A 57671-nucleotide genomic window follows, 5' to 3' on the forward strand; every position below is an offset into this window, starting at 1 on the left:
CGCATGCGCTGTGCGTCAACGGCACGTGGATCAGTCACAGTCGTTCAACTTGTACATCACACCGGAGATCCATGCGAAAGATTTTCTCAATTTGTACGTGCTCGCTTGGCAGAGCGGGCTGAAGACACTGTACTATGTGCGCAACAAATCGGTTGAGTTGGAAGATTGTATCGCTTGTTCGTCTTGATGACGGAGATTTTGCAAAACATCATCAGCAACATATTCACGAAACGCAGTATGGAGGCACAGACATGCAATTGCAGAGAACGAAGCTATTTAATGAAGCAGGCGACCGGGATTGGGGCAAGCGCCGCATCATCGGCGGCAACAGCACCAACCTCATTGAGTTGAACAATATCAAATACGACTGGGCTTACCGATTGTACCGCGCGATGATGAACAATTTCTGGATTCCGGAAGAGATTGCGCTCGCCGATGACGCCCGCCAATATGCGAGTCTGACGGAGGATGAGCGGAGAAGCTTCAACAAAGTGCTCTCATTTCTCATTTTTATGGACAGCCTGTTGACGCATAACTTGCCAAATATCAATGAGTACATCACAGCGCCTGAAGTCAATATGTGTTTGACCGTGCATGCGTTTCAGGAGGCTGTTCACTCACAGTCGTACGGCTATATTCTCGATTCGGTTGTGAGCGCCGAGACGAGGGACGCCATTTACAATGAATGGCGCAACGATGCGCATCTGTTGGCGCGCAACCAGTTTATCACCGACTTGTTTGAACAATTTATCGAAGACCCGAGTGATCGCAACCTGTTGCGGACCGTGATGGCCAACTACATTCTCGAAGGTGTCTATTTTTACTCTGGGTTCAGCTTCTTTTTCGTACTGGGTCGCCAAGGCAAGATGCTGGGCACCGTTTCGGAAATTAAATTTATTCAACGCGACGAATTGACGCACTTGGCGATTTTTCGGCATATCTTTCGCGAAATCAACCGAGAGAACCCGCACATTCTGACACCTGAATTGACGGAGGAACTGCGGGGCATGATGCGCCAAGCAGTCGAGCATGAAGTCGCGTGGGGGCAGTATGTGACAGCAGGGAAAATCAGCGGGCTGACAGATGGTCTGATCGATTCATATATCAAGTATTTGGCGAACGTGCGCCTCAATTCACTCGATTTGGCGCCGTTATATCCCGAAATCACGACAAATCCGATGGCGTGGGTAGATCAATACGCGTCCATGAACTCTATGAAGACGGACTTCTTTGAACAAAGAGTCACCAGCTATACGAAGTCTTCCAATTTAAACTGGGATGAACTCTAAAATTGCGTTCGATCCCGCTCCACCAAGACTTTGATCAACGAAAAGAAAGCAGGGATTCGTTTGGCATTATCAGCATCGCTTGGTTTTCCGCGCATGGGTGCGCGACGTGAATTGAAACGGGCCATTGAAGCCTATTGGGGGAAGTCCATTTCCCGTGAGGCGTTGTTCGCCCAAACAGCCGACTTGCGCAAAACGCGTTGGTTGTTGCAGCGTGACAGCGGCGTAGATCTCATTCCGTCCAATGATTTTTCTCTGTATGATCACGTGCTGGATACAGCCGTGATGGTCGGCGCTATTCCAGCGCGGTTTGGCTGGACAGGCGGCGATGTGGACTTGGATACGTATTTTGCCATGGCGCGCGGCGGACAAGTGCCGGCCATGGAAATGACGAAGTGGTTTGACACCAACTACCACTACATCGTGCCCGAATTTACATCAGATCAGGCGTTTCAACTGACATCCACCAAGCCGCTTGACGAATTTCGCGAGGCACAGGCCCTCGGGATTCAAACGGTGCCAGTGATTCTTGGCCCCATCACGTTCCTGCTGTTGGGCAAGACCAAAGGCGCGGATTTTAATCCGCTAGATCTGTTGCCAAAATTGTTGCCGGTATATGAGACATTGCTGCAACAGTTGGCAGAGGCTGGCGCCAAGTGGGTGCAGTTGGATGAACCCTGTCTGGCGCTGGACAGAACCGAAGAAGAACTGGCGATTTACCAGGAAGTGTATACGCGCCTGGTGAACCACACTGTGCTTTCCATCAGCCTGACAACCTACTTTGCTGGCCTTGGCAACCATCTTACCGCGGCGTTGAATCTGCCGGTCTCTGCGTTGCACCTTGATTTGGTGCGGGCACCAGAGCAAGTGGAACAACTGCTTTCTTTGCCGCAGTGGCCACAGGATAAGTATTTATCCTTGGGCGTCATTGATGGGCGCAATGTTTGGAAAAACGATCTCAACTACTCGTTGGCACTGTTGCAACGTGTTGCCGCATGGGGCGCGGCGAGCGACAGAATCATTGTGTCCCCATCTTGCTCTCTGTTACATGTGCCCTGGGACTTGGATACGGAAAAAGCGTTGGATGCAGAAGTGAAAGACTGGCTTGCATTTGCAAAGCAGAAGTTGGCGGAAATGGAGATTCTGAAAACGGCAGTGAACGATGGCGTGGAAAACGTGCAAACTGCGCTGGATGACAACCGTGCTGCGGTTGAGCGCCGCCGCACTTCTACACGCATTCACAATCGGCTGGTGAACGAGCGATTGGCAGGATTGACCGAAGACGCTTATACGCGCACCTCGCCGTTTGCGGCGCGCAAATCGGTCCAACAGGCTCGTCTGCAACTCAAGCCATTTCCGACGACGACCATCGGATCGTTCCCACAAACCAAGGAAGTTCGCAAAGCGCGGGCCGATTTCCGCAGCGGTGCGCAGACAAAAGAGCAGTATGAAGCGTTTTTGCGCAGCAAAACCGAGGAATGTGTCCGCCTGCAGGAATCCTTGGGTTTAGACGTGCTCGTGCACGGGGAATTTGAGCGCACGGATATGGTCGAATACTTTGGTGAACAAATGGACGGATTCATCTTCACCAAAAACGGATGGGTGCAAAGCTACGGAACGCGCTGCGTCAAGCCGCCGATCATCTATGGCGATGTCTCCCGACCAGAAAGCATGACGGTCACATGGTCCAGCTATGCGCAGTCGTTGAGCAAGCGTCCCATGAAAGGGATGCTCACCGGCCCTGTGACCATTCTACAGTGGTCCTTTGTCCGGGATGATCAACCGCGGGAAACGACGTGTCGGCAAATTGCGCTGGCGATCCGCGATGAAGTGGTCGATCTCGAAGCGGCAGGCATCCCCATCATTCAAATTGACGAACCTGCATTGCGGGAAGGACTGCCGCTGCATCGCGGCGAATGGGAGGCCTACTTAAAGTGGGCAGTGGACTGCTTTAAGCTGGCAGCCAGCGGCGTACAAGATGAGACGCAAATCCACACACATATGTGCTATGCGGAATTTAATGACATCATGCCTGCCATCCAATCGATGGACGCGGACGTGATTTCCATTGAAACATCGAGATCGGATATGGAATTGTTGGACGCGTTTCAGCAGTTTTCTTATCAAAATGACATCGGCCCGGGTGTGTACGACATTCACAGCCCACGTGTGCCGACTGTCGATGAGATGGTGTTCCTGCTTGAAAAGACGGTTGACAGACTGGACCCAAGTCAATTGTGGGTCAACCCTGACTGTGGCTTGAAGACGCGGAACGAGGAGGAGACCGTCAAAGCGCTTGAAGCGATGGTCGAAGCGGCGAACATCGCGCGCGCACGTTACGGTCAGCCACTCAATGCCTGATTTTGCCGAACTGTAACGCACAGCGCCCTGGTATTTTGCCAGGGCGTTTTTCAATATGCGGTGAATGGCGGAAGGGCTACTCAATCTTCTCTTTATTCTGTGGCAACGTTCTTTTTCAGCAAGGACTCCGCTGTTCGCAGGACGTCTTCAACAAGGGCAGCGGCGGATTGGGCGTGCAAAAGTCGCAGCCCTTGCCCAGCCCACATGGACATGAATTCCGCGTTGTTCTGCTTGGCTGCGGCTTGCCGGATGTCGCGCGTGAGCGCGTTTTGTATCGGATAAGGCAGGAGGCTTTCGTCACCTGACCACTGACGTATGAACGTTGTCTGCAGTCCACGCGCCGCTTTTCCGGAATAGACTTTTGTAATGGTTGTCATTTCTTCTGTCGCGTGAGCGAGCGCATTTTTGTAAACGGGGTGCGCGCCGCTTTCCGGGCATGTGAGAAACGCAGTTCCCATCTGCACAGCATCTGCTCCGAGCAGCAAACAGGCGGCGAGTCCGCGTCCGTCCATGACGCCGCCCGCAGCAATGACCGGGATGGACACAGCGTCTGCAACCTGTGGAATAAAAGCCAAAGCGCCAATCAGCGCAGATGCTGCATCGTGGGCAAAAGTGCCGCGATGTCCGCCAGCTTCACTGCTTTGGGCGACGACGGCATCGACGCCAGCCTGCTCTAGTAGAATGGCTTCCTGTACGGTCGTGGCCGTTCCGATAATGCAGATGTCTTGTTGCTTCAATTTGGCGATGATGGCTGCATCCGGCATGCCAAATGTGAAGCTGAACACGGGCACGTCGAGATCTAGGATTGCCGCCAGTTGTTCATTGAACGGTTCCGCCATCTTCGTCACGTCGGGGGACAGGGGAATGTGCAATTGCTGGCGGAACGTGTCCAACGCGCGATTTGCTAGGTCGATTTCATCCCTGTCCACCTGATAGTGCTCGGGAATGAACAAGTTGACGCCGAAGGGCTGATCCGTCAAGTTGCGGATTTGCGTCACGGCAAGGCGAATCTGTTCGGCGCTCATGTAGCCAGCCCCAAGTGTCCCAAGACCACCCGCATTGGACACGGCGGCGACGAGTTCCGGGGTGGTGATGCCTCCGGCCATCCCAGCCTGAATGATGGGATTCTGAATCTGCAGCATTTCGGTCAGTTTTGTACGCAACATCCCGCGTGCCTCCTACGACCCCAAGCTTGACTTCTTCACAGATGATCTTAGCACAGCAGGGGACAAGTCAGAAGGCTATGTCGTCTGTACCAGTTGCACGCCATCCGGCAGTTCGAGCGCAGGTTGTCCATCGGTGAACGTACAGCGGATGACGCCGGTTTTGACCCGGAATTGGATGGAGATGTCCCGCAGTTCAGCGGGGATGTGCGGCGTGAACTGAACGGCTTGCCAACCGGGCGCGGCAGGTCTAAGCCCGATGATTTCTTCAATCAGAATGGGAATCGGCGCGCTGGCCCAGGGATGGCAGAGACTCGTGTTCCACTTCAGTTCTTTGGACCAAGCTTCAAAACATGTGGTCGCGCCCTCTTTCACCATGGTGCTCCACGCGTTTGTATCATCGGAAGTGATGAGATCATAAACCACTTGATACGCACCAGCTGAAGCCAGCGCTTTCAGGACAAAATACGCCATATAAACGCCGCACTGCAGGCCCTTTTTGGCGATAAAATCGACGGCGTTGGACTTCGCTTGGCGAGGAAACAAGTCGAACAAGAGCGGCAGAGCGACGGCATGTAAGGAAGTATGCTGTGAACCTTCTGCATCGACAAACAGCTGGGTCGCCGGATTGAAAAAAGTTCGCTGAAAGGCGCGACGAAAGTCTGACAGATCTTCCACAGGCAAATGCAAATGGCGCGCTATTTCCTGGACTGCCAGGCGTGAGCCAAAATAAAAGGCGTTGATCACGATATGACAGGTGTCGCCTATCGGAATGCTGAGTTCAACGTCATAGTCATCCCGCATACCTTCCGGCCAATCGACCACATTCCATTTGTCGGTGACCTGACATAAGAGGCCATCCGCGCGCTCGTACTGTTTAAAATGCTGCAAGAGCGCTTGCGCCAAAGGATACATTTCACGCAAAAATTCGATATCACCGCTTTGGCGGTAGTATTCCAACAGTTGTATCGGCCATTGGAGGGAAAAGTCTGCGATTTCCTGCATGAAGTGGCCAGGGGCGACGGCCACAAAACCGGGACAAACGCGTGAAGAGAGCAGCGCAAAATCGTAAAGCGCTTTTTTGAACATGCGGAGATCTCCGGTCAAATAGCCGTGCGCGTGCGTGATGACCGTATTGTCGCCGAGATATTGGCCTTTTTCGCGCGATGGACAGTCCACGTAGTTTTCTTGGGTGCCATATTTTACGCCGTTCTTACAGATGGTCCAGATTTGATTCAACAGCGCGTGTGAGGATGTAAACGTGCAGGTTTCTTCGTCGAAGGGAAAATGGCGGACGATGGCAGAAAAGCGCTCAACGTCGATTTTTACATCTGGTTTGCCAATCACCTCCACGTAGCGAAAGGCCTTATAATCGAAGAACTCCAGTTCATCCTCCTCGCGGCCAGACAATGTCCAGAATTCCTGATAGGTGCAATTGCAGCGCATCTCGTAGCGAACCGTCACCCCATCTGGGTTCAGTTCTTCACCACAGCGAATTTCAATTTTATCGCCGCTGTTGCCAGAGGCGAACATGTGGAACTGCCCCGTAATTTCCTGGCCGAAATCAATGACATAATGTTGTGCGCCGTGCAACTGTTCGACGCGCTCTGGTTTCATTTCATATACGGACAGCGTTGGCGTAGGCTGCCAGACAAGTTTGTGATCATCCGCGTGATGTACCCAAACCGGTTGCCAACTGCTGTCGTCAAACTCGACTCGTCGCCATGCAGGTTCCTTTAAGCGGTTATCCACATGTTCGAGCACCTGCGTTCGATAGCCAATCAATTCCCCTTGACCATACTCCTCTGTAATTCGATATTTCCACGTGCCATCTGTTTTCAGGACGAGATCATTGTCCACGAACAGCTCGGCAATCATGCCCTGGCGGTGGTCAGCGCTGTTAAACGCTCGACAGACAAATCCCTGGTAATAGACGTGTACGGCAATCACGTTTTGCCCAGGTTGCAGATACTTGGATATATCATAGCGATTGTAAAAATAGTGAAAGTAGTTTCCTTGCGCCGGGCCTTGACCAACAAACTGATCATTGACATACAGTTTGTAATAATCGTCTGCGGAGATGTCTAGGAAGGCAGATGTAAACGTGTCGCTGAGTACAAAAGTTTTCCGCAGGAGCATATGACGGTTTTGCAAATCGGCTCGATGCTGCGGTTGTGCGCTTTTTTCAGTTTCCTTGTGAAATAAATCGAGCGGTTTTACGTCGGAAAATTGCGGATCCATAATCCATTTCGCCTGCCAACTTCTATCCATATTTGAACCCTCCTCGGGTTAAGCGGTTTGACAACAGTCTACATGTCCATACGTGGTTCGTGCTCAACCATTTTGTAAGCGGTTGTGTCAACGGCAGCACGCGATGATTCTCTTCATGCGACGAATGTGCGCTAGCGCTGCACTACTCACCGAGCGCAGCGCCGTGTTGCGCATAATCCTTTGGCAAGATGCCGACGGTTCGTTTGAACATTTTCAAAAAGCTCGTGTAGTCCGTGAAACCGGATTTTTCTTGCGCCTCCGCCACACTGCATCCCTCAATCAGATAACGTTTGGCCATCGACAGCCGTTTGTAAATGATGTATTCGTGAAGTGTGCTGCCGATATGTTTTTTGAACAATTTGCTCAGATAGTACTTGTTGATAAACAACTCCTTTTCGAGCGTGTTCAAGGATAAATCTTCGTTTAAATGATGATCGATATAGTCGAGTACGGGCGATAGTTTCTGATGGACCTCAAAACTCAAGTTGTGATTTTTATGGTCTGCAAAACGTTGATTGATAAAGACGAGAATTTCGATTAAACAGCATAATTTTAACTGATTTGCGGCTGGAGGCGGAGATTTCACCAACTGTTCATAGCGTTTGAAAAGCATCGCCAACTCGGCAGTCTCCACTTTTGTCAACGGTATTTTGTTGTTTTCTCCTTTTTTCCTGTCGTAAAAGCAGCGTAACAACTGATAGGACCCCGAGTCGAATTGCGAAATATAGCGCGGGTCCAATTGGATGAAGATGCGCTCGTACGTCGCTGCAGACGCAAAGGCAGGTGTATGGATTTCGTCAGGGTTGGTCATGATGAAGTCGCCAACTGACAACGGGTAGATGTTTTTTTCCACGAAATAGCGGACGTCTCCTGCAAGCAGAAAGTAGAGCTCGCACCTATCGTGCAAGTGAAAATCGATCTTGGGAATGTCGCCGCGCGTATGTGAATATTCGACATGGTGATCGAAGTTCGTCAGGTGTCCTTGGTTCATTTGGAAGACCTCCGCATTCTCATAAACCAAGAATACCAATAAATAAGACAAAGGATGCAATACAATTGTGTTTTCTTTCAATATAGGCTGAAGAATGGACAGGATTTTAGATTCTCAAGTTTTGGAGTGTGGTCATGTGACGAACAACAAGAAGTTGAAAGTCGGCATTGTAGGGCTCGGCAACATTGGGCGACATCACCTCTCCTATTTGCCAGACATGGACAGAGTGGAACTAGTGGCTGTCTGTGACAGTGTGACGGAACGCGCTGATGAGTATGCGGCGAAGTTGGGCGCTGTGGCCTACTACAGCCCTGACGATATGTTTGCCAAATCCGATTTGGAAGCGGTCATTGTCGCCGTTCCTCATTACGATCACGTCACGATTGCCATTGAAGCGTTTCGCCGCGGCATCCATGTGCTTTGCGAGAAACCGCTTGCAGTTCATGTCAATGATGCCAAAAAAGTGATTGCGGCATATGAAGCGGCAAAGGAACAGCATCCGCAACTTGTGTTTGGCATGATGTTCAACGAAAGAACCTTTCCGTTCCATCGGAAAATAAAAGAAATTGTCGCCGGTGGTGAATTGGGGCAATTGGTGAGGGCCACTTGGATCAACACGAAATGGTTTAGGACGCAGGCCTATTACGACAGTGGCAGTTGGCGTGCGACCTGGTCTGGCGAGGGCGGCGGTATTTTGACAAACCAATGTCCGCACAACCTGGACATGTATCAATGGCTGTTCGGTTTGCCAGAGCGCATCAGTGGTCACGCGCACATCGGTAAGTATCACGACATCGAAGTGGAAGACGAGGTCACTGCTTACTTCGAACACGAAAACGGCATGGTTGGCCACTTCATCGTGACCACGGCTGAATCGCCGGGCACCAACCGCCTGGAAATCGTCGGCGAACATGGCAAGCTGGTCTACGAAGACGGCAAGTTGACCCTGCACAAAAATACAGTCTCGATGTTGCAGTTCAGCAGAGAAACCACGGAGGCGTGGGGACATATGGAGACCGAGGTGTCAGAAGTGGCGGTGGACACGACGGTCCCTTCAGGACACGCAGTGGTCACAGCGGAATTTGTCAAAGCTGCGCTTGACGGCAGTGAGCTCATCGCACACGGGAAGGAAGGCATCAACTCTGTCATTTTGGCCAATGGCATCATGCTTTCTTCGTTCATCGGACAGACGATTGATGTGCCCTTTGATTATGATGCGTATCAACGTGAACTCGAAGAGCGCATCCGCACATCCAAATTCGTGAAGGCGCCAGTTCAACAAGTGAAATCGGACATCGAGGGGTCATTCTCCAAGTAAGCGGGTGCAACGATTTTGACAAGACGCTCGAAGCCAACGTTTGCAACCAATCAGTCAATGTTGCATTTTGGTCGTCGCCGTTTGGCAACAGACATGTGAGGTGTAAGTGATGAAAGAACAGATGATTGCAGCGCAGCTTTACACGCTGCGGGATTTTCTCAAGACACCAGAAGACATTGAAGCCACGTTGAAGCGGGTCAAAGAAATTGGCTACAATGCCGTGCAAGTGTCCGGCTTGGGTCCAATTGAACCAGCGCGTTTAAAGAACATTGTAGATGAACTGGATTTGACCATTTGCGCAACCCATATTGGGTTTGATCAACTGCAGAATGATCTCGATGAGGTCATTCGCACCCACAAATTGTGGAACTGCGCTTACGTGGGCATTGGCGGTTTGCCGGGCGAATATCAGAAGAGCCGGGACAGCTATCAAACGTTTGTCCGCGCGTTTTCGGAAGTCGGGCGGAAGTTGGAGGCTGCAGGACTGCATTTGGTATATCACAACCACAACTTCGAATTTGAAAAATTCGACGGAGAGACGGGGATGGATGTGCTGCTGGCAGGGGCAGGGCCAGATACGTACAGCATGGAAATTGATACGTATTGGGTGCAAGCAGGCGGCGCAAGTCCACTGGAATGGATTGAGAAGGCCAAAGATCGCGTGAAGGTCATTCACTTGAAGGACATGGCCATCGTGTCACGGCAACAAGTGTTTGCCGAGATCGGGCAAGGCAATTTCAATTGGCCGTCGCTGATTCAGGCTTGTCGCAACAGCGGTGTGGAGTGGTATGTCGTAGAACAGGATACGTGTCAGCGCGATCCGTTCGAAAGTCTGGCCATGAGTTTAGCGTATTTGCGGACCTTGGTCTGAATGCAGGTGGCATCTATCTGCCATTGAGTCTGTCTAGTTGATGCGACGGCGGGGCTGGTGAATTTTACACTGGCCCCGCTTTCCATGCTCATTGCCTAGCTTGCGCTAAAGCGTTTAATTTGTTCATGGTCTTCCAATTGCGGGTCGTCGCAATGTGTCCCATTTTCTGTAGATTTTTTGCCAGCTTGGAATCCAATATGCTTTGGCGAAATAAAAAATAAACTTCTCGACCATGGATGAAGTACGCATCGTTGTCACGTTCACTGCTGGCCAATAAATCCTCCTCCTTCTGCGGCAGTTCTTCAGTTAAAATCGAGACATGGATGCTCTCTCCTTCTGTTAATATCACATCAGCATAAGGGCATTTCGCAATGATCCGTTCCAATTCCTCTGCGGTCCTTAAGACGACTGTACTCGTTATTCCAAAAGCAGTTTGGATCTCCTCTTCCATGCGAAGACGTAACGTTTGTGGCGCTTCTTCCGTTTCAAACAGGACGTTGCCGCTTTGAATATACGTCTGCACGCGATGAAGGCCCATGGCTTCCAATACGCGTTTCAAATCCGCCATCTTCATCTTGTGATGGCCACCCACGTTAATCCCGCGCAGCAGTGCGATATAGATTGTCATCTTCAGAAACTCCCTTTAGATGTCTCACTCACTGCATCTCACATCTCATTCCATATTAAAGATCATTTCGCGCGTCGGCAAATTTCCAGTTTTTCAGTGCATGATAGACAGTATACAGGTGTGCATTACGGAAACATTAGTGTCATCAAATGTGGAGGTGATGTTCAATGACGATTGCACAGCAGGTGAAAACAACCGTCGCGTCTTTAAAAACAGCACAAGCCAATTTAGAGACATTTGCGTTGTCTACGCAAAACAAACAAGCCAAGCAAATGTACACGCAAGCAGCGCAAACGACGCAGACCATTGTGGACAGCCTGCAGCAACGCGTGGGTCAAATCGAACAGGAAGAGCCAACCTACAAAGGATTTTAATCTTAAACGTCATGCCCAAGGGAGGGGATTTTTTTCTCTCCCTTTTGAAGGAGTTTTCACATGCCTGACTGGATAAATATACTGATCCGCTCGTTGGTGTCGTTTGCCGCCATGTTTCTTTTTGCGAAAGTGATTGGGAAACGTCAGTTATCACAAATCAGTTTTTTTGAATACATCGTCGGCATCGCCATCGGTGATATGGCAGCGATTATTGCCGATAACATCGATGGACCTATCTATCATGGGCTTTTGACGATGTTTGTATATACAGTGCTTCCGTTGTTTCTCAGTTGGCTTGCATTAAAAAGCAAGGGCGCGCGGGATTTTTTTGAAGGAAAAGCGCGCGTCCTCATTCAGGATGGGAAAATTTTAGAAGATAACCTGAAAAAAGAGCGGATGTCCACAGATGAACTTTTGGAGCATTTACGTACGAGAAATGCATTTAAAGTAGCAGATGTCGAGTTTGCGCTTATGGAGCCGAGCGGTTCTGTCAATGTCCTGCTTAAATCAGAAAACCAGCCGATGACAGCGAAAAAAATGGGATGGCAAGTGGCGCCGGAAGTGGCGCCTCAAACCGTCATTATGGATGGGAACATCATTGACGAATCCCTTGCAACACTAGGATTTAACCGAGCTTGGCTGAAGGGGGAACTCCAGAAACAAGGGGTCGCTATTGAAAATGTCTATCTTGGTCAAGTGGATGCCAATGGAGCGTTGTATCTGGATCTGTTTGACGATTTAGTGAAAGTCCCCGAGCCGCAAAATCTCAAATTGACCTATATCACGTTAAAAAAGAGTCAGGCAGATCTGGAGTTGTACGCACTTTCTGTGGAAGATGAACAAGTGAAAAAGGCTTATGAGCGTGAAGCAAAACAACTTCAGAAGACGATTGAACAGTTGAAGCCGCTTCTCACGAGATGAAAGAGGAAATTCCCTGAAAGAGTGATACACAATGTCAAATCAAAAAATGAAAAAACTGACGCCGATTCAGCAGCAATACCAAGCACTGGCTCATCAACACGAACCAGCGCGTCCGTTACTGCGCAATTTTACGCGCGCCTTTCTGGTTGGGGGAACCATTTCCCTGATTGGACAGGTAATTCAGACGATCTTTGTTCGTTATTTTGGATTTTCGCAGCAGATGGCTGGGAATCCTACGGTTGCCATCCTGATACTCATCGCGGCCATTCTGACCGGGTTTGGCGTGTTCGATAAAATTGCCCAATGGGCCGGCGCAGGAACCGCGATTCCTGTGACTGGATTCGCCAATTCGATTGTCTCCGCAGCGTTGGAGCATAAAAGTGAAGGATATGTGCTTGGCGTCGGAGGCAATATGTTCAAGTTGGCAGGGTCCGTCATCGTATTCGGTGTGGTCGCCGCCTTTTTTATTGGTTTGATCAGGACAATCATCGCAATGGGAGGGTAAACGATGCTGCAAGGGCACCAGAGCTGGGTATTTTCTCGTAGACCAATGATTTTGTCGTCATCGGCCATCGGTGGGCCATTTGAAGCGCAGGGCCCCCTCGCCGACGATTTTGATTTATTGCACGGAGATTTATTGTTGGAGCAAAAGAGTTGGGAAAAAGCAGAGAAGATGCTTCTGGATGAAGCCTGTGCCAAAGCCATTGAAAAAGCTGGGCTGACGAAGGAAAGTATCAATTTTTTCATCTGTGGCGACTTAATGAACCAGATCATCTCCTCCTCCTTCGCTGCCCGTACCTTGTCAGCGCCGTATATCGGCGTGTTTGGCGCATGTTCGACCTCCATGGAAAGCCTGGCCATTGCGGCGCTGCTTGTCGACAAGCAGGCGGCGAAGTACACGCTGGCTGCTACAGCCAGTCACAATGCTTCAGCGGAGAAGCAGTATCGTTATCCCACAGAGTATGGCGCACAAAAGCCACCATCAGCGCAGTGGACCGTCACGGCCAGCGGTGCAGCCATTGTGGCCGAAGGCGCCGAAGGGGACAACACGCTCCACGTGACATCGGCGACCATCGGACGCATCGTGGACATGGGTCTGACCGATCCATTTAATATGGGTGCAGCGATGGCCCCAGCCGCTTACGATACGATTGAATCCCATTTCCGTGATTTACAAATTCCTGAAGATCACTACGATTTGATAGTCACTGGGGATTTAGGCAAAGTCGGACATAGTATCTTGTTGGAACTATTCCAGAACCATCAACTGAATATTTCGCCCGATCACTACCGTGACGCGGGCATGATGATTTACGGCGACAATCCTGCCGTATGGTCGGGGGGAAGCGGTTGTGGTTGTTCTGCTGCAGTTACATATGGCCACCTATTTCAAAAAATGCGAAAAAGGGCCTGGAAGCGGATCTTGATTGTGGCTACTGGGGCATTGTTATCCCCAATTTCTTTTCAACAGAAGGAAAGCATTCCCTGTATTGCCCATGCCGTGTCAATTGAGCGAAGCGAGAGGTGATGGATGATATGATATTCTTTTGGGCTTTTCTCGTGGGGGGCGTCATTTGTTTGATTGGTCAATTTCTCATGGATGTCGTCAAGTTGACACCCGCCAATACGGTGTCTGCCATGGTGGTTTTTGGCGCGGTGTTGGGCGGACTTGATTTATACCAGCCGTTGATAAAGTTTTCCGGCGCCGGTGCAACGGTCCCCATCACATCCTTTGGCAACGCGCTGGTACAAGGCGCTATCGTGGAGGGGCGGGTTCATGGTCTTACAGGCGTCATCACGGGCATATTTGAAGTGACGAGCGCAGGCGTTTCGGCTGCCATCATTTTTGGTTTCTTGGCGGCGGTCGTCTTCCGGCCACGCGGATAACTTAGCGGCGGGATCGATTTTCACATCCGTTCATATCCAGTTCATATTTCCGTCTTACATTGGTCTCAAATGTAAGGGGGAGTGGCAGTGAAACAGAAGAATCACAAAGTGCTTATCATCATCGGTCTAATGATTGGCCTCATTTTTTCCGAACTGGATGAAACGGTCGTCAACACCGCATTACCGACCATTATTCGCGATTTAAACGGGCTGTCTTTATACGGTTGGGTCGCAGGCGTATATATGCTTGCCATGACATCGTTTATGCCCATACTGGGGAAACTCGCTGACTTATATGGCCGCAAACGCGTCTATATCATCAGTATCTGTCTGTTTATCGCCGGATCCATCGTCAGCGGCAGCGCCCATTCCATGCCGATGCTCCTGATTGGCCGAGGCATTCAAGGCAGTGGCGCGGGTGGTTTAATGCCATTGGCCATGATGATTTTTGGTGATGTATTCAGCGTAGAAGAACGTTCCAAAATACAAGGTGTATTCGGTGCCGTCATGTTTATTCCGCAATTGCTCGGTCCATTGATTGGCGGTTATTTTACCCAACACATGTCATGGCATTGGATCTTTTGGATCAACATTCCGGTCGGCGTGTTGGCAGCCATCATCCTATCAGCGGGCTTGCGTGAATCCAAGGGCAGTAGCAACGTGCGCATTGACTGGGGCGGCGCGTTTCTCCTGGTCACCGCCATTATTTCGCTTTTGATCACGCCTGTACTGCACGAAAACGCAGGTTATGCTTGGCAATCACCGTTTCTCATCGGACTTTTGGTGCTTGGCGCCTTGTTGCTGGTCCTGTTTACCTTTGTGGAATCAAAGGCGAAAGAACCAATTCTTCCATTGCATTTATTTCGCAATCGCACGTTTGTCGTCATCTCCTTTATTGTCTTCACACTGATGTTGGGTGTGATGGGCGCTGCCGCATCATTCCAATTGTTCGCACAGAACGTCCTGGGGATGACGCCTATTGAATCGGGTTATTTGACCTTGCCGTTGATGATCGGAGGCATACTTTCGAGTGTCGTGGCTGGTCGCATGATGACGAAGGTTCCCTATCGGTCCATTTTCATCGTCTCCATGATTCTCCCGGCCATTGCGTTTTACCTGATGACGGGCATCGACGCACACACCAAGATCATCGCGATCATCTGCTACTTCGTCATTTTGGGGCTTGGCTTTGGCATCTTGTTCAACAACAATCTGATTGTGCAAGAATCTGTGCCGAAAGAACATAGTGGTGTCGCGTTGTCCACCGTCACGTTGTTTCAATCCATCGGCATGACCATCGGGCAAAGTGTCTACGGCAGCTTACTTGCCTCGCAAATTTCGTCCGGCGTACGCGGTTTGGCTGGAAAATTGCCGCCAGGCAGCACTGGTGCATTGGCGCAGGCCGATAAAGGTGGGATTCCCAAAGGTTTAGCGCCAAATTTAGTGGAACAAATCAAAATGGTTTTCTCGTCTGCCTTCCAGCATTTGTACTGGGTATCGTTTGTGATGGCCATCGTCGTGTTCGTGATTTGCTGGTTTTTGAAAAGCGAAGTTGTATCTGCAGCGACTGCCAAGGAGAAAGAAAAAGCAACGCTGGAGGTTATGGAATCTTGATGTGTTTTTCTAGTGGCACACTTGATGTTCAGTGAGGCGCGTGTTGTTATCAAGGCGCTATCATGTGTATTGAAGAAGATGGCTGTAAAAAGATAGACTGTAAATGTAAAAGAACATGCAGAAACAAGCCGTTATTGCTCGATGTGACAAACGGCTTGTTTTTTCGCGAAAAGATGTTTAGTGCTGATTCACTTGGATAATATTTTTTGGGAGGAAATCGCAGGTGAAAAATGATAGCGGGGATGACGTCCAAACAAAGCGAGTTTGTCAGAAACAAGTTGATGGCGTTCAACGCCATCCATACGCCAGAAGAAGTGCCACAGCATTTCGAAGAAGTGAGTTTTGCTGTGATGGAGTTTACAAGCAACGCGGCTACGAAATGGTCGGCACAGTTGAGTATTTACCAGGGAAGTTCGCGCGGCACTATTTGGTCAAATGGTTGAACGGATCGGATAAACGCGTTTACCTCAAAACGCCAAGTTTCACCGATGTGACGGATTATGTCAGGTATCTCTGGTCCGACGAAGAGACCATGAAAGATGTAGGTGGGACACATGAAATGGGCGAAGAACGGGCTAAACGCTGGTTCGCTTCGTGGATTCAACCGGGCAATCGGGATCGACGGTATTTTTTAATCGCGCGGAAAGCGGACGACTTACCTGTCGGAGAGGCTTGTTTTTACAGCTATGATCCCGACACAAAAATTGCGAAGTGCAGTATGAACATAGAAGCGCGATACCGTGGAAACGGATATGCTAAAGACGCGCTGGAGCTGTTGTTGCGGCTGTATTTTGACGAATTTGGCGGGGAGGTCATAGTGGACGATATTGCGGCTGTGAACCAACGCGCGCAACACGTTTTCTGTAGGTTTGGATTTGAGCATGACCCATCACTTTCTAGTAGACTCACATCTGTGGGTGACGACGACGTATTTTGGGTTCGTATGGACAAGTGTAAGTTTGAGCAGCTTTATGGAGGGGGGACCCCTCATGACCATCACGGTACGGAAAGCGATTGTTGAGGATGTACTTCACATCACAACTTTGTCCCAATGATGAGCGGCACGAGTTCAAGATGTGGTATGCGCAAATGTATCGCAAGATCTACGGATATGCCCCTAAAAACGCCATCGAAAAACCTTATCTTTTAATTCAACGATAAATCAATAATCAGCGTATAGGCTATATGCAAATGAAGGGCACGCGGCAGGTGTGCCTGTTTTGCGCAGGGAGTGGTCACAGCCAAGGAGATACATACTCTGTACATTTTAGACTTCTACCGTTGGGCGCGCTGCATTTCGAGTTAGGGCATTTTCTATGCATTTTGTGTAACATCATCAGCGGTATAGCAGGTAAGCCATCATAAAAATACTATAAAGTGCTGGAGTGACATCGGTGAGTAAGATTCAGTTTCGTTCAAGGCATATATGGCTTATACTCATTGGACTTTTGACCACCTTCCTTGATTTTTGGAATTTATCGAAAAATGGCTATGCAAACACGTATTATGCCGCAGCGGTCAAGAGCATGCTGCAGAGCTTTCACAACTTCTTCTTTCTCTCGTTTGATCCAGGTGGTTTTATCACAGTCGACAAACCACCGGTCGGCTTTTGGATTCAAACGCTCAGTGCCTGGATTTTTGGCTTTCATGGGTGGAGCATCCTAGCGCCGGAAGCATTGTCAGGCGTAGCGTCCGTTTTGATTCTCTATCATCTCGTCGCCAAAAAACACGGCTATCTCCCCGGATTGATCGCCGCGTTCTTATTGGCGATCACGCCGCTCTCCGTCGCGACCAACCGCAACAACACGATTGACAGCATCCTGACAACGGCGATGCTGGCTACCGCTTGGGCGCTGCTGAAAGCCACAGAAGCGGGCAAGCGCCGACTGGTTTGGTTACTGGTGGCGGCAGGCATACTTGGCGTTGGATTTAACATCAAATTTGCTGAAGCGTATCTGGTTTTACCAGCCATGATTGTCGGCTACGCATTTGTGCAGAACCTGAAAATTCGAACGAAAATCATACACCTATTCTTGGCGGCCTGCGTCTTGACCATTGTTTCATTCTCATGGTCTGTCATCGTGGATGCGGTGCCAGCCCAAGACAGACCGTGGGTGGGCAGCACCCAGACCAACAGCGAAGTCAACCTGGCAGTGGGCTATGACGGCCTCCAACGCGTTACCGGCAACATGACTGGCATGCGTGGCGGCGGTGGTACGCGCAACTTTGGCCAAACAAAAGGAAGCAACAGTGCCACAGCGTCGAATCACAACAACCCAATAGGGGGCAACAACGCCGCTGCGGGCAGTCACAGTGCTTCCGCAAACAATGGCGCAACATGGGGTCACAACTTCCAATCAGGAAAGGGCAACAAAACTGCAGCAAGTAGTGGCACTGCTAGCAACGGTGCTGGTTCAGCTCAGGGCGGGTTCCAGTACCATGGGCAAACCTTCCGTCAAGGTCAAGGTGGGTTCGGACAAGGCGGACAGTCTGGGAATGCGAAAGCCAATTTTGGTGGTTGGAACGCTGGCAGAGGCGGTCAAACCAACATCTTGCTTCGGTTGTTGACTGGCAGCGACGCGATGCAAGTTGGCTGGTGGTTGCCGCTGGGGATCGCTGGGTTTTTCCTGACGGTCTTGGGCAATTATCGCCGCCGTAAGTCGGAGGAATCTCGTAAGTTCTGGCCGTCTTTGGCGATGTGGAGTGCATGGTTTGCGACGACCGTGCTGTACTTTACGTTTGTCTCTGCGTTGCACACGTACTACATGGTGACCATGGCGCCAGCCATCGCGGCCATGATTGGCATCGGGTTTGGCGAAGTCCGTCACTATCTGCATCACAAGTGGCGTGTGATCTTTTGTGCTTGCATCGTCGTGATTGGGATGGCCGCATATCAGTTGCATCTGGCCTGGTCATACGCCAACTTGAGATGGACATTCACAATATTGATTGGCATTGGTGTCGTTGTGGCCTTGATCTCGCTGGGTCTCAGTTTCGCGACCAATCGCAAACGGATCTTCAACTGGACGATGATTGGCGCATTTCTGTTCAGCATCGCCGTCATCCCAGCCTATTGGTCGTATAGCACTTTGACCTATGCGGCGAACGGATCTGACCCAACCGCTGGCCCAGTGTCTCAGGGCGCTGGCAATCACAGTATTGCTGGAGGGAACTTTGCGGGCTTTGGACAGATGGGTGCCAATGTGAATGAGCAGTTGTTAAGTTACCTGAAGAGTCACTATCAAGGTGGATATCTGTTGGTGACGCAGAATGCGACGACAGCTGCGCCATACATTCTCGCGACCGGATTGCCGGTCATGGCCATGGGTGGATTCCGAGGATCGGACCCGGCCATCAATTCGACGCAACTGCAAACCCTCGCGCAAGAAGGAAAGGTGAAGTATTTCCTCGTTTCCGGCGGGGGTACTGCGCCGCAAAATGCCAACCAGGATACAGAGAAGAAGGGCACCTTCACATTTGGTGACGGCGGGGCTAGTGGCAGTGGCAACGGGTTCGGCAATTTCAGAGGCCGCATGAATCCCGATTTTGCAGGTTTTGGTGAGCATGGCGGAACCGGTGGTTTTGCAGGTTTTGGCGGGTTCGCAGGCTTCGGTGGGTCCAGTACACAGTCGCAAAATATCAGTTGGATCGAGAAAAACTGCAAACTTGTGCCCACTTCCGAGTGGGAAGGGACGACAACAACAGCGAAGTCAGGCACTCAAAGCAACGCTGGATTTGGCTTTGGCGGCGGTGGACAGTTGTATGAGTACGTTGGACAGACAGGGACGAAATGAGAAAGGAGTGACGGACCATGGCTAGGCAGATGACATCGTATCAGATGAATGAAGCGGGAATGACAGTGGTAAAAGAGACCGGGACTCAGCTTCCCCTTGCCGATGGACACGTGCGAATTTCGGTCGTGATTCCTGTCTACAACGAAGAAGAAGTGATTCGGAAGACCTATACACGGCTCAAACGCGTGATGGAGACGGTGCATGATTCGTATGAACTGTTGTTTGTCAATGACGGCAGCCGTGATAACACGGCTGCGCTCATTCGCGAAATATGTCTCGAAGATGAAACGGTCAAACTCCTGAATTTCTCGCGCAATTTTGGCCATCAGTTGGCCATCACCGCAGGCATGGAACACGCCGTCGGAGATGCGGTGGTGGTGATTGACGGAGATTTGCAGGATCCGCCAGAACTGATTCCGGCCATGGTAGAAAAGTGGCAACAGGGCTTTCAGGTGGTATATGCCAAGCGGTTGCAACGTAAAGGAGAGACGCTGTTCAAAAAGTGGACGGCGTCCATCTTCTACAGACTGCTGCGCCGACTGACCGATGTGGAAATTCCAGTGGACACTGGTGATTTTCGCTTGATAGACAGAAAAGTGTGCGACGTGCTCACATTCATGAAGGAAAAGCACCGTTTCATCCGCGGGATGGTCAGTTGGGCGGGATTCCGCCAGACATCCGTCGAATATGCGCGCGACAGCCGCCAAGCGGGTGTGACCAAGTATTCCATGAAGAAAATGATCCGCCTGTCTTTGGATGCCGTTACGTCATTTTCACATGTGCCCATAAAGCTGGCGGGTTATCTTGGCGTGATCAGCTTTTTGGCAAGTCTTGTGTATTTGTTGATGGTGCTCATTTTCAACCACGCTGTATCAAGTGTCGACGCACTGACGTTCATCGCGCTGATCTTAGGCGGGATCATCCTCGTCTGCATGGGCGCGCTGGGGGAGTATGTCGGTCGGATTTACGATGAAGTGAAGGACAGACCACTCTACTTAGTGGATAGCCATGAAGGGTTTGGCAGAACGGAGGCCAACCATGACTGAGCATGCGCGCGGAACACGCGCGCCGCTGCCAAGCGCCCAATTGTTGAAATTTGCAGCCGTAGGTGCGTCAAATAGCTTGGTCGATCTCGTCTTGTTTGTGGTGTTCTATCACGAACTGCATCTAAACTACATCGTCGCTCATATGATATCGTACAGTTGCGGTACGCTAAACAGTTTTGTTTTGAACAAATACTTCACATTCGAGCGCAGGAGTAAACTGCATGGACAGGAAGTCTATCGGTTTGTTCTTTTGAATATATGTTCCTTTTTGTTGTCGGTCGTTTTCATCTATGGGTTCAATCATTTTCTACACTTTCAGGTCATGGTCAGCAAAATACTGTCCATCGTGCTGACGGTGATTGTGAACTATTTTGGCAGTAAGTACTGGTGTTTTGCTGAAAAGAAGGTGAAGAGTGCGGGTCAAATAGCCCGCAGGTGAATCGGTGTTTTCCAATTGCTTAATAGACCGCCATGCGTGATGCGTCCCGCACCAGCAGAACCATGAAAATGCCAGTCAAATGGGAGCATCGCGGATGGCGTACGCAGAGGTATCGGATGATTTACAGGATAGGCTAAACCGTTTTAATCTCCTCTTCTATAGCGATAACTTCCCTTGCTGCTTCTATGAAAGATAATATGATTGGTGAAAGCCACTTGTCTTTATGCCATAGCATCTGTGTATACACGTGCAAGTCCGGAATTTGCCATGGAAGCGCAACAAGTTCGCCTCGTTCAACTTCGGCTTCTGTTACTACTTCAGGAAGAAAGGCAATACCGATTCCCGTAATTGCACATTGCTTAATGGCTTCAGCATTTTGAAACTCTAAATATGTAATACTATCAATACCCTCTTTCTCAAAGGTCCGGTCAAACATGGTTCGATAGGTACAACCCTTTTCGTTCGTCAGGAACACTTCTCCGTGAAAATCTTCTAGTTGCAATATAGTTCGTCTCGCGAGTGGATGGTCTGGAGCGACGAAAAAGCGGAAAGTCTCTTCCAGCAAAGGTTCCACAGCAAGTCCCGTTGAGTGAATGGGTTCGTCCAACATAAAGACGACATCTGTGATTCCCTCAAAGAGCGTTTGCTTGAGTTGTTGATTTGGAACGGAGCGGAAGATCAGACGAACCTTCGGATGGCGGGAACGAAATCGGTGAAAGACAACTGGAAGACGATAGGCGCAAAGAACCTCGTTGGCACTAATCGTTAGGGTGCCACCAAGATTTTCATTGTCATGAACGACGCTGCGTGCTTCGTCCAGTTTGTTTAGAACGCTTTGGATATGAGTTAAAAAGCGCTTACCTGCAGTTGTGAGAACGAGGTGCTTGCCCAAGCGGTCAAAGAGACGCACCCCAAGCTCATCCTCCAATGCTTTTATTTGCATCGTTACGTTGGAGGGGACGTAGCTTAGCACTTCCGCAGCCCGACTGAAATTTAAAGTTGATGCAACCGTGCGAAACGTAATCAGTTGGCGCAACTCCATTACACGTATCCCCTTTTTATCTTCAATATTACTGAATACTGCTTTCAATTGTATTCATTTTTATTGAAGATATCACAGACCTATACTAAGTAAAAGAAATACAATTGTGAACACGCGCAGCAAAGTCATGAGTCCCTAATTTGGAGGTGAACCATATGGCATTGTTTGAATTTGGTCTCCCGGAACTTGGGGAGGGCTTGCACGAAGGTCGAATCAGCAAATGGCTTGTCCAACCAGGAGATAGCATTCAGGAGGACGATGCAGTTTCCGAAGTGGAGAACGACAAATCCCTCGTCGAACTCCCGTCTCCAGTGAGTGGCAAAATCGTCGAAATCAAGGTCCCGGAAGGCGCTACTTGCGTCGTTGGAGATATCATTCTCACCATCGAGGTTGCAGGCGACGGACAAGCATCACATAGGGTTGACGAAGGTAGCGAATCGTCGGCTGTCCCGGCGGTTGCGCAGGTCAGCGGCGAAGAGATCGAAGAGCGCGTAGCATTGCCGATGATCCGCCAGGCGATTGCTCGTACGGTGATCAAAAGTATGTATACGGCACCTCATGTGACATTAATGGACGAGGTGGACGTAACTGAACTCGTCAAGTTACGCAAAGAGATCAAGCCGGTCGCCGAGGCCCGCGGCGTCAAGATGACTTATCTCCCGTTCATCGTGAAGGCACTGATTGCCGCTCTGCGCAGCCGCCCTCAGTTGAACGCGTCGTATGACGAAGAGAAGCAGGAACTTGTACTGAAACGCTACTATCATATCGGCATTATGACAGATACTGACCGTGGTCTTCTCGTTCCAGTCGTCAAACACGCTGATCAGAAAAACATGTGGGATATCGCGCAAAAAATTCACGATCTCGCGGCGCGTGGCCGAAGTGGGAAGCTGTCCCCGAACGAGATGAAAGGCAGTACCATCTCCATTACGAATATCGGTTCCGCTGGCGGTATGTTCTTCACTCCGATTATCAACTACCCTGAGGTCGCGATTCTTGGTGTCGGCCGCATCACAGAGAAACCTGTGATGCGCGATGGAGCATTCGCAGTCGGCCAAATGATGTCGCTCTCGTTAAGTTTCGATCACCGCGTGATCGACGGCGCGCTGGGTCAACAATTGGTCAACGACATCAAACGTCTGTTGGAAAACCCTCGTCTGCTGCTTTTGGAGGTGTAGGCAATGGTTTGTTCCTTTCTCTTTGATTCCTCGTCAATGGGAGCAGTGGTGTTAGCTTATGATATTTGGATGTTCTGTTTGTTCACGCCCACAGGGGTTGACGGAGAAGCGACCGGGAGATATCATGAAGCAAATTCCAATCGGGATCGACATGGACGAAGACGAGTACGCATTCAAGATGTGTCGCAGAGAGTCGGCGGCTGGTGTGAGCCGACACGCATCGGATGCCGAATGGCCTTCTGAGTTGCCCACCGAACCCACATCAGTGGCAGTAGGTGTTGCCGGGTGTGCCTCACCGTTACCAAGAGGCAGGTATCGAAATGTACGCGCCAAATGGCAACAGGGATTTCCGTACTGAAGAGTGCGTCGAGGCAAGCGGCTTCGACGAATGAGGGTGGCACCACGGTCTCACGTCCCTTTGCGGACGTGGGGCCTTTTTGTATTTGCGCCAAGAAAGGAGGTGGTGGTGTGAGCGATGGTTGGTGGTGGTGCATGAGTTTCAACTTCAACGACAAAATCAAAAGGAGTGTTACAGATGAACACAAAATTGCAGGACAGAGTGCTGACCGGGGATCGCACCACTGGAAAGCTCCATCTTGGCCACTATGTCGGAAGTCTCAAGAATCGGGTAGAAATGCAGCACCAGTACGATATGTTCGTGCTGCTCGCAGATGTTCAAGCGCTGACGACGCACTATGAAGCGCCACAGGAAATGGGACGTCATTTGCGCCAAATCGCCCTGGATTATCTAGCGGTTGGACTGGATCCGGCGAAATCCACCATCTTCATTCAGTCACTCGTGCCGGAAATCGCCGAGTTGACGGTGTTTTACTCCATGTTCGTGACCGTCAATTCCCTGCGGCACAATCCAACAATTAAATCGGAAGCGGCAGAACGGGGCTATACCCAACTGTACTATGGATTTTTGGGATACCCGGTCAGCCAAGCGGCCGATATCACATTTTGCAAGGCGACGCTCGTGCCAGTTGGGGATGATCAGTTGCCACACATCGAACAAACGCGGAAAATCGTGCGCCGTTTCAACGAGTTGTATGCGCCTGTCTTGGTCGAACCGAAAGCGGTCGTCGGGGAGGTTCCCAGGTTGATTGGCCTCGATGGCAAGAGCAAAATGAGCAAAAGTCTTGGCAATGCCATTTCGTTGGATGCAACAGCCAAGGAGGTTCAGGAGAAGCTGAAAGTCGCCGTGACAGATCCCGCGCGGGTCCGCAAATCTGATCCTGGCCATCCGGACGTTTGTCCCGTGTTCTCCTATCACAAGGCGTTCGCCGCTGAGTCGGCGGATGAGATTGCCGCTGGATGTAGGTCAGCCGCCATCGGCTGCGTGGAATGTAAACAGCGTGTGGCCAAACAAATCAACGACCTGCTCGATCCGATGCGCGAGCGTCGGGAAGCATACAAAGTTCACCCGGAACGGGTGGACGAGATTTTGGTGGCTGGCACAGAACGGGCAAGAAGCATTGCGAAAGAGACGATGCAGGAAATCCGGTCGGCGATGGGGATAGCGTATCGTTTGGGGGAGGCGTGCAATTAGGGCTGACAACGGCCCTATTTAAGATGTTTACAAGCACACTGACCGATGCTTTGAATGAACGACCAAATCTTGCGACACTAGGATTGGTAGATTTTGAATTTCTACCACATTATAACCGCTGGACTGATGAATTTAAGCTTGATGTCATGAAATATGCGGAGACGACGGGTGTCACAGTATTTGCTTGTGATGATGGTGATGGCCTTATTGTCAACGAACACGGCATCCGTGCCGTCGGTAATGTCAAGATGATTCGCGGCGGTGTATGTTTTGAAGATAGATTTTTCATCAAATAGGAGGAATATTTAAAAAATGTATCTCAATACACAGTTCTCTGCAAATCCAGTTGTAAAATCATGCCCGTAATTGCCCCATATCGTTTATCATATATGAAACTGGTCTATCGATTACCGAAAGCGGAATAGAATATACTGTTGTGTCCCTTTCTGCATCTTTTGATATTGCTCGTATGTTGGGGCGCCATGGTAAGAAAATTGACGATAGGGAGGAAGAAACATGGGACACATCAAGGTCAGCGCCGAAGAAATAGAAAGCCTTCGCTTGCATCCACAGACACTTGATTTAGCTGTCAATTTAGTGCGCGTCAACGGATATGTAGTACTCGAAAAGGTATTGCCAGACGAAAAAATCAGCGCACTGCACAGTGCGTTTTGCGAAGGTTTGGAGAACTTTATCCGAAAACGAGGAACCGAGATTTATGAAACCGCAAAAGGATTCAATGAAGGGACGAACCATCTCGGCTTGTTTTTGCCGTTCGCTGAACCGTTTAATGATTCGCTGGTCATTGAGCATCCGTTCGCACTTGCCATTGTCGACAAAATTTTAGGTGAAGATTGCAACATGACTTTGTTTTCCTCCAATACGACCTTGCCAGGTGGGCGTAAATGCCAGCCGGTACATGCGGATTATGGGAGCTATTTCGGCGACCTCTGCCATGTGGCGCTGCCGATTACGGAACTCGTTTACAACATTCCGCTGGTGGATGTAAATGAGAGAAATGCACCGATGGAGATCTGGCCGGGAGGAACCCATCAGTTGCCGGATAACATGTATGGCCCGAGAGGTGTAGACATTGAGGCATTGGCCGCACACATGCAATCCGTCAAAGTGCATATGCCAGCCGGATCCATCCTGATCCGGGACGCTCGCATGTGGCACCGCGGAACCATCAATCACAGCAGCGAACCGCGGCCAAATATCGCTTTGATGTTCAGCGCCAGAAGGCAAACTGAGAACATCCAAATACCACAAGAAACTTACGATAACCTATCCAATCGCGCTAAACACTTGCTTAGATTCCAAAAAATAGGATTCCCTGCTATAGAATTTACTCATGAAAATGAAGCTTGAAATCACGCGTGATTCGTGGTTACAATGTTCCATTCACTTTTAATATGGAAGCTGTTTTTAGATCAAAGATTATGAAAAGCCGTCCAAGAGGTCGCTCGCGCTAAAACGATAGTGGCCCGTTTTGTAGGAGCGACCTTGGAGGGCCTAAAGAAATAAGCCATCAATTTGGCCAATAGTCGAAAACCCAATTAATACAGAACGTCCCATTCGCGAGGTTCATATTGGCAATCTGCAGGTAGTCCTTCTCATTCGTCGGAAGCGGCAGATTACGCCCGTATTTCTGCCACTCGTTTTTCATCGGCCAGTGGCCGCCAAGCATCTTTACATTTGCCCATGCGCCTGTGACATTCTGAAAGAAATCAATGCCAAAACACGCTTGATTGACTGCATATACGACATTGTCTGTCATCTCTTGCCGTTTGGCCGCGCTGTGTGTGATTGGGTAGTCGTTCAAATATTGATTCACGTCCACCGATTCTCCATCAAGACCGGTTAATTTCACCTGTGGATGGCCGGTGTCGATCTGGTTGCCAGCCGGTCCTTTCTTCGTAATGTCCGAAAAACCAATTTCTTGTCTCGGAACTCCCCAAAACATATAGTCCAGGGCATTCCAGGAACTCGTGAATCCAAAGGCCGCGTCCACCCAATCGATGGACATGTCGTATTTGCCGTTCTGCGCGTTGGTCGGTTCAATACTTGGATCGGCAGCGATTAACTGGGCTGGGATTCCAAACGCTTTCAATTGCTCCGCTGCAACTTCCCCGCTGAGCACGCCAGGCATCCACGAGGAGTTCGCTCCGATGATAAAATGAGGAACCTTCCCGTTCGGCTCATGCCATGTTCCCTTCACTTTCTTCCAGCCAAGTTGCTCTAGCATCTGCGTTGCCTTATTTGGGTCATATGTGTATTTCGTCATCTTGGCTCGTGTTTGCGGGGACACAGCCTGGTTCATCGTGGAGGGAAGAATGCCGGACATGTTATATTGGGACGGGATTCCATAGTAATTCCCAACATCACGGATCTTGCCGCGTTGAAAGACATACGCGAGTGCTTGGCGGAATTTTTCGTTGTTAAAAGGTTTTTTTCGGATATTGAAGTACATCCCGATACTGGCCGCGTCGTCCATTTGAAAGTGAACGAGATCCGGATTGCTCGCTAGAGCGGACATCAATACATCTTGGGGTGGCGTTCCATCGTAATAATCCAACTGCCCAGATTTCAACATCGCCCACTGGGCAGGTACTTGCTGGATCTGCTTAATCCAAACTTCCTTAAACTTAACGTCTTTTCGATCCCAATAGTACGGGTTTTGGACCATGATCAAATCGGTGTTGTTGACCGATTTCACAATATACGCCCCCGAGCAAATTGGCAACTTAGGTGTATCGGAGGTAAACGCGGCATAATTTTGTGTCATTTTTTTCTGAATGTTCGTCGGGATCTGCAAGCCAAACGCGTTGTTCGGCACCCACTTTTTCGTCTCCTTTCTCGCTTCATCCATTAATTGAGCGGCCCTGTCCGCATATTTTCCATAGATATGGTAAGGGATCATCCCTTGTGTATCCTGGGCAATCAGGAGCAGCCGCATTTGATTGTATGGCGTCGGCTGCGCCCAGTTAAATACGACGGTGTGTGGATTCGGAGTTTGAATGCTCGTTAAATAGTCCGTAACCTGGGTGTATTGGAGCATGTAGTAGGCCCAAATGTCCTTGCTAGTCAAGGGGGAGCCATCCGACCACCGCGCGTTTTTGCGCAAATGGATGATGGTCTGCGTAGGTGTATTTGTATAGGATTGCGCCAACTCATTCACGAAGTTTTTTGTTGTGCGGGTATACTGAAATAATGCATCAAATTCAAATGTCTGAGCGCTTCCTTGTCCACCAGATGAAAATGGGTTTCCTTGAAATTGCGGCGGCATTGGCCAACTACCGGAGAAACTGAAAGATTCGCTGGTGTCATACTTCGGGTGTGTTGGTGGCGAGGATGAAGAAATTTGAACCAAATTCACCTGTTTTGACGTGCTACAACCGACTATCATCATAGATACAGCTAAACCCATAACCATCGATAGCAGGGGCTTATTCATGTAAATACGCTCACCTCTTTATTTTTATTTAAATTCATCAAATGTTAAGAATATTTATAATGTATTAAAATAAGATCGTAAAGATGCCTAGAATTGTGTCGGTACATACATATTTTCCCGCGGTTGCATAAATGGTTACTCAACGAAGGATTGATAGAATTCCGACTTCAAATACGCGTTATGTGTGTTTTCGAAAGCAAACGCCTCTCATAAAACCAGCTTACAGCCAATAATCATCAAACCAGGTCAATGATTGGCTTTTGCAGCGATCCATCTCGCTCACCGAAATTTTCGTAAAGGTGGTAGAAAAATGATCAGTCGACATCGGTTACGTGCATACGGCTTACCGATTGGCGTGTTGTCCATCCCCACATCGGTTTTGGTGTTTGCACCGTCCACAGCATTCGCAGATACCAAAGGCGATACCCCGGCAACGAATCAGCAGATTCAGACGAAGCCGGTACAACCGACCTCTACGCCGCTTTCGATTCAAGGCGTATCTGTCGACAATGCGCTGACACAGAAATGGCGAAATTTCGGTGACACTGGAGGGGGATGGTCGAACGATCACGGTTGGGCTGCCGCAGACGGAACATACTCGGTGCCTTTGCCGAACGGAGAAGTTGCGTGGTTGTTCAACGACACATTCCTCGGACCAGTGAATCAAGATGAAAGCTTGGCTTCGGGTTGGGGGTTCATCCACAACTCACTCGTTCTTGCCAACCATGGCAGCCGACGCCTGCTTACGACAATTACCGGAGGGACGCATGCAGAACCACAGTCGCTCGCAACACCGACTGATACTTCTGACTGGTACTGGAATACGGATGGCATCGTCGACGGAAATAGTCTCTACGTCTTCGAGGCCAAAATAGGACAGACCGACGGTCCGCCTCCCTTCAACTTTGGCCAGATCGGCATGGATATTGCTAAACTATCCCTTTCTAACTTCCAGGTTGAACGCATTACGCCAACCTACAGCCAGGACAACATCAGTTGGGGCACGCAACTCCTCAGAGTGGGCCCGTGGATCTACATCTATGGCACAGAAGGTGTCAGCATGAACAAATATATGCACCTAGCGCGTGTTCGCGCTGGAAATCTACTCGGCACTTGGCAGTTTTACACCGGCACTGGTTGGTCATCAGATCCGAACGCTTCGGCCCGGCTGCTCGGCGATGTCGGCAGTTCCTACGGGGTCACGGAACTAAACGGCCAATATGTCCTTACGACGACGGACAGCAACCTAGGTTCTGAGATCTACGTGTACACAGCACCGTCACCTACCGGCCCTTTCACTCAACTTGGCGGCATTTACAACGCACCTGAGGCAGGTGGCAACATCTATATCTACAACGTCGCTGCCCACCCGGAGATCAGCGCTCCTAATCAGTTGGTAATCTCCTATAATGTCAACAGTTTCGATGGTAACGACATCTTAAATAACGTCAACAACAACCGCGCGCGCTTTATTACCCTCCACTTTACGCCAGAGAAACAACCAAACAGGCCCACAGAAAACTAAGAGGCTCTGTGACGATTGGGCAGGAAAATTCCTGCCCTCTGCACTTGTGTGCAGTTATGCCTTGTATTTCAAATTCTTATATCTTCAAACCTCTCTCATGTGGTATTCTTGCCATTAAATCAAACAAAACTGCTTTCACCAATTCCATCTCATTTCTCGCTGAAATTAGAATCATGAATCGTCTCCGATAGTGCAGGAGACATCAGAAATATTTGACGCTGTAATGCGGTGTTCATGTGTTGCCATATGGACAAACAAAGTAATTATTCTAACTTTTTTACAAATCGGTATCTTGTTATATCAAAACCAAGGTTTTGGTAGAATTCGTGAGCCTTAGTGCGTTCTGGTTTGATCCCACTCGTTAAAAAGAGACTATGAGCACCTGCTTCCAAAGCCCATTTCTCAGCAGCCTGAACAAGTGCCCTTCCGATTCCAGCACCTCTATATTGCGAGTGTGTGACCAATGCAGCGATTTGAACAGGAACATCGTCACTTTCGTATAGGACACGCTTACAAACACCAATCAATCCCACTGCTTTACCATCCAACTCCGCGATGAATGTGCGGTAATCAGGCAAAGACGTCAAAATCTTCATTCGGTTTTGCATAACCTCAGCTGACGTGGGGTATCCCAATTGCGCCATCAAATCGACTACATCGTCAATATCATCAAACACGAAATTTCGAATATGTGGAGTCATCCAGTCATCTCCCAAATCGCACGCATGGTTGAACTCATGCAGTTCAAAGAGCATCAACCACAATGTCATTTATTTCTTCAACATATTTCTGATGATAGGCCATTTCGCTGCATGTGACGATAAATGCGGGCATCGTTCCAAGAACTGAAATAAGCAATTGAACTTCTCAGTGTTCAGGTGTACTATATCACCAGTACACTGCTTCGGAGGAATATGATGAGTTATGAATATAATTCGATCCAGCCCATCTACAACCAAATACTTCAGGAGCTGTGCCGCCGGATCGCCAGCGGTAAATTTAAACCAGGTGAAAAACTCCCTTCAATCCGTGATGCAGCGGTGATATTTAAAGTTAGTCCTGATACCATTCAGCGTGTTTATACACAGCTTGAACAACTATCAATCATTGAAACTAGACGTGGGTTGGGGACATTTGTTACAGAGGACGAAAATTGGGTAAAGCAGTTCGCTAGAGGACGCTTACTAGAAAAGGTAAATTCATTCGTGCATGAAATGAAGGATATGGGCGTGTCCGTTGAGGAACTCGAATATGCTTTTAAAAACAGTGTGAATCAAACTTTCTCTACTGAACCATCAATTCCACAAAGTATAAAGGATGGGGTTGAGAAAATGAATATACAAAATAAACGAGATGCCCAGTTGTTCCTGATGAACTTTGAGAAATATGCAAAACATGATGCGGATGGTCATCCAACACTCGCATTTATCAATCATGTTGATCACCCTGATGAGGTCGTTAGGGCGGAGATCAAGAAAGTTGCTGATAAATGGTTCTACCATTCATACGGTGAGACCTGGATGCAATTAACAGCAAAAGAAATCACGAATATCGTTAAATTTGTTCTAATACACCGAAACGAAATGATTGCTGCTTTGAATGTAGATGAAGACCAGTTTTTATCATGAAACAGATGATTATGCTGGTAGCTGTATTTTAAATATACCTAAACATGATTTTGGAGATAGGTTAAAGATACGGTAATGCTGTTTCGGAATCGATGGGAAAATCACCTCCTTTCTAGCAGCGAAGGAAAGGGTTTTCACTTACGTGTCGCTGAAATCCTATATAGAAAACGCTAGATAGCGCAGGAGGAATACCACTTGGAATTTCGCGCCTTCACGAATCTGAATACAGAATCTTCTTGGTATAAAAGCATGTGCGCACTTCACGACAGCATCTTCACAACCGATAATTCTAATACCATCCAGGATGAACTGTCTGCACGAGCGCAGTTTCTCATCCTTGTCGCGAGCGATGACGATCGTGTTGTAGGCTACAAAATTGGCTATCAGGATCGCAAACGTCGTTTTTACAGTTGGCTTGGCGGTGTGGATTCGGCCTTTCGAGGCAGAGGAATTGCTTCAGAATTGATGCGGAGGCAGCATGTGTGGTGCAAAAGTCAGGGGTATACGGTGATACGCACCCAGACGAAAAACAAGTGGCGCGATATGCTCATTTTGAACATACGTCATGATTTCGATGTGGTCGGGACGTACACGGATGAAAGAGGAGAACCAAAAATCATTCTGGAGAAGCGCTTATAAGAAACCTTCCAAAATGAAGTCATTCAGAGGTTTGTTGTTTAGTTTCTGCATATTTCCAATTTGATGTGTATTGATTTCATTAGGCGATGTCAATTGGCCGATGCGTTTATGCCCTCCTCTGTGTAGATTAAAGCATGACTCATTGTATGGGGTGAGGCAATTGCAAAGGATAACTCGGCATCTCCTTGTAGACGAACCAGAAACTTCATATTACGTGATCAGAGCCAGCAGAGAAGGCCCAGTCGTGCTGGTTACTGCTGGAATTCACGGGACAGAAATCGCAGGCGTTCAGGCCGCTGAACGGCTTAGGAACATCCAATTGAACCAAGGTACACTCATCGTTATCCCTACAGTTAACATTCGAGCGTATCGCCGGAGGGAGCGTGGAAAACCAGATTTAAATCGGACATTTCCACGACGATCCAGCGATAAAGCCAAGCACCGCATCTCTCGCCATTTATTCGCCTTAGCCCGTCGATACCAACCTGAATGGTGTATCGATCTCCATGAGGCCAACGGGTTTTATCGGTTGGACCGTTCGAAACTTGGGCAGACGCTTATCGCCTATCCAAATCAAGCAACGGTTTATACGGCAAAGCAGGTTGTAGCTGGATTAAACCAGTCGATCACGAAGGGAACGCGGAAATTTGCCGTGAAACAAGGCAAACTATACGGCTCTTTTCGCACGGCTGCAGGCGCTGTACTCGGTTGTCGTGCGATAACTGTCGAAACCTCCATGCAACAACCTCGCGCAGTTCGCGTCCAATACCAGGTCCGGATTGTGCGCGCTTTGCTCCGGGAAATTGGGCTTATCTAGCCTCATTTCACTTACCAAAAATTTTCCGTATACTTAATGATAGTTTTCACAAACGATGAAGTAAATACAGAATTTTCTTGATATACAGCATGTATGTATTTCAAAGCGGATCTCCACGACAGACATTTCTCTACGATATTGAAGCAAATGAAGCAGAATCAGGCGCATATAAAGGAGACTGTCAAATGAGAACTGTGCTGTGGGATTTGGATGGCACCATCCTGGATAGTGAGGGATTGGCCAAGGATGGCACTCGACATGGATTTTTGGAGATCCTCGGTCGGGCGCCGACGGCAGATGAGTTTGCGCGCTTGGTTGGGCGGCCAGTGAGGCTTGTCTACCGAGCGTGGTTTGGAGATGAACTCGGGCAACAGGTTTTGGATGCCGGATCAAAACATTATGATGCGCACGTCGAGGAAATTGTCAGCTATGAAGGTGTTCATACGGTCTTGCAGGAGCTCAAGCGACTTGGATACCGACAGGGAATCGTATCTTCGAAGCGACGAGAAAAGATCGTTCGTGAGTTAGTGCTAAACGGCATGGAGGCATTGTTTGACACGGTCGTTGGTCAACAAGACACTGATATGCACAAACCATACCCTGATCCGCTATTACTCGCTGTGACCCGATTGGGCGTAACGGCGCGGGACTGTGTGTACATTGGGGATCAGCCATCCGACATGGAGGCCGCTCGGGCAGCGGGCATGCAGAGCATCGCAGCGCTGTGGGGAGAGGGTGACATGGCCCGTTTGCGCGCTGTAAACCCAGCGTGTTGTGCGCGGAAACCGGATGATGTTCTGGATTTCCTTTTGGGGGATTCAACCATGACAGCGAGCAAAGGTGCTTTGTGAAACCGGTATGAATATGTCCGAATCGCGGCTGTCTTGACGTCCTGACAATGGGGATGTAGGATGGAAACTGTAAATACACTTTTGGTTTCTTTGGTTTCAAAACCGCCAAGAGCTGCGTTCACCGGGGGGACTTATGGACGATTCGAATCAAATCCGCATTTTGCAAGCTGCCGATGAGCTGTTCAACACGCGAGGATACAAGAGCGTCACCATCAGTGATTTGGCCGAGAAGTTGGGGATGAGCAAGAAAACGATTTATCAATCGTTCTCTGGCAAAGAGGAAATTGCAGCAGCTGTGATGGAATCGGTCATGGGGCGCATAGCAGATAGGTTCGAACAGATGGAACCGGGGGATGATCCCATTGCTGCCCTTCGTTCGACTTTGACGCAAGTGAAAGGCGAAATTGTCCACTTGAATCCCATATTTTTGGAAGACATACAAAAACTTTTACCGGATGTATGGCAACGAGTACAGGAATTTCGCGTGCATAAAATCATGCAAATTGAGCATGCCATCCGAGCTGCACAGCAGTTGGGCTTGGCGACGGAAATCGATGCCCGTTTGGCGACTGTGGTTTTCCTGGAGACGGTTCAATCGCTCATCAGGCCGGATTCACTTGCGCGGCATGGCTTCTCTATTCATGAAGCCCTTGACGCGCTCATCGACATCTTTGTTTCTGGCATAGCGAAGCGACGTACAGATTGAAGCAGCAGCGCGGTTTTCTTTTGAAAAACGGAGCAGGTTTGTCAGTTCTTGAACTGCGAGCATTCACATATTGTATGGAAACCAAAAAGTACAATTAAGTTTCTTTGGTATCAGGAAGGACGGATGGAAACGTGGAGAAATTCGTTTTGTATTTCAACGAAATTGACAAAAAATCATTGCCCTACGTCGGTGGGAAAGGGGCAAATCTGGGAGAGATGACCCAGGCCGGATTTCCAGTGCCCCAAGGATTTTGCGTAACCACGGCGGCATACCAGATATTCGTCCAGACCAGTACCAAGATGAACGATTTTTTGGATCAGCTCGATGACATCGATGCGGACCGTTTGGATGAAATCCGCTTGATAGGACAACAAATTCGGGCGCGTTTGGAGCAAATGCCTGTGCCAAGCGAGATCGAAAAGACGATTTTGGCGGCATGGCAGCACACGGGTGTGCAAAAAGCCTATGCTGTTCGCTCCAGTGCGACTGCGGAAGATCTGCCGAACGCTTCCTTTGCTGGCCAACAGGAAACCTACCTAAATGTGCAAGGGGAGGCGCAGCTTCTTGACGCCATTCGGCGCTGTTGGGCGTCGCTCTTCACTGACCGGGCGATTGCTTACCGTGCGAAAAATGGATTTCAGCATCGCCAAGTGCACTTGTCTGTGGTGGTGCAAGAAATGGTTTTCCCAGAGGTCGCGGGGATCATGTTTACGGCCGATCCGATTTCCGGGAATCGGAAAGTGACGGCCATCGACGCCAGTTTTGGCTTGGGCGAAGCTCTGGTGTCGGGGCTTGTGTCGGCAGATTTGTATCATGTGCGGGACGGTCAAATCGTACAGAAGAAGATATCCAAGAAAGAAATCGCCATTTACGCGCAAAAAGACGGCGGCACGCTGACGAAAGACCTTTCGCCGGAAATGCAAGAGCAGCAGGCGCTGCCAGACAAGCGCATCACCCAGTTGGCGCAACTCGGGCGCAAGATTGAGCGGCACTATGGAACCGAGCAAGACATCGAGTGGTGTTTTGCCGATGGGCAGTTTTACATTGTGCAAAGCCGCCCCATCACTTCGTTGTATCCCGTCCCATCGTTTGCAGATGATCAACTGCATGTCATGGTTTCCATCGGTCACATCCAAATGATGACCGATGCGATGAAGCCGATGGGGCTATCTGTTTTGCAGTGTCCATTCCGCAACTTTGCGCATGAAGCGGGTGGCAGACTATTTGTCGATGTGACCGGACTCCTCTCCATCCCGATCACCCGCAAAAAAGTACCGCAGATTCTCAAACAAATGGATGAGCAAATCGCGGATGCCTTGCGCGAAGTATCGTTGCGCGACGACATCCATTTCCCGACAAAGCGCCTTCCGCTGCGGAAAATGGCGCCGATTGCATTACCAGTGCTCTCCATTCTGCTCAAAAATTTATTTTTTGTCGATCCCGCCAAAGGGATAAATAGCGTAGCCGAGCGGATGGAGCATTCCCTGCAGCAGTGTAGAAAACATATATCAGCGGAATCTGGCGCTGGGCGCATTCGCGCCATCCAGGCAGAAATCAGCGCCTTGGTGCCGCGCGTTTTGCCAAAAATCGTTCCTTATATGGTCACAGGAATCATGGCTTCAAGAGTGATCGAAAAATGGATGGAGAAGTGGTTGGGGGACGCGCAACAAATGCACTTGCTCAATCGCTCACTGCCTGGGAATGTCACGAGTGAAATGGGATTGCTGCTTGGGGATCTGGCGGATATTGCCCGGCAACATCCCAGCGTGGTTCAGTATCTGCAAACGGCGAACGATGCCGATTTTGCCGCTGGACTGGACGCCATTCCCGGCGGGGATGTATTTCGTCAGGCATTTGAACGCTTTATGCAGCGGTATGGCATGCGCTGTCCGGGAGAAATCGACATCACGCGTCCGCGCTGGCGAGAGACGCCCACGGCGTTGGTACCCGCAATCATGAGTCACATGCGCACAGTCGGTTTGGGTGAGCATCGGGCGAATTTCGCGCAAGGCGCAAGCGCGGCAGAGGCTGCGGCAAAGGAGATCATCGCGAAAATTCGCGCGCAAAAGGGCGCTTTCAAGGCGAGGATGATGTCTCGGATGTTAAACGTCTATCGCAACTTGGGTGGGCTGCGCGAGCACCATAAATACTTGCTGATTCAGCATATGGGCATTTACAAACAAGCGATTGTGGCGGAGGCCCACCAGCTTGTCACAAACGGTGTTTTAGACCAAGCATCAGATGTGTTCTATCTGACGCTGGATGAACTTGGCGCACTGTTAGCTGGTCATTTTACGGGGGATGTTCTCGAACGGATAAAAGAACGAAAAACACAGTATGTGTATCAGCAAAAACTTACACCGCAGCGGGTGATGACCAGTGACGGGGAGGTCATTCACGGCCGACGTCGCGGTGTGAAGGCGCCAGCGGGGGCGCTCACCGGTACGCCTGTGTCTGCTGGGGTTGTGGAAGGGTACGCAAAGGTGGTGTTGCAGCCAGAGACGGCTGAACTCAATCCGGGTGAAATCATGATTGCGCCCTTTACGGACCCTGGGTGGACGACGTTGTTTCACTCGGCTAAGGGGTTGGTGATGGAGGTCGGTGGCCAGATGACCCATGGAGCCGTCGTCGCACGCGAGTATGGCATTCCGGCGGTGGTGGGGATTGGCGGCGCCACGAAAACCATCAAAGATGGCGCATACATTCGGGTGGATGGTACGCAGGGTTATGTGCAGATTTTGCAGGAAGCTGCGAACGATTAACATAGGAGATGGACTGTCATAGAGATCGAATACGTATTTTAAAAGAGACATTTGTATCTGAGAGAATCTGCTTGGTGAAATCCGTGATAAAATATGTCAAAAGCACGCGGCATGAGAATAGGGGGCAACAACGTGCGGAAAATTGTGCTGGTGCGTCACGGTGAAAGTGTGTGGAACCTGGAAAATCGCTTTACTGGCTGGAGCGATGTCGACTTGTCTGACAATGGACTTGTGGAAGCCAGACGGGCGGGCAAAATATTGGTCCATCACGGTTATACGTTCGACGTTGCCTATACGTCTGTTCTGAAAAGAGCAATCCGCACTTTGTGGATCATCCTTTCTGAGATGGATTTGATGTGGATTCCTGCCCACAAGACATGGATGCTCAATGAGCGGCACTATGGCGCGCTACAGGGATTGAACAAAGCTGAGACGGCGGATAAATATGGGGAAGCTCAGGTGCACATGTGGCGCAGGTCAGTAGATGTGAGGCCGCCCGCGTTGGATAAGCGTGATCCAAGATATGCCGGGACAGACCCAAAATACAGCGCTTTGCGTGAAAGTGAAGTGCCACTGACAGAAAACCTGATGGACACTGAACAACGCGCTTTGAAGTACTGGCATCAAACCATTGCCCCAGCAATCCACTCAGATAAAAAAGTTATCATCGCAGCGCATGGAAACACCATCAGGGCACTTGTGAAGTATCTCGATGATTTGTCAGATGAAGCGGTTGTCGACTTAAATATTCCCACGGGATTGCCATTGGTATATGAATTGAACGACGAAGATTTAAGCCCAGTTCGGCATTATTTTATAGAAGAAAGATGACTGAAGGTGAAGTTGGGCACGATGGAATGGAGGATGGGACTTTGTACGTGATTGACGAGCCAATCACCGAAGACGATATAGAACCCGTCTCGTGTTCCACGATGGCCGCAGGTCTGGAGTGGCATACGCGCCGTCCAATCAAAGTCCGGAAAATCGCGGATCTTCCACTCAAATGACGCCTGCAAAATAAACAGTGGGCGTCCCATCTTACGTCCACTGTTGCCAAACCACACGCCTTCACCGTGAACCAACAGCGCACATCTAGTTCAGCTCCCTCTAGTAAACCAACCAAACTTCTGAAACTGATCCCATTCTCACAATCTCATCCGATTTCCATTCAACCATACAAAATCTTCACCGATTCTTTACAGACCATTGACATTCCTTTTACATCTCTCCGGTATGATGGACGCCGTAAAGCAGATAAGCCAATCAGAAATAAGGCGTCCAGTCACGGATATATTGCTGGGCGCAATCTAAAATGGGCATTTCATATGTCGAACGGGGTGTCATGTGTCAAAATGGGCAAATCGATTTCTGTAGACAACCTGCGTGCTTGGTATGGGGAACAATTAACGCTGAAAGGAATCACGATAGATTTGGAGGCCAATCAGTCGACAGCCATCATTGGGCCGTCTGGTTGCGGCAAGTCGACGTTCATTCGCTGCTTGAATCGGTTGCATGAGACCGTTCCACAGGGAAAGAGCGCAGGGACAATCAGACTTGGCGACGGTAATTTGTTTGAGATGGACCCGGTCGATGTTCGCCGGGTGATTGGCATGGTGTTTCAAAAAGCGAATCCGTTTCCGACGATGTCCATCTACGACAACGTGGCCCTTGGGCTCAAACTGGGCGGGTTGCGAAACAAGTCATCGCTGATGGAGCGCGTGGAGTCGAGTCTAAGGATGGCGGCGCTGTGGGATGAGGTCAAGGATCGCCTCCGTGAACCGGCGACCGCGTTATCCGGCGGCCAGCAGCAGCGATTGTGCATTGCCCGCGCGTTGGCGATTGAACCTGAGGTGTTGCTGATGGATGAACCGACTTCCGCGTTGGATCCTGGCGCGACACTGCGCGTGGAGGAACTGGTGGAGACGCTGAAATCCTCCTATACCATCATCATCGTCACGCACAATATGCAACAAGCTGCGCGCGTTGCCGACAAAACAGTTTTCTTCTTGAATGGCGAACTGATCGAATCTGGCGATACTACGAAAATTTTTACTACACCGTCCGATAAACGCACAGAGGACTACATTACAGGGCGATTTTGATACGGAGGGATACGCGTGCAAAGCCGACAAGCTTATGATATTGCCTTGCGTGAATTAAGGCAGAAACTGCTCCACATGGGTGGAGACATGCAAAAGGCTTTACTGGAGGCCATTCGTGCCTTGAAATCGCTCGATGCTATCAAAGCCCAAGCAGTGGTCGACGGCGACCGTGCCGTGAACCAGCAAGAACACGATATCGAAGATTTGTGCATCCGTTTGATCGCGACACAGCAACCAGTTGCGACGGACCTGCGGCGGATCATTGCGGCGATGCGGATTGCATCCGACTTGGAGCGCATGGCTGATCTCGCTGTCGATATTGCCAAAACAGCCATTCGCTTGCAGGGCCAGCGGTTGATCAAACCGTTGATCGATATACCCAGAATGGCTGATGTGTGTCATCAAATGGTATCCGACGCCCTCAATGCGTTTGTGGAGGGAAATATCACCTTGGCGCAAAAATTGGCAGAGCAAGATGACGAGATCGACCACTCCTACCGCAAAGTCGTGGAGGAGCTATTTGCGCTTGGTTCTGAAAAACCGGAAGTGATTACGCAAGCGGTGTCACTTGCTTTCGTTGGCCATCACCTGGAGCGGATTGGCGATCACGCCACGAACATCGGGGAGAGCGTCATTTACATCGTCTCTGGCGAAAGGTCTGACCTCAATTGATGGATTGGACGTCACAAAAGCCGACTGTACTGATCGTCGATGATGAAGAGTCGATTCAAAAGCTGGTCGAATTCAACTTTCAGCGTGCAGGGTTTTTGACGAACGTCGTGGGGGATGGTCAGGAGGCATATGCGCGGATTACGGCAGATCCCAGCTTGTTTCACATCGTCATTTTGGATGTGATGTTGCCGGGATTGGATGGGCTCGAAGTTTGCAAGCGCTTGCGTCGGGAGAATATCAAAATTCCAATTATCTTGCTGACGGCGCGCGAAGAAGAAGTGGATCGCATCCTTGGGCTAGAGCTTGGCGCGGATGACTATGTGACGAAACCGTTCAGTCCTAGGGAGTTAGTTGCACGGGCGCGGGCCGTGTTGCGCCGCGTGGAAGCTCTGACAGAAGCAAACCCACCACAGGCGAATCAAGCAGATGCGCCGATCACGGTCGGCGACATCTGGCTCAGTTTGAGTCGATATGAAGTGACGGTTCGCGGAGAGCCGATTGAACTCACGCCGAAGGAATTCGAGCTGTTGTATTATTTCATCCGCAATCGCGACAGGGTTTTGACGCGTGATCAACTTTTGGAACAGGTCTGGGGATATGTTGAAACGCCAGATACGCGTGTGGTGGATGCCCATATCTCTCATCTTCGCGAAAAAATTGAGGAGAATTCGAAGGAACCTGCATATCTGCTCACTGTGCGCGGCGTTGGCTATCGCTTTGCAGATGGCGCAGTGAAACATTGAAATGTCAGTGATGTATCTCACAAGTCTATTTATAAAATCACACAATAAATTTACAAACCCTTCACGTTAGCTTAACGCGGAATTCATGTCAGGTTGATATATTCTGCCTGGGTGAGTGAGAGACAGATGCCCTAGTGGGCAAGGAGGACGTGAGTATACATGTCAAAAGTAAAATGGGTCAGTGCTGCAGCAATTACGGTTTCAACGGTGCTTATCGCCTCTGGTTGCGGTACAGCCGCAAATGGTACAAGTAATACTACACCTCAAAACACGACAGGTAGCGCGAAGTCAACTTCCCTGACAATCAATGAAACGGGCTCATCCCTGCTCTATCCTTTGTTTAACGGCCAGTGGATCAGCGCTTATAAATCAGTTGCGCCAAACGTCAAAATCACTGCGGCGTCCACCGGGAGCGGCGCTGGCATTTCGCAAGCCATCGCGGGAACAGTTCAGATTGGCGCCTCCGATGCGTATATGGCGGATGCTCAAATGCAGCAGAGTCCGTCGATGGTCAACATTCCACTTGCCATTTCGGCGCAACAAATCATGTATAACCTGCCAGGCATCAAGCAACACCTAGACTTGAGTGGAGATGTGCTTGCAAAAATCTATACGGGCCAAATTAAATACTGGGACGATCCGGCCATTACAAGCCTCAACAAAGGTGTAAAACTGCCGCACGAACAAATTATCCCGGTTCATCGCTCTGACGGCAGCGGCGATAGTTTTCTCTTCACGCAATATCTTTCTGACACGAATTCGGCATGGAAAAACAGTGTCTCATATAGCACAACACCGTCTTGGCCGTCTGTGTCAGGCGGGATTGGCGCGCAAGGAAACGATGGCGTCGTTCAGGCGCTGTCCCAAAACAAATACAGCATCGGCTATGTGGGCATCAGTTGGTTGGACACCGGCTCCCAAGAGGGCCTAGGATACGCGGCGTTGGAAAGTAAGTCAGGGAATTTCCTGCTCCCGACTTCGGCGAACATCAAGGCAGCGGCGAACGCCATGGTCAATCAAGTGCCCGACGACGAGCGCATTTCGTTGGTGGATTCGCCGGGAGCGAACTCCTATCCAATCATTAATTTTGAATATGCAATTATCAACACGAAGCAACCCAGCGACATGGCAAGCGCGATGAAGAAGTTCTTGAAGTGGGCAAGCAGTTCAAGCGGCGGCAACAGCAGCAAATATCTGACTCCGGTTCACTTCTTGCCATTGCCGGCCAGCGTTGAAGCGAAGAATCAAGTTCAGATTGACAAAATTGGCAGCTGATTCAATGCAGATGCAATCTACAGGAGCTGATGTTTTGTGCGCAAGATAGGTAATGGCTCCAAGATGGCAGACAAGATATTTCGTGTGGCTACTGGCGTATGCGCCAGTAGCCCCGTCTTATTCTTGCTGGCGGTGGCCTTGATTATTCTCGTCCAATCGATTCCGAGCATCCGGTTGATGGGATGGCATTTTATCACGACCATCAACTGGAATATCGGCAACACGTACGGGGCAATGGTGACGCACAATGGCGTATCAGCGCCAGTCGGTGCTACGTACGGGGCGCTTCCTTTTATTGTCGGCACATTGGCTGCCTCCATCATTGCACTCATTATTGCGATTCCGATCTCGATTTTCACGGCGATCATTTTAGCGTACAAAGTTCGAGGCGTGATAAAAACCGTGCTCTCCATCGTCGTGGAGTTGCTCGCAGGGATTCCGAGCGTGGTGATTGGCCTGTGGGGCATCATGGTGTTGGTTCCGTGGGTTGCGCACTCGTTTGGCCCCTTCTTAACCGTATTGGGCGGCATCATTCCCTTTTTCAAGGGACCGGTCGGATCCGGCATGGGCCTTTTGACAAGTGGACTTGTGCTGGCGCTGATGGTCATTCCCATCATCACGGCAACTGCTCGAGATCTGTTGCAACAGGTCCCTACTCTATATCAAGAGGGGGGCATCGGTTTGGGCATGACGAGTTGGGAAGTCGTGCGTCTCATCTGTCTGCCTTATGTCAAGGATGGGCTGATTGGCGGCATAGCACTTGGCTGGGGGCGGGCATTGGGTGAAACCATGGCTGTCCTGATGGTGAGCGGCAGCGCCATCAACTATCTGCCCCACAACATCTATAGTCCCATCTCCACGATGGCTGCGGTCATCGCTGACCAGTTGGACAGCGCGCAGACGGACGCATCGCACATGGCCATTCACGCGATTGCCGAACTTGCGCTTGTGCTCATGGTGTTGACACTCGTCACCAATCTTCTGGCGCGGCTGCTCATCCGTCGAAAACGCGGTCGGGGTCGATCCGCTGTGGGGGTGAAAGCGTGATTACCGCACGTAGAAAACGCAGAAAATGGCGGGCTTACATCGGCTGGTCAGTGGCTTGGTTGGCGACAGCGCTCGTATTGTTTGCCCTCTTTGATTTGGTCGGGACGGTTCTGCTCAAAGGGCTCATTTCGTTCCGCTGGAGCATGTTGACCACAGTCACACAGGGGATAGCTGGCGGGCTGCAAAATGCAATCTTAGGCACGTTTGAGTTGGTTGTCATCTCCACGGTCATCGCTGCGCCGTTGGGTATCCTCGGCGGCGTGTATGTTGCGGAGTTCGCCCATCGCAGAACGGCAAATGTCATTCGCTTCTTTAGTGAAGTGCTATCTGGCGTGCCGTCGATTGTGATCGGCTATTTTGCCTATCTTTTGATGGTGCTGCGCTGGGGCTGGGGCTTTTCGGCGCTAGCTGGCGGCATCGCCTTGACCGTCATCATGTTGCCTTACATTCTGCGCACGACGGAATCGAGTTTAGCGCAGGTTCAGATTGCCCAGCGTGAAGGGGCATGGGCGCTTGGCATGACAAAATATCAGGCGATTTCCCGCGTCATCTGGCGACCTGCCGCAGGCGGCATTGCCACAGGTGTGCTGCTGGCTGTCGCCATTGGCATGGGTGAAACTGCGCCGCTGTTGTACACGGCAGGGTGGTCTTCGTTAAATCCATCATGGCAGTTGACGGGGCATCAGGTCGGATACTTGACGTATGTGATTTGGGACTACATCGACCAACCGTATCCGGCAGCACATGCGCTGGCGTACAGCGCCGCGTTTGTACTTTTGGTTATCATTCTGTTCGTGCATCTCCTCGTTCGCCTTGTCGTCAATCGCTCGGCAATGTTGGGGAAGCGATAGGCAAAGGTGATTTGTGCAGAACGCTTACAGACATAGATGGAACTGGCACATGCATCAATGAACCAGGCGCCTTGTGATTGGCTGGTTTTCATTGATGCATGTGACGATCACAGCTTTATGAGGATGATTTTCTACTCGATGATAGGTCTTGCGTGGTTGAGCACGACAATGGATGGAAGCAGTGTAGCGTTACGTGCGTGCACATTCGCGTAAATCTGCCAGTGCGCTTTGCAAATCCTGTATCATATCAGGAATCCAAGCTTCGGAACCTGGAATGAAGTGGACACCTTGCGTTAGGACCCAGCGAATTGCCTGGACAGACCAACATACGCCCCCCAGATAGATGCGCCATGGCAGGGTATCCTTGTTGCCAAGTGTGTCTCCTACAGATCTACAGTAGGCAGTGACAATGTCATTCTTCGCGATGCCCGCGTTGCTGCCTTCGCGACACAACCCATACACGTCGCCGAGGTGCGGGCTGAAATAGGCATTGGTCCAGTCAATGACACGGATGTCATCACCGCAGATGATCAGATTTTTTGCGTAATAGTCGCAGTGCACAAGCGTCACTGGACATTCGCTGTACAGTGATTCCAACTCGCTAGGAAGCAAGTTGGCGACATCCTGCAACAGTGATCGATCACTGTGCGACAGCCCTGTATATCGCGTAAGAAATGTTGCATCGCGTGTGAACGCTTGCCCTGCTTGATAATGTTTTTCCCAAGTTTCATTCGTGATTTTGTACTCACGAATACCGCGTGTTGCGGCAGCGTGGATTTGTGCAAGTTTGCCCGCTGCGGCGATAAAATGCTGCGGCGATGGCTGCTGTTCCAGCGTTTCCTCTCCAAGATCCTCCATCAGTACGAAGTAGTGAGTATCTGTCTGCGTACCAGCGTACATTTGTGGATGTTCTACGCCAAGTGGCGATAGGACGGACTGGTAGAAGGCCAGTTCCCCTTTGAGGGAGTTGGAGGAGCGCTTGGCGATGGCTGTTTGGCCAGATTGCAAAGTGATACGGTGGACACTTGATAGCGACCATTCGCGAATCGGTTGCCATGAGACGACGTCGCGTAGCATGGGCAGCGCATCTGCAACAGAGTGCCAAGATGCTGGAGATTGCATGGACATGTTTATGCTCCTTTAACGGCGCTCACGAGCTGGTGAGCTGGCCGTTGCACTTTTGCCGGCAAAAAGTGCATGTTTGTCGCATCGCGATACGCACTTGCATCGTACGAAAGAAGTGAGGAAAACACTAGACTGTTTATTCGGAATTTGTTATCCTTTAGCTTGAAGTATCGATATTTTTCGTCCTCACTACAGTGCGTTTTCACATCGATGCTGAGCTAGCTTGGCTTTAGTCGGGATCGAGATGAACACCATGTCTTCTGTTTCCTTATCTCGTTCCAGATGCAGAAATCTACGGTGTGCTCGATTTTCATCCATTCTTTTCCCACGTGTAGAAATTTTGTTCGCGCATGAAACACAATCTCCCATGACAAATAGGCACCTACCGCTTTCGGCGACTGTGCGGGAAGCAAACAGGATAGACCGCCATGCGTGATACATTCCGCATCAGCATCAAGGTATCGACTTTGTTTTCAGGGTAGACGATGTATGACAAACATTTGGTTGATGTGCCATTACACATGGTCTATTATATAGATATTCGATGCATAGGAATCCGATGCAAAGGGGAGGGACAGTTGATTTGAACGTGAACAAGGAGCTTGTAAAAGGCAGCACCGTGATTCTGATTCTGACGTTGCTTCAGAAGCGAAACATGTATGGCTATGAGATGATTCGCGAATTAGAGGAGCAGTCCGGGGGCGTCTTTACGCTCAAGGAAGGGACTTTATACCCAATTCTTCACACGCTCGAAGAACTTGGCATGGTGGAATCGTTCTGGCAACAGGTGCAAGGGGAACGCAAACGCAAATACTATTCGATGACCGCTGCAGGCAAAGCGAGTCTCGCGGATAAGACCAAAGAATGGACACGTTTTCGATCCGCTGTCGACAAAGTGATAGGCGAGGTGGGGGTGTGAACAAGACAGATGAATGTAAGCTAAACGCGTTTATGGCTGAAGTTTGCAGTTACATAAAATGGGCTGATGTTCATGATGAAGTGGTACTTGAACTGCGCGGGCATGTGGAGGACCGGATTGAGGACTACGTGAATCGGGGATTGCCATACAGTGATGCGCTCGACAAGGCTTTAAAGGACATGGGCGCGCCAGCCGAAATTGGCCGTGGTTTGCATCGGGTCCATCGTCCGCAAACGGACTGGTTATTCATCTGTATGATGGGCGTTTATGTTGGAATCGCGCTTATCACCATGTTTTCTATTAGCGGTGGTACTGCAAATGCTGTGAATCTTTCACTGTACCAAGGCATGTTCAGTCGCAAATTGCTATGGACGGGCCTTGGGCTAGGCATGATGATTGGCGCCACTTTGTTTGACTATCGCCGGCTTCGCGCATATTCCGTTTATCTGTGGTGGGGCATCATGCTACTCATGATGTATACGATGATCTACTGCCATCGCTTTGGCACAATTGGCAAGATCAATTTAGGTGGTGTCTCCGTCGACGTCTTTGGTTTTGCGCCGTTTCTCCTGCTTATCGCTATAACAGGTATGGTCGCGCGTCTTCGTCTCCATCGCCGCAACGATTTTCTAATGTTCACGGCCCTATGCGCGATACCGATGTACCCATTTTTGAAAAACGGCATGCCAGCGAGTGGGCTGGAATATAGCATCGGGTTGATCGCGCTGCTGCTGGCCACTCCGGCCCTACGTAAGCATCGTGGCATCATCGTTGGCGCTGTGGCGGTCGTGATCGTATGTCTTTTGGCGCCGTTTACTTCAGACATCAGCGCGATGCGGTTAAAGGCGTATTTGCATCCGCAATTGTACGCGCATACTGCCGCCTACCAGTATGTGCAGGGCAGGCAAGCATTGCGTGACGCTGGTTTTTGGGGACATGGTTTGCATGCGTCATTACCGCTGTTGCCTGGCATACAAGATGAGATGGTGTTCAACTACGCGGTTTACGCCTTCGGTTGGATTGGTGGCATTTCCATAGTAGCGCTCGCCTTAGCGCTTCTTGTTCGCTTGGTTTGGATGACTACGAAAACAACAGATGTCTACGGCACACAACTGGTCGTGGTCGTTGGCGTCATGTTGGGGATACAGTTCATTTATCCAGTGTTGATGGCCTTTGGCGTCGTCCCTATGGTGAGTGTAAGCTTCCCCATGTTTGGCACAGACGGTTGCGTGACCGTGGTGGAGTTTGCCTGTTTAGGTGTGATCATGAGCATCTATCGCCGAAGGCATATCGTTCGAGTGGCGAATGCGTCACAAAATGTGCGGATACACGTCGAATAACACTTAAACTATCTTGAAAACCGCATCTTGACCAAGGTGCGGTTTTTGCTGTCTCGTCAGGAGGAGATTTTGTTGGGTCAAGCGGGTTGCTAAAGCGATGGAAAACAGATTCAGATCACGCTTCTGGCGTGTTGACGCGATAATATGCTACAGTGCAGAGGAATGGCAACTGGAGGTGTCAGTGCATGGATGCTTTGAAAGATATACGATGGCGGCAGCGGTTTGAAAATTATCAAAAGTCATATCACCTGATTGAAAAATATGCACAGCACCACTTGGAAAATGAATTGGAACGAGCGGGGCTCATTCAATTGTTTGAGGTGACGTTTGAGTTGGCTTGGAAGGTTCTCAAAGATTATTTGGAAGCAGAGGGGTACAACGTCAAAAGTCCGCGCGAGACCATCAAAACCGCCTTTCAAGCAGGAATCATTGAAGAAGGCCATATCTGGATAGATGCTTTATCAAGTCGGAATTTAACTACACACACTTATGATGAGGCGACGGCGGAGAAGCTTGTGCAGGACATCGGCGAAATTTACTTCCCGGAACTTCGTAAGCTGTATGAGAAACTGTCTAAGGAATGATGAATTGATGTGTGGTTTGTTAGCGCGTGATTGGGAATTTATCCAAAAATCACTAAGCAAGTTTCCGGAAATAGAGCGCGCCATTCTATTTGGTAGTCGAGCGATGGGGAATTACAAAAGAGGTTCTGATGTGGATTTGGCGATTGTGGGGGAAAAAGTCACGCACAAAACATTGGTTGAATTGAATGAATGGTTAAATGAAATTTTCCCGCTTCCTTATGTATTCGATATACTGCACTACCAAACCATATTAAATCAAGAACTCCAAAAGCACATTGATACGCATGGCAAGCTGATATACCAAAATCAATAAAGTTTCAAACCACGATGGAAGTTCTTCTCCAAATGGGTCACAATTGAAATGACAGGTATGCAAAGATGGACGAGCTAGGGCACGAAACAGAACTGAATGATCCCCGATTTTATGTTTGCTTTTGTCGAAACGACGCAGGAGTATGACAGATGATGAAGAATAAAGGTTGATATAATCATCCGAAAATTACATATTTAGGGGCAGGGGATCGTTGGTGAAACAGTACAGTCTAAATCCCTCGGGTCGACATCGTCTGTTCGGTTCTGTGAGGGTTGTCATTGGTTATATCATCGTCTGTTCTATCTGGCTCGCTGTATCAGCGCCCTTGATATGGGAATTTAGATGGCATCCGCTGCTCATCACAAGTTTGCGAATCCTGTACTTTATCAGTTCAGCCATCATCCTCTACTACATGTTGCAGCGAGAGCGAGCACTTTTGGAAAGTCGTCATGAGTATGAGCAACTCGTCCATACCCTATTGGAACCAGTGATGATTCATGTAGATGGCAAAATTCTCGATGTCAATCCATATGCGATTCATTTCTTCGAGGCCAACTCGAAGGACGCGTTGATTGGGAAGTATATATTGGATATGATCCATCCGGATTATCGCAATGTAGCGCAGGAACGTGTGAAGCAATTGAGCGATGGTACACCCACAAATCTGATCGAGGAGAAATTTATTACCTTGAACGGAGCGATTCGCGATGTGGAGATTGTGGGGGTGCCCATCACATTTCATGGGAAAACTGCGGTTTTAGCCATCTTTCGTGATATCACTGAGCGCAAACAGCATCAGATGGCCATCCGGGACAGTGAACATCGCCTGCGCACGCTGATTGACGCGATGCCTGACTTGATTTGTTTTGTCGATGACAAGGGGCGGTGGGTCGAAGCCAACAGCACGTTGCTGCGCACGGTTGGACTTGCCTCGGATGTGTTTCGCGGCAAAACGTCGCTTGAACTGGCCGAGCTATGCAATCCTCAATACCGAGACGAGTTCATCAACAATTCCGGCTACACTGAGCACATTTTTGAGACGGTGACGCATTTCAGCCGCGAGTACCATCATGCGGGAAACAAATTTGTGGCGCATGAGGTGACAAGGGCGCCGGTGAAAACCGCAGATGGTTCCAATATGGGCCTCATCGTCATCTCGCGCGACGTCTCTGAACAGCGGCTGGCGACAAAACAGTTGATGGAAAGCGAACAACGGTATCGCTCTTTGTTTGACAATGACGGTGATATGGTCGTTTCTGTCGACGTAAACGGCATTATCCTTTCCGCAAACCCATCTTGTGAAACCACTTTGGGATATGAGCCAGAAGAGCTGGTTGGGCGCTACTACAGGGAACTCATTGCACCGGAATATTATGAAGATGCACAAGAAAGGTTTCTTCGCGTGCTGGAAGGCGAACCGCAAATTGTTTTGATCTCCCTGCTTCACAAGGAAGGGCACCGTGTTGAAGCGCACGAAAAGAAGATTCCCATCGTGATCGACGAGAAAGTCACGGGGTTTTTCTGCATTGTCCGAGACATCACGGAACAGAAAGCGGCAGATGAGCTGCTCGTCAAGTCAGAACGTCTTTCGGCAGTTGGGGAAATGGCAGCGGGAATCGCGCACGAGATCCGAAATCCGCTCACGACGCTCAAGGGGTTTGTCCAACTCATGCAATCCTCGCAAAATATGGAGAATTTTTATTTGGCGGTCATGCGCGATGAGTTTGAGCGAATTGAATCCATCTTAAATGAACTGCTTGTCTTTGCACGACCAACGGCGCGTGTCCTGGAACGATACAATTGCGCGCATCTGGTGCAGGAAGTCATTGATTTGATGACGCCACAGGCAACCCTGCAGAATATCCTCATCTCCCACTCGATAGAAATTGGTTCACTGGACATTATGTGCGAGAAAAGTCGGCTCAAGCAGGTTCTGGTCAACGTCATCAAAAACGCCATTGAGGCCATGCCGAATGGCGGACAGATTGATATCTATGTGCGAGCGGTGGACGAACAACAATCCGTCTCAATTGGCGTTCGCGACAACGGCCCTGGCATTCCGGCGGAAGTTGCGGGACGGATAGGGGAGCCTTTTTATACAACAAAAGGAACTGGGACTGGGTTGGGTCTCATGGTCAGCCGGAAAATTGTCGAGGCACACCAAGGCATATTGCGGATTCAGAGTGAAGAGGGTAGGGGAACGCACGTCGAGATGATTCTTCCGGTACACGGCGCACAGTAGCATGTCCTACTATTTGGGACAGCGGCGCCTTGCAATAGAGGCGCGATTTTTTTCTGAATGCTCGCGCCCTTATTGCAGCCATTTTCTATTTTTCACAAGCTGTCATAGATGTGATTTCCCTCTAGCGCGTTTACGGCGTGTACATCTCCGTTTTTCCACTATCCAACCAGTGAATGAATACACTCCCTGCCGGGATCTTGTGGTCATCGTACGTATAGGGCTCTGTTGAGTAGTTGGCGACCACTTCGAGTTGATTGCCATAGTCGGCTCTTTGCACAAGGCGATTGGTCGTGAGAAAATCAAAGCTCGACATGTTCAGCAGAGCCGCTTTTTTCTCCACAGGCGACCACACCCGATAATACCGTTCAATGGCATTCTTATCTTGATTCCATTCATCGAGATTCAAGTGATACAGCGGTGGCGCGTCGTATAACATCTCGGTGAGTGAGCGAGTCTGATCGTCGCCTTTTAATTTTAAGCTCCCGGTCAGCCAGTGATCCGTCACGATGATGGAATCGTGATAAACCATCCCGTACAGTGGCAAATTGAACTTCGGATCGACGAACACGTGTTGGTAGATCGGCTTGATGGGGACTGGTTTCGTGAAAATCGTCGGATCTTCAGGCGGCCAGTAGCTTCCCCAATCATAAGGGGATGACTTGTCCTTCATGTCTTTATCCATCCAATTGAAGGCTGGCGTCAACATGCCTTGGGCAAAATCGACGGATGGTACGCTGAACCAATTGCCTTCTTCCGTACCAACCACTTCGTTTTGCTTGCCAAACCACTGCAGGCGTTGAATGATGGCGTTCATCTCATCTTTTTGTGTGGCGGGATGTTGCTTGGCGTAGTCGTCGTACAACGTCGCGTCCCCATCCGAGTCGACAAACCAGGAATTGAATGGCACGTTGTTCATGATGGACTGAAACCGCTGTTTCACATAGGGCATCATCACGGTGGGCTCAGCCGCATAACCCTCCCCTTGAAAACCAGGCACTTTCGATCCGTCCGCTTGTACAATCGCGCCGTTCTGATACAGGGACTCGTCAAAGAGCGACGTATCAAAGGTCGGATCGAACGGGTGCTCCGGATCTTGCAGTGTGGTATAGGAATCGTACGTGGCAACTAGATATCCCATGGATTCGGCTTGCTTGACGAACTGTGGATGCTTGTAGCCCATTTCCCAATCAGAGAGGCCCAACCACAGATTGGAAAGTCCGGCTGACTGAAACTGACTCAACATTTTCGTGGAAACGCCATCTCCCCAGGTGTTCACAGGCGTAAATAACCCTGGGAATGCATCGTACAGCAGCAGATCGTTCAGTTGATAGCGTTCGGTTTCATTTAAGGAAGAGGTGGGCTTGTGTAATAGATTTTGTGTTTTCTGTTCGAGCTGAACGCCTTGCCAACTCTTCTGGTCATAAAAATTGCTGCCGTCAAGCAGTGCGCCGAAACTTCTTGTCAGCGTCGTTTTTTGGTATGTATCGGCATAACCCGCTGACGCGATGGCGGCAATGGTGGTCTGATCCGTCTTGCTGAGTAGTTGAAAGATTCGTTTTCCGGGAGAGGGCGCATCCGCGTTCGATTGTTGCAATATCTTTTGAGCAAATGCAACCCAATTTTTCACATCCGCAGGTGCAAACTGATCACTCCCCCAGAGGTATACGAACGCCGCCCCCAGCAATTTTTGTACAGCGGGATTCTTTTGGATTTTGTCGCTCAAGGTGACAAACTGGTGATGATCCTGCAGCGTTTGCCGATAGATTTTTGCTGGCTCATCGAGATTGTCCGCGCCGAGATAAATGGCCACGCCATAAGCTTGATGAAGGGACATGGCGTTAAAATCGTGGGTCAGGCCAAGCCCCAATTGGCCATTGTCATTCGCAAAGTTGACATTGTCGTTAAACGGGTTGTCCACGCGATAAGTCAATGTGTTGTGCTTGTCTTCTATCCCCCAGAAAGGCATGGAAAATGTGTCATTTAACGAACCGGATTCCTGTTGGGTGAGAAATTGAATGCATTCTTTATCATTCGTCGGCACATAGCGCCCTTCAGCCAAAGGAAGCAACATGGCTTTGCTCTTGGTATTTTTTCCGATCACGGGCCAGGTGATGGAGGTTTGTTTTGTAGCTTCTATTTTCACCCGGATGGATTTTTGCACAATTTGAACCAGCACCGTCAACCCTTTGCTCGGCATCTGCCAGCTGGCGCTTTTGTGCCCCGCCTTCAAATTGCGAACTTCAACCGCTGGTTGCGCTTGTGAGATGGTTTTTAAGGCTTGTCCAGGCGCACCCATTTTGAATGACATTGTGGCAGGAACAATTTTCAATTTCAGATCTGACGTCTGCAGGTTGATGGTTTTCCCTTGCACACTGCGTTCATCCGGCTGCGTGGTGATTTGGGTCGCATAAGATGTGTTCAACTGGCTTGTCTTCGCAGGCGTGACAACAACAGCGTTTTTAGGGGATTTCACATGCATTGGCGAACAGCCAGCGCAAACAAGCAAACTGGCGCTTGTCAAAGTGATGAGGACGTGTCGTTTTCTCTGTTTGTGCATCATGGTCCTTCTCCTTTCAATCACACGTTCAACTTGGTTTAAAACGAAATGCATTGTATCACGATGTACATAGTGTTGCAATGCATGGAATGCAATGATCGATCAGATGTCCATTTCAACTATCGGTCTTGCAGATATACCTTGTGTCACAAAGTATGTCGTGTTAAAATCCGCTCTAGCACATACTCGACATAAAGGAACGGGTTTTGAGAAAGTTGGGTCGACCCTTGGACAAAGAACTTTTGAAGGGCAGTATAGACATCATTTTGCTTTCACTGATTGCGAAGGAAGATCAGTATGGGTATGACTTAGCCAAAAAAGTGAAAACGTTGAGCAACGACTTGTATGAGATTGGCGAGGGCACGCTGTATCCAGCGCTGAAAAGATTGGAAGCCAAGAAAGCCATCGAATCGTACTGGGGAGAATCCGACAGCGGCGGCAGGAGAAAATATTATCGTTGCACCAAGCTAGGATTTGAACTGCTCGATGGGAAAATAAAAGACTGGAATCTACTCCATCAAATCATTCACACCAGCTATGAGAGTGGGCGATGAAATGGATTTTCAATCCTATGTTGCGGAACTGACCTATCGTTTCCCGTGTTCAAAAAGGGAAAAGCGAGACATTGGCACAGAGATCATCGATCACCTGGAGATGCTCAAACAAGAATTTGTCAACGATGGATATCGTGAGCCAGAAGCAATCAGATGCGCCATTGAGGTGTTTGGGGACAAACAGCACCTACGTCGTGAATTGCTGCAGTCGCTGCCGCTGGTTGATCGATATTTGCGGCGAAAGATCACGATATTGTACTTTATGTACGGAAGTTCACTGATTTACTTTTTCCTTTTGAGCCAACAGCGCTTTACAGAGCGTTCATTCATATTGCATCGCGAGGCGATGGTGCCGGAATACCGCTACGTTTTTCACAATGCGATTCCGTTTCACACCATTTATCGTTATTTTATCGACTATCATGACTACGGTTTTTATGTCATCTGTTCGGTCCTGTTTGGCAATATCCTGCTGTTTTTGCCGCTTGGCTTCTTATCGCCATTTCTCTTTCCCGGTTTTCAACGTATTTTTCCGCTGTTTTCCCTTATTTTGGCCTGCAGTCTCTGGCTGCAATTGCTGCAAGGTGTGCTTGCGCTTGGGCGCTTTGATGTCGATGCGATTCTATTGAATTGCTTGGGTGGGTTTGTTGGATATGTATGCTATAAAATCACAGTGGTGTATCTCAACAAATATAAGCAACGTATATCTGCGGTTTCAGGTGCTTGAAGGTGTTTGAGGACTTGAAGTTTGTATAATCATCTGTTTGATAATGCGGAAGTAAGGAAAGGTGGGGATCGATTCAAATGGTCACCGGTGTTGATTTTAGCCGCGAAGGAATGAAAGGAAACCTAGTGGTGCTTAAAAAAGTGAATAAAGGGTAGTGAAACCCTGTGTATTCAAATATCCACTGACCGTATTTGTCAGTGAATGTGTGATACCGTTGAATCAAATGAAAAAGGAGGCGACGATGCATGGAATTTGATTGGAAGACATGGTTTTTTGAAGTCTGGGAAGACAATCGCCGATTGACCAACAACGTGGCGCGCGCATTGGCGGGTGCGGATGCAATGGACAAGGTGCTTGTGGAGGGGATGCGTCCATTCCGTGAGATGATGTTGGAGATAGCGGGGATGGAACAGTGGAATGTCCGCGGTCTGGCACACGACGACTGGGCATATCAGTCCCCGCCGGACCGGTTGCGGACAGCGCCCGTTGAAGAGGTATTGGCCTTTACAAACGGTGTGCGCGAAGAGACGAGACGATTGTGGCCAGACATTGCGCCAGCGGAGTTGGTCAAAATGCGTCCTTCGCCTGCCCCGTTTATTCCCGAAGGGAATGCGGTTGGGTGGCTGACCTACGCTTTGGAAAATGAGATTCATCATCGCGGCCAAGGATACGTCTATTTGCGCTTGCTCGGCCAAGAACCGCCGGCATTCTACGCCCGTACAGAGGGGTGATTGAATGAGCGACGTGATCGATCTCTATCGTTATCATGTTTGGGCGAATGAGAAAGTGTTTGCGCATCTGCGGGCATTGCCCGAGGATGTTCATCGCCAACCACTGCAGAGCGTGTTTCCGACGATTGGCGATGTCTTGGCGCATATGTACATTGTCGATAACGTCTGGTTGAAAGCGATGTCCGGCGATGCAGAGACCATCTCCTCGTCACTGCCAGTTTGGCAAGATGAGGTGAAAGATGCCAAGCTCAGCGCGTACCAGGCGTGTTTTGCAAAGGTGGCGGCACAGTATGCGTCGTTTTTCGCAAAGCATGCGGATTTAGAGGTGGTCTCAGCATATCCGCACCCAACTCATGGGGTATTACGTGCCAGTTTCGCTGACATCCTTCAGCATGTGGTCAATCATGGTACATACCACCGCGGCAACATCACAGCCATGCTACGACAGCTTGGCTATGCAGGGGCTGCCACTGACTATGTGTTTTATTTGTATCACCGGGCAGAGTAGGTGAGATGTTTCGTATACAGTTACTTTCATCTTTCAAACGTGCAGGAACCCAGTTGGCTTAGCGCTGAACTAGGTTCCTGCTGTTTTCCTGGAGGGCAAGTGATGATAAAATATCCGCGTCTAGCAGATGGAGCCACGATAGGCGTTACGGCTCCCTCATCTGGGGTGCCCAAAGAATGGCATCATAGATTGGAACTCGCTTGTGATCAGATGAAGAGAAGAGGATTCGAGGTCATTTGCGGGGAAACGGTTTGGAAACAACGAAAAGCCAAATCATCCAGTGCGAAAGAACGTGCAGATGAATTTAATCAAATGATGCAAAGTAATGAGATTGATCTGATCATCCCTCCCTGGGGTGGAGAACTACTCATAGAAATGTTGGAGTACGTGGATTTCAATCAAATCAATGAAAAATGGATATTGGGCTACTCGGATATCAGTTTGCTGTTGTTGGCGATCACTTTGAAAACGGGAATAGCGACAGCGCATGGCACCAATCTGATCGATTTAGGAAAAGCGGAATTAGATGCTACCACAGCCATGTGGCAGCCTGTATTGTCCACCGAAGCGAGTGAGACTGTTCTTCAGCGTTCCTCGTCACAATTTCAAAAGGAATGGCAGGACACCAATGATTCGTCATCGGTTTATCACCTAACGGAAGAGACACATTGGCAAACCATCTCAAACCATGACGTGCAGGTACAAGGTCGTCTGCTTGGCGGATGTATAGATGTGATCAGACATCTGATCGGCACACCATTTGGCGATGTAAAGGGCTTCAGAGAACAAATGCTCAATGAGGAGCCCGTATTGTGGTATTTGGAGAATTGTGAACTGTCCACCGCGGACTTGCGGAGGTCATTGGTGCAAATGAGGCTGGCGGGCTGGTTTGATCACTGTTCGGGCATCCTGTTTGGCCGCAGTGCAGCGAATCATCCGGTTGATGACTATACAATTGAAGATGTATACACAGAACTTGCCGCTGAACTGCAAATGCCCATCATCTATGACATCGATTGCGGTCATGTCCCGCCACAGATCACCTTCATTAATGGCGCGTACGCCAAAGTGGAAGTGAAAGAGGGCAAAGGGACCATGTGGCAGCACTTTAAGCCGTAGTTTAGATGTCTTGCTGGAGGCGTTGCGTTCTGAAACGAACGCCTCCAAATGCATAAGAACTTAAACCGTTCATTCTTCGAAACAAAGCGCTATTTCACAATCCGCCATCGTTGCACATCCCAAACGTCAGTCACCCATCCTTGAAAGAAGTCAGGTTCGTGCGTGACCAGCAAGATGGTCCCTTCAAACGCCATTAATGCTTCCTGGAGCGACGCCTTGGCGATGGCGTCTAGGTGGTTTGTCGGTTCATCCAAGACAAGCCAATTGCCGCAATGCAGCATGAGTTTGCAGAGGCGGACCTTCGCCTGCTCACCGCCGCTCAAGGTGTCCATCGCCTGCAGCACTTTCTCGCCGCGGAGACCACTTCTGGCCAGCGCTTCACGGACCTCTTTTTGGGTCAGTGCTGGAAACGCTGCCCACACGTCTTCCATGGCAGTGACATGTTTGACGCTGCGATGCTCCTGTTCAAAATAGGAAGGCAGCACGCGTTCGCCAAATTGAATTTTGCCGCCAAGCGAGGGCAAGTGACCAAGCAGCGTCTTGAGCAATGTCGTTTTTCCCACCCCGTTAAACCCGGTCACGGCCACTTTCGCCCCGCGCTTCAGCTTCAGATTGAGAGGTCGAAATAGCGATTCACTGTAGCCAATCCGCAACGCATTCGTCTCCATAACGACACTTGTCGGCAGCGTGTGCGCGACGAAGCGAAAGCTCGGGCGCGGCGGTATGGTGGGCGCATCCATCCGCTCCATCTTCTGCAGTTGTTTTTCCCTGCTCTTGGCCAGCCTCGCAGTTGAGGCTCTGGCTTTGTTCTTCTCAATGTACGTCTCCAGTTTGCGCACTTTGTCCTGTTGGCGCGCGTACGCGTCATATATCGTCCGCTTGCGCAACTCGTATGCAGCTTGAAACGCCTCGATATTTCCAGGGTAGCGCGTAATCGACTGGTGCTCCAAATGCAGTACCACATTGGTGATCTGGTTGAGAAACGTCATATCGTGTGAAACCACCACAAACGTGTGTGGATAACCCATTAAATACTCGGTCAACCACGCGATATGCGCCGTGTCCAAATGGTTCGTCGGCTCATCCAGCAGCAGCACCTGTGGTTGTTGCAACAATAACTGGGCCAACAGCACTTTTGTGC

54 protein-coding genes and 1 other annotated feature (2 of these 55 running past the window's edge) are annotated in these 57671 nt (G+C 49.7%); of the genes, 43 read left to right on the plus strand and 11 right to left on the minus strand.

Annotated elements, in window-relative coordinates; all coding sequences use genetic code 11:
- The 3 genes from ACFSB2_RS24870 to metE form a co-directional block, all read left to right on the plus strand.
- Positions 1-187, plus strand: the 3' end of a protein-coding gene (locus ACFSB2_RS24870; RefSeq protein WP_377946015.1) for a ribonucleoside-diphosphate reductase subunit alpha. Its footprint begins 2072 nt before the window's first position; 187 of the gene's 2259 nt are visible here — the last part of the coding sequence; the start codon falls outside the window, past its left edge; it ends in the stop codon at positions 185-187.
- A 64-nt stretch (positions 188-251) separates the two neighbouring features.
- The gene (locus tag ACFSB2_RS24875; protein WP_377945824.1) at positions 252-1289 is read left to right on the plus strand and encodes a ribonucleotide-diphosphate reductase subunit beta; all 1038 of its coding nucleotides are present in this window, start codon (positions 252-254) and stop codon (positions 1287-1289) included.
- A gap of 60 nt (positions 1290-1349) precedes the next feature.
- Positions 1350-3647: a 5-methyltetrahydropteroyltriglutamate--homocysteine S-methyltransferase gene (gene metE, locus ACFSB2_RS24880; RefSeq protein ID WP_377945826.1), complete on the plus strand. Its 2298-nt coding sequence runs from the start codon at positions 1350-1352 to the stop codon at positions 3645-3647.
- 92 nt (positions 3648-3739) lie between these two features.
- On the opposite strand, the gene ACFSB2_RS24885 is transcribed toward metE, so the two are convergent.
- The 3 genes from ACFSB2_RS24885 to ACFSB2_RS24895 form a co-directional block, all read right to left on the minus strand.
- A complete protein-coding gene (locus ACFSB2_RS24885) occupies positions 3740-4813 on the minus strand; it encodes an NAD(P)H-dependent flavin oxidoreductase (RefSeq protein ID WP_377945827.1) in 1074 nt (357 codons plus the stop codon).
- 75 nt (positions 4814-4888) lie between these two features.
- Positions 4889-7081 (minus strand): family 78 glycoside hydrolase catalytic domain, encoded by a 2193-nt coding sequence (locus ACFSB2_RS24890; protein ID WP_377945828.1) that lies wholly within the window; start codon positions 7079-7081, stop codon positions 4889-4891.
- Positions 7082-7223: 142 nt separating this feature from the next.
- Positions 7224-8072 carry an AraC family transcriptional regulator gene (locus tag ACFSB2_RS24895; protein WP_377945829.1) on the minus strand — a complete coding sequence of 283 codons (849 nt, stop codon included), beginning with the start codon at positions 8070-8072 and terminating at the stop codon, positions 7224-7226.
- 136 nt (positions 8073-8208) lie between these two features.
- Between ACFSB2_RS24895 and ACFSB2_RS24900 the strand changes: the two genes are divergently transcribed.
- Positions 8209-9390, plus strand: coding sequence for a Gfo/Idh/MocA family protein (locus ACFSB2_RS24900; RefSeq protein WP_377945830.1), 1182 nt, complete (start codon positions 8209-8211; stop codon positions 9388-9390).
- Between the two features lie 109 nt (positions 9391-9499).
- Positions 9500-10261, plus strand: coding sequence for a sugar phosphate isomerase/epimerase family protein (locus ACFSB2_RS24905; protein ID WP_377945831.1), 762 nt, complete (start codon positions 9500-9502; stop codon positions 10259-10261).
- 88 nt (positions 10262-10349) lie between these two features.
- Here the strand turns inward: ACFSB2_RS24905 and ACFSB2_RS24910 are convergent, their stop codons facing one another.
- Positions 10350-10889, minus strand: coding sequence for a DUF1697 domain-containing protein (locus tag ACFSB2_RS24910; protein WP_377945832.1), 540 nt, complete (start codon positions 10887-10889; stop codon positions 10350-10352).
- Positions 10890-11056: 167 nt separating this feature from the next.
- On the opposite strand from ACFSB2_RS24910, the gene ACFSB2_RS24915 reads away from it, so the two are divergent.
- The 10 genes from ACFSB2_RS24915 to ACFSB2_RS24960 all read left to right on the plus strand — a co-directional run bounded on the left by ACFSB2_RS24915 (position 11057) and on the right by ACFSB2_RS24960 (position 20964).
- The gene (locus tag ACFSB2_RS24915) at positions 11057-11263 is read left to right on the plus strand and encodes a DUF1657 domain-containing protein (protein ID WP_377945833.1); all 207 of its coding nucleotides are present in this window, start codon (positions 11057-11059) and stop codon (positions 11261-11263) included.
- Positions 11264-11323: 60 nt separating this feature from the next.
- Positions 11324-12184, plus strand: coding sequence for a DUF421 domain-containing protein (locus tag ACFSB2_RS24920; RefSeq protein ID WP_377945834.1), 861 nt, complete (start codon positions 11324-11326; stop codon positions 12182-12184).
- A 31-nt stretch (positions 12185-12215) separates the two neighbouring features.
- On the plus strand, positions 12216-12689 hold the full coding sequence (gene spoVAC, locus ACFSB2_RS24925) for a stage V sporulation protein AC (RefSeq protein ID WP_377945835.1): 474 nt from the start codon (positions 12216-12218) through the stop codon (positions 12687-12689).
- Between the two features lie 3 nt (positions 12690-12692).
- Positions 12693-13712 (plus strand): stage V sporulation protein AD, encoded by a 1020-nt coding sequence (spoVAD, locus tag ACFSB2_RS24930; protein WP_377945836.1) that lies wholly within the window; start codon positions 12693-12695, stop codon positions 13710-13712.
- An 8-nt stretch (positions 13713-13720) separates the two neighbouring features.
- A complete protein-coding gene (gene spoVAE, locus ACFSB2_RS24935) occupies positions 13721-14071 on the plus strand; it encodes a stage V sporulation protein AE (protein WP_377945838.1) in 351 nt (116 codons plus the stop codon).
- An 87-nt stretch (positions 14072-14158) separates the two neighbouring features.
- Positions 14159-15685 carry an MDR family MFS transporter gene (locus ACFSB2_RS24940; protein WP_377945840.1) on the plus strand — a complete coding sequence of 509 codons (1527 nt, stop codon included), beginning with the start codon at positions 14159-14161 and terminating at the stop codon, positions 15683-15685.
- Positions 15686-15908: 223 nt separating this feature from the next.
- Positions 15909-16706: a GNAT family N-acetyltransferase gene (locus ACFSB2_RS24945; protein WP_377945842.1), complete on the plus strand. Its 798-nt coding sequence runs from the start codon at positions 15909-15911 to the stop codon at positions 16704-16706.
- 373 nt (positions 16707-17079) lie between these two features.
- Complete coding sequence (locus ACFSB2_RS24950; RefSeq protein ID WP_377945844.1) at positions 17080-19479, plus strand: ArnT family glycosyltransferase; 2400 nt, start codon at positions 17080-17082, stop codon at positions 19477-19479.
- A gap of 59 nt (positions 19480-19538) precedes the next feature.
- Positions 19539-20525 carry a glycosyltransferase family 2 protein gene (locus ACFSB2_RS24955; protein ID WP_377946016.1) on the plus strand — a complete coding sequence of 329 codons (987 nt, stop codon included), beginning with the start codon at positions 19539-19541 and terminating at the stop codon, positions 20523-20525.
- Entirely contained in the window at positions 20518-20964 is a 447-nt protein-coding gene (locus ACFSB2_RS24960; protein ID WP_377945846.1) for a GtrA family protein, read from the plus strand. The genes ACFSB2_RS24955 and ACFSB2_RS24960 overlap by 8 nt, the downstream gene beginning before the upstream one ends.
- 133 nt (positions 20965-21097) lie before the next feature.
- On the opposite strand, the gene ACFSB2_RS24965 is transcribed toward ACFSB2_RS24960, so the two are convergent.
- Complete coding sequence (locus ACFSB2_RS24965; RefSeq protein ID WP_377945848.1) at positions 21098-22006, minus strand: LysR family transcriptional regulator; 909 nt, start codon at positions 22004-22006, stop codon at positions 21098-21100.
- Between the two features lie 155 nt (positions 22007-22161).
- Between ACFSB2_RS24965 and ACFSB2_RS24970 the strand changes: the two genes are divergently transcribed.
- The 4 genes from ACFSB2_RS24970 to ACFSB2_RS24985 all read left to right on the plus strand — a co-directional run bounded on the left by ACFSB2_RS24970 (position 22162) and on the right by ACFSB2_RS24985 (position 26107).
- Positions 22162-23184, plus strand: coding sequence for a dihydrolipoamide acetyltransferase family protein (locus ACFSB2_RS24970; RefSeq protein WP_377945850.1), 1023 nt, complete (start codon positions 22162-22164; stop codon positions 23182-23184).
- A 143-nt stretch (positions 23185-23327) separates the two neighbouring features.
- Positions 23328-23605 (plus strand) — a binding site (T-box leader).
- 114 nt (positions 23606-23719) lie between these two features.
- Complete coding sequence (gene trpS, locus ACFSB2_RS24975) at positions 23720-24736, plus strand: tryptophan--tRNA ligase (protein ID WP_377945851.1); 1017 nt, start codon at positions 23720-23722, stop codon at positions 24734-24736.
- Complete coding sequence (locus tag ACFSB2_RS24980) at positions 24727-25032, plus strand: hypothetical protein (RefSeq protein WP_377945852.1); 306 nt, start codon at positions 24727-24729, stop codon at positions 25030-25032. The genes trpS and ACFSB2_RS24980 overlap by 10 nt, the downstream gene beginning before the upstream one ends.
- A gap of 220 nt (positions 25033-25252) precedes the next feature.
- Positions 25253-26107 (plus strand): phytanoyl-CoA dioxygenase family protein, encoded by an 855-nt coding sequence (locus tag ACFSB2_RS24985; RefSeq protein ID WP_377945853.1) that lies wholly within the window; start codon positions 25253-25255, stop codon positions 26105-26107.
- A 160-nt stretch (positions 26108-26267) separates the two neighbouring features.
- Here ACFSB2_RS24985 and ACFSB2_RS24990 read toward each other — a convergent pair whose 3' ends face one another.
- Positions 26268-28193, minus strand: coding sequence for an ABC transporter substrate-binding protein (locus ACFSB2_RS24990; RefSeq protein WP_377945854.1), 1926 nt, complete (start codon positions 28191-28193; stop codon positions 26268-26270).
- Between the two features lie 310 nt (positions 28194-28503).
- Between ACFSB2_RS24990 and ACFSB2_RS24995 the strand changes: the two genes are divergently transcribed.
- Positions 28504-29718 (plus strand): hypothetical protein, encoded by a 1215-nt coding sequence (locus ACFSB2_RS24995; protein ID WP_377945856.1) that lies wholly within the window; start codon positions 28504-28506, stop codon positions 29716-29718.
- Positions 29719-29981: 263 nt separating this feature from the next.
- Here the strand turns inward: ACFSB2_RS24995 and ACFSB2_RS25000 are convergent, their stop codons facing one another.
- Positions 29982-30419, minus strand: coding sequence for a GNAT family N-acetyltransferase (locus ACFSB2_RS25000; protein ID WP_377945857.1), 438 nt, complete (start codon positions 30417-30419; stop codon positions 29982-29984).
- Positions 30420-30635: 216 nt separating this feature from the next.
- On the opposite strand from ACFSB2_RS25000, the gene ACFSB2_RS25005 reads away from it, so the two are divergent.
- The 7 genes from ACFSB2_RS25005 to gpmA all read left to right on the plus strand — a co-directional run bounded on the left by ACFSB2_RS25005 (position 30636) and on the right by gpmA (position 37952).
- The gene (locus tag ACFSB2_RS25005) at positions 30636-31346 is read left to right on the plus strand and encodes a GntR family transcriptional regulator (RefSeq protein ID WP_377945858.1); all 711 of its coding nucleotides are present in this window, start codon (positions 30636-30638) and stop codon (positions 31344-31346) included.
- Positions 31347-31541: 195 nt separating this feature from the next.
- Complete coding sequence (locus ACFSB2_RS25010) at positions 31542-31985, plus strand: GNAT family N-acetyltransferase (protein WP_377945859.1); 444 nt, start codon at positions 31542-31544, stop codon at positions 31983-31985.
- A 160-nt stretch (positions 31986-32145) separates the two neighbouring features.
- A complete protein-coding gene (locus ACFSB2_RS25015; protein ID WP_377945860.1) occupies positions 32146-32802 on the plus strand; it encodes a succinylglutamate desuccinylase/aspartoacylase family protein in 657 nt (218 codons plus the stop codon).
- Between the two features lie 185 nt (positions 32803-32987).
- Positions 32988-33653 (plus strand): HAD family hydrolase, encoded by a 666-nt coding sequence (locus ACFSB2_RS25020; RefSeq protein ID WP_377945861.1) that lies wholly within the window; start codon positions 32988-32990, stop codon positions 33651-33653.
- Positions 33654-33786: 133 nt separating this feature from the next.
- On the plus strand, positions 33787-34359 hold the full coding sequence (locus ACFSB2_RS25025) for a TetR/AcrR family transcriptional regulator (protein WP_377945862.1): 573 nt from the start codon (positions 33787-33789) through the stop codon (positions 34357-34359).
- A gap of 131 nt (positions 34360-34490) precedes the next feature.
- Positions 34491-37121, plus strand: coding sequence for a rifamycin-inactivating phosphotransferase (gene rph / locus ACFSB2_RS25030; RefSeq protein WP_377945863.1), 2631 nt, complete (start codon positions 34491-34493; stop codon positions 37119-37121).
- Positions 37122-37253: 132 nt separating this feature from the next.
- Positions 37254-37952 (plus strand): 2,3-diphosphoglycerate-dependent phosphoglycerate mutase, encoded by a 699-nt coding sequence (gene gpmA, locus ACFSB2_RS25035; RefSeq protein WP_377945865.1) that lies wholly within the window; start codon positions 37254-37256, stop codon positions 37950-37952.
- Here the strand turns inward: gpmA and ACFSB2_RS25040 are convergent.
- Positions 37931-38203, minus strand: coding sequence for a hypothetical protein (locus ACFSB2_RS25040; protein WP_377945866.1), 273 nt, complete (start codon positions 38201-38203; stop codon positions 37931-37933). The two genes, gpmA and ACFSB2_RS25040, sit on opposite strands and share 22 nt — an antisense overlap.
- 270 nt (positions 38204-38473) lie before the next feature.
- Here ACFSB2_RS25040 and pstB point away from each other — a divergent pair, with 270 nt between their 5' ends.
- From pstB to pstA, 6 genes are all read left to right on the plus strand, one after another.
- Positions 38474-39223 carry a phosphate ABC transporter ATP-binding protein PstB gene (pstB, locus tag ACFSB2_RS25045; RefSeq protein ID WP_377945867.1) on the plus strand — a complete coding sequence of 250 codons (750 nt, stop codon included), beginning with the start codon at positions 38474-38476 and terminating at the stop codon, positions 39221-39223.
- 15 nt (positions 39224-39238) lie between these two features.
- A complete protein-coding gene (gene phoU, locus ACFSB2_RS25050) occupies positions 39239-39895 on the plus strand; it encodes a phosphate signaling complex protein PhoU (RefSeq protein ID WP_377945869.1) in 657 nt (218 codons plus the stop codon).
- Positions 39895-40638, plus strand: coding sequence for a response regulator transcription factor (locus ACFSB2_RS25055; RefSeq protein WP_377945870.1), 744 nt, complete (start codon positions 39895-39897; stop codon positions 40636-40638). The genes phoU and ACFSB2_RS25055 overlap by 1 nt, the downstream gene beginning before the upstream one ends.
- Before the next feature lie 159 nt (positions 40639-40797).
- Positions 40798-41913: a phosphate ABC transporter substrate-binding protein PstS gene (pstS, locus tag ACFSB2_RS25060; protein ID WP_377945871.1), complete on the plus strand. Its 1116-nt coding sequence runs from the start codon at positions 40798-40800 to the stop codon at positions 41911-41913.
- 36 nt (positions 41914-41949) lie between these two features.
- A complete protein-coding gene (gene pstC, locus ACFSB2_RS25065; protein ID WP_377945872.1) occupies positions 41950-42960 on the plus strand; it encodes a phosphate ABC transporter permease subunit PstC in 1011 nt (336 codons plus the stop codon).
- A complete protein-coding gene (gene pstA, locus ACFSB2_RS25070; RefSeq protein ID WP_377945873.1) occupies positions 42957-43811 on the plus strand; it encodes a phosphate ABC transporter permease PstA in 855 nt (284 codons plus the stop codon). The genes pstC and pstA overlap by 4 nt, the downstream gene beginning before the upstream one ends.
- Before the next feature lie 189 nt (positions 43812-44000).
- On the opposite strand, the gene ACFSB2_RS25075 is transcribed toward pstA, so the two are convergent.
- Positions 44001-44939: a phosphotransferase family protein gene (locus ACFSB2_RS25075; RefSeq protein WP_377945875.1), complete on the minus strand. Its 939-nt coding sequence runs from the start codon at positions 44937-44939 to the stop codon at positions 44001-44003.
- A gap of 580 nt (positions 44940-45519) precedes the next feature.
- Here ACFSB2_RS25075 and ACFSB2_RS25080 point away from each other — a divergent pair.
- The 5 genes from ACFSB2_RS25080 to ACFSB2_RS25100 all read left to right on the plus strand — a co-directional run bounded on the left by ACFSB2_RS25080 (position 45520) and on the right by ACFSB2_RS25100 (position 50334).
- Complete coding sequence (locus ACFSB2_RS25080; protein WP_377945877.1) at positions 45520-45855, plus strand: PadR family transcriptional regulator; 336 nt, start codon at positions 45520-45522, stop codon at positions 45853-45855.
- Positions 45852-47195, plus strand: coding sequence for an FtsW/RodA/SpoVE family cell cycle protein (locus tag ACFSB2_RS25085; protein ID WP_377945879.1), 1344 nt, complete (start codon positions 45852-45854; stop codon positions 47193-47195). The genes ACFSB2_RS25080 and ACFSB2_RS25085 overlap by 4 nt, the downstream gene beginning before the upstream one ends.
- A 185-nt stretch (positions 47196-47380) precedes the next feature.
- Positions 47381-47779 carry a nucleotidyltransferase substrate binding protein gene (locus ACFSB2_RS25090; protein WP_377945880.1) on the plus strand — a complete coding sequence of 133 codons (399 nt, stop codon included), beginning with the start codon at positions 47381-47383 and terminating at the stop codon, positions 47777-47779.
- Between the two features lie 7 nt (positions 47780-47786).
- Positions 47787-48092 carry a nucleotidyltransferase domain-containing protein gene (locus ACFSB2_RS25095; protein WP_377946018.1) on the plus strand — a complete coding sequence of 102 codons (306 nt, stop codon included), beginning with the start codon at positions 47787-47789 and terminating at the stop codon, positions 48090-48092.
- A gap of 214 nt (positions 48093-48306) precedes the next feature.
- Positions 48307-50334, plus strand: coding sequence for a PAS domain S-box protein (locus ACFSB2_RS25100; protein WP_377945882.1), 2028 nt, complete (start codon positions 48307-48309; stop codon positions 50332-50334).
- A 130-nt stretch (positions 50335-50464) separates the two neighbouring features.
- Here the strand turns inward: ACFSB2_RS25100 and ACFSB2_RS25105 are convergent, their stop codons facing one another.
- Positions 50465-52891 carry a glycoside hydrolase gene (locus ACFSB2_RS25105; protein WP_377945883.1) on the minus strand — a complete coding sequence of 809 codons (2427 nt, stop codon included), beginning with the start codon at positions 52889-52891 and terminating at the stop codon, positions 50465-50467.
- 227 nt (positions 52892-53118) lie between these two features.
- On the opposite strand from ACFSB2_RS25105, the gene ACFSB2_RS25110 reads away from it, so the two are divergent.
- From ACFSB2_RS25110 to ACFSB2_RS25130, 5 genes are all read left to right on the plus strand, one after another.
- On the plus strand, positions 53119-53445 hold the full coding sequence (locus ACFSB2_RS25110) for a PadR family transcriptional regulator (RefSeq protein WP_377945884.1): 327 nt from the start codon (positions 53119-53121) through the stop codon (positions 53443-53445).
- A gap of 1 nt (position 53446) precedes the next feature.
- Complete coding sequence (locus ACFSB2_RS25115; RefSeq protein ID WP_377945885.1) at positions 53447-54172, plus strand: VanZ family protein; 726 nt, start codon at positions 53447-53449, stop codon at positions 54170-54172.
- Between the two features lie 245 nt (positions 54173-54417).
- Positions 54418-54903: a DinB family protein gene (locus ACFSB2_RS25120; protein ID WP_377945886.1), complete on the plus strand. Its 486-nt coding sequence runs from the start codon at positions 54418-54420 to the stop codon at positions 54901-54903.
- Positions 54904-54907: 4 nt separating this feature from the next.
- The gene (locus ACFSB2_RS25125; protein ID WP_377945887.1) at positions 54908-55411 is read left to right on the plus strand and encodes a DinB family protein; all 504 of its coding nucleotides are present in this window, start codon (positions 54908-54910) and stop codon (positions 55409-55411) included.
- 102 nt (positions 55412-55513) lie between these two features.
- Entirely contained in the window at positions 55514-56530 is a 1017-nt protein-coding gene (locus ACFSB2_RS25130) for a S66 family peptidase (RefSeq protein ID WP_377945889.1), read from the plus strand.
- A gap of 89 nt (positions 56531-56619) precedes the next feature.
- Here ACFSB2_RS25130 and ACFSB2_RS25135 read toward each other — a convergent pair whose 3' ends face one another.
- Positions 56620-57671, minus strand: the 3' portion of a protein-coding gene (locus ACFSB2_RS25135) for an ABC-F family ATP-binding cassette domain-containing protein (protein WP_377945890.1). The gene runs 502 nt beyond the window's last position; 1052 of the gene's 1554 nt are visible here — the last part of the coding sequence; the start codon falls outside the window, past its right edge — the gene reads right to left on this strand; it ends in the stop codon at positions 56620-56622.

This window comes from Alicyclobacillus fodiniaquatilis, assembly GCF_042678105.1.
Classification (GTDB): Bacteria; Bacillota; Bacilli; order Alicyclobacillales; family Alicyclobacillaceae; genus Alicyclobacillus; species Alicyclobacillus fodiniaquatilis.

Bases quoted from the DNA above. Each gene is read 5' to 3' on its own strand.
- ACFSB2_RS24875 (WP_377945824.1), top strand. From the start codon at position 252: ATGCAATTGCAGAGAACGAAGCTATTTAATGAAGCAGGCGACCGGGAT.
- ACFSB2_RS24885 (WP_377945827.1), bottom strand. From the start codon at position 4,813: ATGTTGCGTACAAAACTGACCGAAATGCTGCAGATTCAGAATCCCATC.
- ACFSB2_RS24890 (WP_377945828.1), bottom strand. From the start codon at position 7,081: ATGGATAGAAGTTGGCAGGCGAAATGGATTATGGATCCGCAATTTTCC.
- ACFSB2_RS24895 (WP_377945829.1), bottom strand. From the start codon at position 8,072: ATGAACCAAGGACACCTGACGAACTTCGATCACCATGTCGAATATTCA.
- ACFSB2_RS24905 (WP_377945831.1), top strand. From the start codon at position 9,500: ATGAAAGAACAGATGATTGCAGCGCAGCTTTACACGCTGCGGGATTTT.
- ACFSB2_RS24910 (WP_377945832.1), bottom strand. From the start codon at position 10,889: ATGACAATCTATATCGCACTGCTGCGCGGGATTAACGTGGGTGGCCAT.
- ACFSB2_RS24915 (WP_377945833.1), top strand. From the start codon at position 11,057: ATGACGATTGCACAGCAGGTGAAAACAACCGTCGCGTCTTTAAAAACA.
- ACFSB2_RS24920 (WP_377945834.1), top strand. From the start codon at position 11,324: ATGCCTGACTGGATAAATATACTGATCCGCTCGTTGGTGTCGTTTGCC.
- spoVAC (WP_377945835.1), top strand. From the start codon at position 12,216: ATGTCAAATCAAAAAATGAAAAAACTGACGCCGATTCAGCAGCAATAC.
- spoVAD (WP_377945836.1), top strand. From the start codon at position 12,693: ATGCTGCAAGGGCACCAGAGCTGGGTATTTTCTCGTAGACCAATGATT.
- spoVAE (WP_377945838.1), top strand. From the start codon at position 13,721: ATGATATTCTTTTGGGCTTTTCTCGTGGGGGGCGTCATTTGTTTGATT.
- ACFSB2_RS24955 (WP_377946016.1), top strand. From the start codon at position 19,539: ATGACAGTGGTAAAAGAGACCGGGACTCAGCTTCCCCTTGCCGATGGA.
- ACFSB2_RS24960 (WP_377945846.1), top strand. From the start codon at position 20,518: ATGACTGAGCATGCGCGCGGAACACGCGCGCCGCTGCCAAGCGCCCAA.
- ACFSB2_RS24965 (WP_377945848.1), bottom strand. From the start codon at position 22,006: ATGGAGTTGCGCCAACTGATTACGTTTCGCACGGTTGCATCAACTTTA.
- ACFSB2_RS24970 (WP_377945850.1), top strand. From the start codon at position 22,162: ATGGCATTGTTTGAATTTGGTCTCCCGGAACTTGGGGAGGGCTTGCAC.
- trpS (WP_377945851.1), top strand. From the start codon at position 23,720: ATGAACACAAAATTGCAGGACAGAGTGCTGACCGGGGATCGCACCACT.
- ACFSB2_RS24985 (WP_377945853.1), top strand. From the start codon at position 25,253: ATGGGACACATCAAGGTCAGCGCCGAAGAAATAGAAAGCCTTCGCTTG.
- ACFSB2_RS24990 (WP_377945854.1), bottom strand. From the start codon at position 28,193: ATGAATAAGCCCCTGCTATCGATGGTTATGGGTTTAGCTGTATCTATG.
- ACFSB2_RS24995 (WP_377945856.1), top strand. From the start codon at position 28,504: ATGATCAGTCGACATCGGTTACGTGCATACGGCTTACCGATTGGCGTG.
- ACFSB2_RS25000 (WP_377945857.1), bottom strand. From the start codon at position 30,419: ATGACTCCACATATTCGAAATTTCGTGTTTGATGATATTGACGATGTA.
- ACFSB2_RS25005 (WP_377945858.1), top strand. From the start codon at position 30,636: ATGAGTTATGAATATAATTCGATCCAGCCCATCTACAACCAAATACTT.
- ACFSB2_RS25020 (WP_377945861.1), top strand. From the start codon at position 32,988: ATGAGAACTGTGCTGTGGGATTTGGATGGCACCATCCTGGATAGTGAG.
- ACFSB2_RS25025 (WP_377945862.1), top strand. From the start codon at position 33,787: ATGGACGATTCGAATCAAATCCGCATTTTGCAAGCTGCCGATGAGCTG.
- pstB (WP_377945867.1), top strand. From the start codon at position 38,474: ATGGGCAAATCGATTTCTGTAGACAACCTGCGTGCTTGGTATGGGGAA.
- ACFSB2_RS25055 (WP_377945870.1), top strand. From the start codon at position 39,895: ATGGATTGGACGTCACAAAAGCCGACTGTACTGATCGTCGATGATGAA.
- pstS (WP_377945871.1), top strand. From the start codon at position 40,798: ATGTCAAAAGTAAAATGGGTCAGTGCTGCAGCAATTACGGTTTCAACG.
- ACFSB2_RS25075 (WP_377945875.1), bottom strand. From the start codon at position 44,939: ATGTCCATGCAATCTCCAGCATCTTGGCACTCTGTTGCAGATGCGCTG.
- ACFSB2_RS25090 (WP_377945880.1), top strand. From the start codon at position 47,381: ATGGATGCTTTGAAAGATATACGATGGCGGCAGCGGTTTGAAAATTAT.
- ACFSB2_RS25095 (WP_377946018.1), top strand. From the start codon at position 47,787: ATGTGTGGTTTGTTAGCGCGTGATTGGGAATTTATCCAAAAATCACTA.
- ACFSB2_RS25105 (WP_377945883.1), bottom strand. From the start codon at position 52,891: ATGCACAAACAGAGAAAACGACACGTCCTCATCACTTTGACAAGCGCC.
- ACFSB2_RS25115 (WP_377945885.1), top strand. From the start codon at position 53,447: ATGGATTTTCAATCCTATGTTGCGGAACTGACCTATCGTTTCCCGTGT.
- ACFSB2_RS25120 (WP_377945886.1), top strand. From the start codon at position 54,418: ATGGAATTTGATTGGAAGACATGGTTTTTTGAAGTCTGGGAAGACAAT.
- ACFSB2_RS25125 (WP_377945887.1), top strand. From the start codon at position 54,908: ATGAGCGACGTGATCGATCTCTATCGTTATCATGTTTGGGCGAATGAG.
- ACFSB2_RS25130 (WP_377945889.1), top strand. From the start codon at position 55,514: ATGATAAAATATCCGCGTCTAGCAGATGGAGCCACGATAGGCGTTACG.